Below are 57,671 nucleotides of genomic sequence, written 5' to 3' on the forward strand. Positions count from 1 at the left end.
TTACGACTATCTATAAAGCCTAAGGACCATTTTCTTGTAATCAATAACGGCTTTATACTGCATTAAAATATCTCCACCAATAATACTCATAATAGGTGGGTGACCAAATTGTTGGTAGGTATCACTCACCGATTGTAGATCGAAAGCCACGGTTTCGTAGTTCTTGATTTTTAACGATCCGATTTTTAGTTCAGGAATAGTTGCTTGGATGGTTGTGGTGGTGGTAAAAAGGGTGGCAGCATTAATTTCGTCAGATACCTGTAAGGTTTCTGAGAGGTGTTGCTCAATCAACGATTTATCGAACACACTTCGCGAGGCACCAGTATCTAAAACAGCAAAATGTTTTTCCTTAAAAACAACAACTTCTACCAAAAGGTGGAAACCGTCATCCTGTAAGTTTATCAGTTTTAGTGGGATTGAAATTGATTTCATTGTGTTTATTGATGTTGTACTGAGGAAGAAAGCAGCTTGTAGTTGTCAATTACTGAATAGTCCTATTAAAATTGCCAACAGGTGGTTAAAAATAGACGGATGTAAAAGAACGGTCGTCATTCTCGCGCGGGCGGGAATCTTAAAGCCAATTGCATTAAGATTCCCAATCGAATTGGGAATGACGAACCGAGGAAACCTATCTTGGTAATTAAATGCTTTCGTTAAAAATTAATCTTCAGAATGGTATTAAACCAATTTCATTTCTGCCAGCACACTATTCATATTTCTTACCGCATCGGCGCTTTTGTTAAATGCGGCCTGTTCATCTTCAGTTAATTTAAAATCGATGATTTTTTCCCAGCCATTGCGGCCAATAATTACGGGTACACCTAAACATATATCTTCTTGTCCGTATTCACCTTCGAGCGGAACACAGCAAGTAAACAGTTTTTTCTCATCACGCAAAATGGCTTCAACCAATGCTGCGCCTGCGGCACCTGGTGCATACCAGGCCGAAGTGCCGATTAAGCCTGTTAAAGTAGCGCCACCAACCATGGTATCGGCTGCAACTTTATCTAGCGTAGCTTTATCCAATAAATTAGTAACCGGTAAACTTTGGTATGTAGCTAAACGGGTTAAAGGAATCATGGTGGTATCGCCATGGCCGCCAATTACAAAGCCCTGCAAATCGTTAGGATTGCAATTTAAAGCTTGCGATAAATAAAATTTGAAACGGGAGCTATCTAACGTTCCGCCCATGCCGATAATACGGTTTTTAGGCAGGCCTAATGATTTTAAGGCTAAATAAGTCATCGTGTCCATTGGGTTACTGATCACGATGAAGATAGCTTCTGGAGAGTATTTTAAAATATTTTCGGCAACACCTTTAACAATACCAGCATTAATACCGATTAGTTCTTCGCGGGTCATCCCCGGTTTGCGGGGCAAGCCTGAAGTAATTACTACTACATCAGAACCAGCCGTTTTGCTGTAATCGCCCGTAACCCCGGTAATTTTGGTGTCGAAACCTAAAAGGGTTGCGGTTTGCATCATGTCAATCGCTTTACCTTCGGCAAAACCTTCTTTAATATCTAATAATACAAGTTCGTTCGCTAATTCTTTGCGGGCAATATTATCTGCACAAGTGGCACCAACTGCGCCTGCGCCAACAACCGTTACTTTCATATATTTTATTTTAATGGTTTGCGTATCGTTAAATCCTAATCGAAGGTAGAAATAAATATAAGGTTTAAAAATCCTTTTCAAAACTTTATAATTTAATCCGCATTTATTTAGTAAGTACTAAACAATGATTTTTTGCTCTAACAAATTATGGAAAACAAAGCCATTTCTAATATCGGTATTTATTATGGCCGCGAACCTAAAATGGAAGCAGATTTATTGGTACATATTATCGAAAGGTGCAGCGTAGCGAAGAATCTTTTTGTTGCTTTAAGCCTCGCAGTTTTTCAAAGTTGCGAGGTTTAGCCCCCAGATCATACTACTACTGGTGGTAACTAAACCTGATTATAATGGTAGCTGCCGGCTGCGCCCTGGCATTACAAAATGGAAAGCGGGACTGAAGACCTGATGAAAGACCGAACTACTTATTTCCGAAAATAATAAACTTTATAATGATTTCGGGATTAATGCTTTAAAAAAAAGCCTATCAGTTTTAAAACCCGACAGGTTTGACAGCCATATTTTGTTGATAAAATCCTGACAACTTCAACCTTCAAATTCCTTATTTTTGAAGAACCGTTATTATTCTAAAACGGTTAATTCTTTACCGCACAATATGTACTTAATTTTTGATACTGAAACCACTGGTTTGCCACGTAATTATAATGCACCTATTACCGATACGGATAATTGGCCGCGTTGTATACAAATTGCATGGCAATTGCATGATGAGATGGGGAGATTGGTCGAACATCAGGATTATTTAGTTAAACCAGAGGGTTTTAATATTCCGTATGATGCAGAAAGAATCCACGGTATCTCTACCGAACTCGCTACCGAACAAGGTGTCAGTTTCGACGAAATGCTGGCCAAATTTAACGAGGTTTTAAATAAGGCAAAGTTTATCGTAGGGCAAAATGTTGGTTTCGATGTGAACATCATGGGCTGTGAGTTTCACCGTTTTGGGGTGGCCAATCGTTTAGCAGAAATGCCTGTTTTGGATACCTGTACCGAAGTTACCGCCCAGCTTTTACAATTGCCTGGAGGTAGGGGTGGAAGATTTAAACTGCCAACCTTAACCGAGTTACACGCTTATTTGTTTGGTGTTCCTTTTAACGAAGCCCACAACGCAACTGCCGATGTGGAAGCAACTACACGTTGTTTCTTAGAGTTGGTAAAAAGAGAGGTTTTCAAAAAAGAAGAATTACAGGTTGATGTAGAATATTTTCCTCGTTTTAGAGAAGTAAATCCAGCTACGATTGAAGGTGTTGGTTTAAAACACATTAATTTAAAAGCTGCTTCTGATGAAATCCGCAAACGCCAGCAAAAAACGGAAAGCGGTGGAATTTCTAAACAAACACTTGCAGATAATAAACAAGAACTTGCAGCAGCCACTTTTGTGCATTTGCATAACCATACCCAGTTTTCGGTATTGCAGAGTACCATCAGTATCCCCGACCTGGTAAAAGCTGCGGCGGCACAAAAAATGCCTGCGGTAGCCATGACCGATCATGCAAATATGATGGGAGCTTTTCACTTCGTAAATCATGTTTTAAACCATAATAAAGCTGCTGAAGCAAAAAATGCTGCAGCAATTGAATCGGGCGAGCGCCCAACCGAGGTGGTCATGACACCTATTGTTGGAGTTGAGTTTTTTGTTTGTGGCAACCACTTAGACCGGACAGCAAAAGATAATGGTTACCAGATGGTACTGTTGGCAAAAAACAAAAAAGGCTATCATAACCTGGCTAAAATGTCGTCTATTGCCTATACTAAAGGTTTTTATTACGTTCCACGTATCGATAGGCAGGTAATTGAACAGTACAAAGAAGATATTATTGTCCTTTCCGGAAACCTTGCGGGAGAGATTTCGAATAAAATATTAAATCTCGGCGAAAATCAGGCAGAAGAAGCTTTACTTTGGTGGAAAGCTCAATTTGGTGATGATTTTTATGTAGAGATAATGCGCCATAACCAGGAAGATGAAGACCGTGTAAACGAAACTTTAATTGCCCTGGCCAATAAACATTCAGTTAAACTGGTGGCCACCAATAATACTTATTATATTAATAAAAAGGATGCCAACGCTCACGATATTTTACTTTGTGTAAAAGACGGTGAAAAACAAGCCACACCGATAGGTCGCGGTCGCGGCTACCGTTACGGATTGCCAAACCAGGAATACTATTTCAAATCGGGCGATGAAATGAAGGCGCTTTTTGCTGATCTGCCTGAGGCAATTTTGAATATTCAGGAAATTCTGGATAAAATTGAAATCTACAAACTTGCCCGCGAGGTACTCTTGCCGAAATTCGATATTCCTGAAGAATTTTTGGTTGCCGAGGATGAAGCCGATGGTGGAAAACGTGGTGAAAACAAGTTTTTAAGGCATTTAACCTACGAAGGTGCTAAGCGCCGATACGGAACATTAACGGATGATGTTATCGAACGTTTGGATTTTGAGCTGGCAACGATCGAAAAAACCGGTTATCCGGGTTATTTCCTGATCGTACAAGATTTTATCGCTGAAGCGCGAAACCTTGATGTATCAGTTGGTCCAGGCAGGGGGTCGGCGGCAGGTTCTGCTGTTGCTTATTGCCTCGGGATTACCAACATCGATCCGATTAAATACGATCTCCTTTTCGAGCGTTTCTTAAATCCGGATCGTGTATCTATGCCCGATATCGATATCGATTTTGATGATGAGGGTCGTGGCAGGGTAATGGACTATGTAATTAATAAATATGGCGCCAACCAGGTAGCACAGATTATTACTTATGGCACCATGGCTGCCAAATCGTCTATCCGCGATACGGCACGTGTGTTAGACCTTCCATTGTTTGAGGCCGATAAAATTGCCAAGCTGATTCCGAATATGAAGCTGGCTAAAATTTTTAACCTTGACGAAAAAAGCTTAAAAGATGCTTTGCGGCCAGATGAATATGAGAAAGTTTTAGAACTTAAAAATCTAGGCAGTCAGAAAGATTTAAGTGCAGAAACCATTCAGCAGGCACAGATTTTAGAGGGATCGTTGCGTAATACGGGTATCCACGCCTGTGGGTTATTATTACACCGAGTGATATTACCAATTTTGTTCCCGTATCAGTAGCCAAAGATTCTGATTTATATGTTACCCAGTTTGATAACTCCGTTGTAGAAAGCGCGGGTTTATTAAAGATGGACTTTCTGGGGTTAAAAACCCTTACCCTAATAAAGGATACCGTAAAACTGGTTAAAAAACGGTTTGGTATTGATCTCGATCCGGATAATTTCCCTATTGATGATACCTTGACTTATGAACTTTTCCAACGTGGTGAAACCATCGGGATTTTTCAGTACGAGAGTCCGGGTATGCAGAAATATATGAAGGAGCTAAAACCAACGGTTTTTGACGATTTAATTGCGATGAACGCATTATATCGCCCAGGACCAATGGAGTACATCCCAAGTTTCGTTCGTCGTAAAAATGGCGAAGAAGAAATTAAGTACGATTTAGATGCCTGCGAAGAGTATTTGAAAGAAACTTACGGAATTACCGTTTACCAGGAGCAGGTAATGCTTTTATCGCAGAAACTGGCCGGATTTACCAAAGGTGAGGCCGACGTGCTGCGTAAAGCAATGGGTAAGAAGCAGAAAGATGTTCTAGATAAAATGAAGCCAAAGTTTGTGAAACAAGCGGCCGAAAAAGGTCATGATGCTGCAACTTTGGAAAAAATATGGAAAGATTGGGAAGCATTTGCATCCTATGCCTTCAATAAATCGCACTCTACCTGTTATGCATGGATTGCCTATCAAACCGCATACTTAAAAGCACATTATCCTGCTGAATATATGGCTGCGGTACTATCCAATAACATGAGCGATATTAAACAGGTAGCTTTCTTCATGGAAGAGTGCCGCCAGATGAGTGTTACGGTATTAGGTCCCGATGTAAACGAATCCGATCTTAAATTTTCGGTAAATGCCAAAGGCGAAGTTCGTTTCGGTATGTCGGCAGTAAAAGGTGTTGGTGAAAAGGCAGTAGAAAGTATTATTGAAGAAAGATCGGCAAATGGCCCTTATATTAATGTGTACGATTTCGCCAAGCGATCCAACACACGCATTGTAAATAAAAAAGCTTACGAGAGTTTTGTGTATAGTGGTGCTTTCGATGCATTTGGAGGTCATAGGGCACAGTATTTTTATATCGGCCCGAACGATAAAATGAACGGCATCGAAAAGATTATTAAATATGCCAACGATTTTCAAAACAACGAAAGTACCTCACAGGCTTCTTTGTTTGGCGGCTCTAAAGCTGACCTCATTTTAGAACCAAGTTTGCCAGTTTCGCCAGAATGGGCATTAATGGATAGGTTAAAATACGAAAAAGATGCTATTGGGATTTTCCTATCTGGCCACCCCTTAGATAATTATAAACTGGAGCTCGATAAATTCTGTACACATGGTGTTAAACAGCTGAGTATCATTAATAAGGTGCGTATGGGCGATAGTAACGAAGATATATTAGCCGAATTCGAAAAACTAAAAAACCGGGAACTTTGTGTAGGCGGACTCGTAGTTACGGCATCGCAAAGGATTACCAAAACAGGTAAGCCATTTGGTACTTTTGTTTTCGAAGATTATGAAGATGCAAGTGAAATGGCCTTGTTTGGTGAAGATTTTCTAAAATTTAAATCGTTTTTAACCGAAGGATATTTCTTACAGATTAGAGGCAGGGTTGGTGAGCGTTTCGGTAAAGCTGGCGATTGGGAATTTAAAATCACCGCCATTAATTTAATGTCTGAACTGAGGGATAAATTAGCGAAAAGTTTAACTATCCAAGTGCCAATTGAACGGGTTAACGATCAACTCATGCGGGAGATTGAAGCTATATTAGCAGACAATAAGGCAAACTCTGAGCAGCAGAACTGCCAACTTAACTTCGCAGTTTTTGATCGTGAAAAAGAGATTATGTTGGATATGCCATCCAAAAATCTTAAAATAAATCCGAGTAATAAGTTTTTGGAACAATTACTAGGGCTTAATGTTGTTAATTACAAGTTAAACTAGTGTTTGGCGTTCCTGATGCATCATGCTGAATTTATTTCAGCATCTTAATCGTGATAGATCCTGAAACAGGATCAGGTTGATGTGGGTATAAAAGAGTTTACGTAATGTCAAATTGACATTACAGATGGGTTGGCATTACAATTGAATACATATATTTGAACATAAAAAAAATAATTATGGCATTAGAAATCACAGATGCAAACTTCGAGGAGCTTGTATTAAAATCAGATAAACCCGTATTAGTAGATTTTTGGGCAGAATGGTGTGGCCCTTGTCGCATGGTTGGTCCAGTAGTAGAAGAAATCGCAAAAGAATATGATGGCAAAGCGGTAGTTGGAAAAGTAAACGTTGATAACAACCCTCAAATTTCAATGCAGTTTGGTATCCGTAACATCCCTGCTTTATTATACTTTAAAGGCGGTGAGGTTGTTGACAAACAAGTTGGTGCTGTTCCAAAATCAGTATTGGCTGAAAAATTAAACAAGCAATTGGCTTAGTTTAAGCTTAAAACAAAAATAACAAAGCCCAAGGGCTTGTAACATATTTAAAACCCAAGTTCATTTGATGGATTTGGGTTTTTTATTGCAAACATAATTTTGTTTCTTTAATAAAAAACTCACAATCATGTCTATTAACTTATTTAACAATAAAACTTTAGGTATTTTATTGGCAGGTATAACACTAAACTGTGCAAATATTGCATGTGTATCGGCGCAGAACCCTGTTGAAACCAATGAACCATCAGCGGATTATAAGCCAGCATTTGCCGGGCAGACCCGAATTGCAGGTGTAAAGACCAAAACCCCTCTGGATATCAAGATTATTAATGAAAAGTTAGAAAATCCGTGGGCCATTTCAGTTCTTCCGAGTGGCGGCTTCTTAATTACTCAAAAGCAGGGTACCATGGTAATCCTTACGCAAGATGGTAAATTAAGCAAAAAAATAACCGGTTTGCCAAAGGTAGATCCATCTGGCCAGGGCGGTTTATTAGATGTAACCTTAGACCCGAACTTTGCAAAAAATAGGATGATTTATTGGGCTTATTCTGAACCACAGGATAAAGGTGTTTTATTGGCTATTGCCAAAGGTAAATTGGCGGCAAACGAAACCTCAATCGAAAACCAGACCATTATTTACCGTGCTACACCAGCTTATACCGGTAAACTGCAGTACGGATCGAGAATTGTTTTCGATAAAAATGGAAATTTGTTTGTAAGTACAGGCGAGCGTTCAGGTAACGATATCAGGATACAGGCACAATATTTAAATTCTTCGTTAGGAAAAATTTTGCACCTTACCCCTGAGGGAAAGGCAGTGGCAAATGGTCCATTTGCAGGTAAAGCTGACGCCCGACCTGAAATTTATGCTTATGGACTCCGTAATCCGGATGGTTTAGCCATTAATCCCTCAACCGGAGATTTATGGGAAGCAGAATTTGGACCGAAAGGTGGCGATGAGGTAAACATCATTAAACCAGGCAAAAATTATGGCTGGCCGATTATTACCTATGGAACAGAATATAGTGGAAAAAAAGTTGGCGATGGTATTACACAGAAAGAAGGCATGGAACAACCGGTTTATTACTGGAACCCGAGCATCTCGCCCGGTTGTATTGCTTTTTATAACAATAACAGCATAGCCGAGTGGAAAGGTAATTTATTTGTAGGTGGTTTAAGTGGTTCGCATATTATCCGATTGGTGATAAAAGATGACAAAATTGTTGGCGAAGAGCGTTTGCTGGAAGGTAAAGGCGAACGTTTCCGCGATATGGTGGAAGGTAAAGATGGTGCACTTTATTCGGTAACCGACAATGGACATTTATATAGGATAGCGAAGAAATAATTAGGTTTTTTAAAATATTAATCCCGAATTCTTTATTGGAGTTCGGGATTTTTTGTTTAGTCAGATTATTAGTATTTTGGAAATGTGGGGTTCTGCTTTTCATCGGGGTTTTCAGTCCCGCTTTCCGTTTGTAGTTAGCCGGTGCTTGGACCTTTGAAACTTCGAAAGTCTTGGGTACTTTTTTAATTTTTTTTAATAAATCTTTTATTAGCTTTACCATATGCAGGCTGTAAACTACGAGAACGAAACAAGCTATGGTAATTTAGAATTGCTCGCCCAACAAGTGGTAGAAGGTTTTATTACGGGGCTGCATAAAAGCCCTTTTCATGGCTTTTCGGTCGAATTTGCTGAGCACCGACAGTATAATAATGGTGATAATGTTAAAAATATCGACTGGAAATTATACGCCAAAACGGATAAACTTTATAGTAAACGTTTTGAAGAAGAAACAAATTTGCGTTGTCAGTTTGTGATTGATGTTTCCTCATCAATGTATTTTCCAGAACCTAAAAACAACAAACTGATTTTCTCCATACAGGCTACTGCCTCATTAATGTACCTGTTGAAGAAACAGCGCGATGCCTTCGGTTTAAGCTTATTTACAGATGAAATACTGTTAAATTCGCCAGCAAAGTCGACTACTGTACACCAAAAATATTTGTTTACACAATTAGAAGACCTGTTGCACAAGCCTAAGGTAAACGCGCAGACTAATTTGAGCGAAGCTTTACATCAGGTTGCTGAATTAATTCATAAACGCTCTTTGGTTATTATTTTCAGTGATTTATTTAATACGCAAACTAGTGCCAATAAAACAGACGAATTTTTTGATGCCCTGCAGCATTTAAAATTCAACAAACATGAAGTGGTGGTTTTTAACGTAGTAGATAAATCAAAAGAAGTGGAGTTTAATTTTGAGAACCGTCCATACCAGTTTATCGATATGGAAACAGGAGAAACGATTAAAGTGCACACTAATCAGGTAAAGGAAAATTATACAGCGGCAATTTCCTCTTATCGTCAGCAAATTGCGCTAAAATGTGCCCAATATAAAATCGACTTAATTGATGCCGATATGATGGAGGGCTTTTACCCAATCCTTCAGTCTTACCTAATCAAACGGCAAAAATTAGGTTGAAATTTTGTTACAAACAACAGCACGCTAATGCTGTTTAATAAAAAGGTTTAAATTTAAACTCCACAATATGTTAGAAAAAGGCGCTATAGCACCAGATTTCGAATTGAATGCTACTCCCGATCAGAAAATAAAACTTAAAGATTTTAAAGGTAAAAATGTAATCCTGGCTTTTTATCCTGCCGATTGGAGCCCGGTATGCAGCGACCAAATGGCACTTTATAACGAAATGCTAAAATATTTTAACAAGTATGATGCACAGATTTTCGGTGTTTCCGTTGATAGTGTTTGGTGTCACCTCGCTTTCGAAGAAAATAGAAAACTGCATTTTCCCTTATTGGCAGATTTTGAACCAAAAGGCGCAGTATCAAAAGCTTATGGTGTGTACGATGAAGAACTTGGCGAAAGTAAAAGAGCACTTTTTGTTATTGATAAAGAAGGGAAAATTGCCTGGAGTTATTTGTCGCCAATAGCCGTTAATCCTGGTGCCGACGGAATTTTAGAGGCATTAGAGGAATTAGATAAGAAATAAGTTATGAGCACTTTAAAACCAGAAATAAATAGTCGAGATCATATTCAAGGTGATGATTCGGCGAGTGTAACCATTGTGGAGTTTGGCGATTATCAATGCCCGTATTGTGGCAATGCCTATCCGATTATGAAGGAAATTGAAGAAACATTTGGCCATCAGATCAGATTTATCTTCCGCCATTTTCCTTTGGCAAATGCTCATGAGTTTGCTTTTCCGGCGGCTATTGCTGCAGAAGCCGCAGGTTTACAAGATAAGTTTTGGGAAATGCACGATGCACTCTTCGAAAATCAATACCGTTTAAATGGTGAGCTGTTCGACGAATTGGCTGAAACGATTGGTTTAGACCTGGAGCAGTTTCAGCAAGATTGCACTTCGGAAGAAATCAAAAGCAAAATAGAAAATGATTTTGATAGCGGTGTACGGAGTGGTGTAAATGGAACGCCTTCATTTTATGTAAACGGAACCAAGTTTGACGGAGGTGCAACCGATTTGTACCAGATGCTTAAAGAAAGTGCCGAATAAGTTAAAATATGCAAGGCGGCGATCAACCTTTTATATATAAGCTTAGTAATTTATAGGGTAAGCCTCTTTAGTCGAGCGAAAAGTTAACTTTTATGCTGTATTTGAAGCGAAGGCTTTTGATTACATGAACCTCACAATCATCCTTAACTAAACGCTGGGAAATGACGAATGATTGATTAGGCTTAAGGTTAATCTTCTGATTTATATTATATGCTTTATTGCAGCCTTTAGCCACATAACCATCCAAACAAAAAGAAATGTCAGTTATTACTTGTTTGGTTGTGTTTTTAATCGTGATTTTGGCAAATGTACCTAAATCGCTATTGTGTATATATTTGACTTCTTTCACGTAAACAGTGTTTAGCCTGTTGGTGGTATCATTTAACATTGATTTTGATGATTCAGGTTTTTGAAAAGCCGTGATTTTACCCTGCCTCACCTGTTTCCTTATTTCCTGAAAAGGCATTTTTAAAACTCCACAACAGATAATCATTAATATTCCTAATTCTTTAGTAAGCATAGTTTGAGCTGTTGTGGTTCAATAACCGTAAGTTATTGTTTTTTTTTAAATAAACCTATTGCATCATTTATACCCTCATGGTACAGAATTTTAAATAAAAAACCTCATGTATTTTGCAATACATGAGGTATCAGATAAGGGTAACCGGAAAACTAAAAAACTAATTATGAGTTTTTAGAATTTAACAAAATTGAAATCGCTTCGTGTTTTGTTATATCAAAGGTGCACTTCAATTATGAAGTTTTAGTGAAGAAACTTCATCCATTCCATATTGCGATACTTCTGTTACAACCGCTCTGACGAAAGTCTTCAGTAAGTCAGATTGGCTTATTTTTTGCCTGTTATTCAAAACAATATAAGTGCTTCATCTATTTATAAGGTAACAATGAACAATCCCTGATTAAAAAATACTTTCATGAGTAAAAATGTGGCAGAACAACTGGTTGAAATGCTGGTTGAAGTTGGTGTAAAAAGAGTTTACGCCGTTACTGGAGACAGTTTAAATTATTTTAACGATGCGGTAAGACGAAATGGCAAAATCAAGTGGATCCACGTTCGCAATGAAGAAGCTGGAGCCTTTGCAGCAGCAGCAGAAGCTGAGCTTGATGGAATAGCCTGTTGTGCCGGGAGTTGTGGCCCGGGCCATGTGCATTTGATTAATGGACTTTATGATGCGCATCGCTCGCATGTTCCCGTAATTGCTATTGCATCAACCATTCCAACCAACGAATTTGGTATGGATTTTTTTCAGGAAACCAATACCATTAAGTTATTCGATGATTGCAGTTATTACAATCAAGTAGCCACCACCGCGGCACAAGTCCCAAGAATGTTTCAAACCGCCCTTCAACATGCCATTCATAAAAAAGGAGTTGCAGTTTTTGGCCTGCCGGGTGATGTGGCTGAGCTGGAAGCCGTTGAAAGTGTAACTTCCATGCAATTGTTTAATAATAAGCCGGTCATCCGCCCTTCCGACCTGGAACTAAATGATTTATCTGCTTTGCTGAATAGCGAAAAGAAAATAATGCTTTATTGTGGAATAGGGGCAGCCGAAGCGCATGATGAAGTAGTTGCACTTGCGGCTAAATTAAAAGCACCTGTTGGGTTTTCGTTCCGTGGTAAAATGGGTATCCAATATGATAATCCTTACGAAGTTGGCATGACAGGTCTTTTAGGTCAGCCATCGGGTTACCATGCCATGCACGAAGCTGATGTAGTACTATTGTTGGGAACGGATTTTCCATATGTAAACTTCATGCCCGAAAAGAACAAGATTGTACAGATTGACGAAAAACCTGAACGGTTAGGTAGAAGAGCAAAACTAACAATGGGTTTATGCGGAAATATAACTGACTCGATTAAGGCATTATTACCGCTTTTAGAAGAGAAGAAAGACGAAAATTTTCTGAAAAGCCAACTCGAATTCTATCAAAAGGTTAAAGAAAGACAACAGGTTTACGTAAACGATCAGGGCGAAGAAAATAAAATCCAGCCTGAATTTGTTGCCGAAACCCTTAACCGCTTAGCTGCAAACGATGCCATTTTTACGGTAGATACTGGCATGTGCTGCGTTTGGGGAGCACGTTTTATTGATGGAACGGGCAAACGTAAAATGCTCGGTTCTTTTAATCATGGCTCGATGGCAAACGCTATGCCAATGGCCATAGGGGCTGCCTTGGCACATCCCGAAAAACAGGTAATTGCCCTTTGTGGCGATGGAGGTTTATCAATGCTCTTAGGCGATCTGGCCACCATTAAACAATATAATCTGCCAGTAAAGCTAATCGTTTTTAACAACAGGGCTTTGGGAATGGTTAAGTTGGAAATGGAAGTTGATGGCTTGCCCGATAATGAAACAGATATGATTAACCCTGATTTTGCATTGGTTGCGCGGGCCATGGGCTTTAAGGGAATAACCGTAGCCAAGCCTGAAGAAGTGGAAACAGCAATCAGTTATGCACTAAATGAAGATGGGCCTGTTTTGCTAAATGTGATGACGAATCCGAATGCTTTGGCGATGCCACCAAAAATAGAATGGGCGCAAATAAAAGGCATGACAGAATCGATGGCAAAATTAATGCTGGGTGGAAAAATGAGCGAGGTTATGGATACCATAAAATCGAATTACAAACATTTGGGAGAAGTACTGTAGTTTAGAAAAGCTTCGTCATTCCCAATCAAGTTGGGAATGACGAGCTATTTTAAAAATTATCTAACTATTTTTTCTTATAAAGTCCCTGCAACTGTGTTAACGCTGCTATCAATTTCTCTTCATCACCTGCTAAACAATAATATTTAATTCCATTTTTATCATTGTCAGGTTCATCTTCACGCTTTTCGAAAATAGGATAAATTGATTTAAGGGTTGTACTATTCTGTTCAGGGCTAACTTTAAATCCTTTCCAATGCTGTATCTGCGATTTATTGGAGGTTTCTATCCTGGCATGATCTAAGCTGGAAAAGGTTTTTCCGATGGTGAAAATCCCGAAATTCATTTCTTCATCAATAGAGAATGAATTTGCTGTAATTTTAAATTTAGTTTCCTCGCCATTATGTAAGGCAATATCGGTTCCACCAATTGCTTTCGCCAGCAATTGATTGATGGTTTTTACAATTTCGGCTTTTGGTTGGGCGAAGCCGCCGAATGATCCAGCCAGTAATAAGACCAGCATTAGTTGTGTTTTCATAATTCTTTAAGGTTAAATATTTGTGTGTATCTAAATTTAAAGAATTATTTGATTTAACACATACCAAAAAATGAGTAAATAAAAAAGGCAACCAGATTTACTGATTGCCCTTAATTTATGTTGTTGGTGATACTATAAATTTCCCCTCAATTCCTGTTCGCGTTCCAACGATTCAAATAAGGCTTTAAAGTTACCTGCGCCAAAACTTTGTGCGCCTTTACGCTGAATAATTTCGAAGAAAAGGGTAGGGCGGTCTTCAACTGGTTTAGTGAAAATCTGCAATAAATATCCTTCCTCATCGCAATCGACCAAAATACCCAGGCTTTCCAGTAGTGAGATTTCCTCGTCAATTTTACCTACACGCTGTGGCATCATATCGTAATAAGCTTCTGGTGGGGCACTTAAAAACTCCACACCGCGCGCTTTCAATTCTTTAACTGTTTTAACAATATCTTTAGTGGCAACAGCAATATGCTGAACGCCTTCACCTTCATAATATTCCAGGTATTCTTCAATCTGCGATTTCTTTTTGCCTTCGGCAGGTTCGTTAATCGGGAATTTCGAATAGCCATTTCCATTGCTCATTACCTTACTCATCAAAGCCGAATATTCTGTGTTGATCTGCTTATCGTCAAATGATAAAATGTTCACAAAGCCCATTACATCCTCGTACCATTGTACAGCCTCGTTCATGCGGTTCCAGCCTACATTACCCACACAATGATCGATGTATAAAAGGCCGGTATCGGTAGGTTGATAATCGCTTTCCCATACCCGGTAACCTGGCATAAAGGTTCCATTATAGTTTTTACGCTCGATAAACATGTGTACAGTTTCGCCATAAGTATAAATGCCACTCATCTTAACCTCTCCATTTTCATCAGTCAAAGTTTGTGGCGCTAGGTAGGGTTTCGCACCACGTTTTGTGGTTTCTTCAAAAGCGCTGTAAGCATCGTCTACCCAAAGCGCTAATACTTTTACACCATCTCCATGTTTTTTTACGTGCTCCGATATCGGGTGATCTGATTTTAACGCTGTAGTTAAGATCAATCTGATTTTTCCCTGTTGCAATACATACGATGAACGATCGCGTACACCAGTTTCCGGGCCGGCATAAGCCAGGCTTTGAAACCCAAATGCGGTTTTATAGTAGTGGGCAGCTTGTTTAGCGTTGCCTACATAAAATTCGATATAATCTGTTCCGTTAATAGGCAGAAAATCTGGTGCTTTTGATATTTTTTCTGCGAATGTTTGTGTTTCCATTGTTGTTATTATTTTTAAATGGCTAACCGCTTAATTGTTTAAATCGGTTAACTGTGTGTGTTATTTTAAAGATTTTAAATCCTATAATCTCGAAATCTTAATCATCCTAACTTTACTCTACATTAATCTGCCAGCTTTTGTGATAATTCTCGTCCTCAATATCCAAAGCATCCTGTGTAAGCATTAAAGGTTTAAAAGGATCAATCATTACCGCCAGCTCATCTGTTTTTTCTTTTCCGATTGATTTTTCAACTGTACCGGGGTGCGGTCCATGCGGAATACCTCCAGGGTGTAAAGTAATCTGCCCCTTAACTACGCTTTTACGGCTCATAAAATCACCATCTACATAATAAAGCACTTCATCGCTATCTACATTGCTATGGTTATATGGTGCCGGAATAGAATCGGGGTGGTAATCATATTTACGGGGAACAAAAGAGCAAACCACAAAATTGTGTCCTTCGAAAGTTTGGTGAACTGGGGGTGGTTGGTGTAAGCGACCTGTTATTGGCTCAAAATCGTGGATAGAGAAGGCATATGGATAATGATAACCATCCCAGCCTATATAATCAAAAGGATGTGTGCCATAGGTATAGGGATAAATTAGCCCTGCTTTTTAATCAGCACTTTAAAATCGCCGTATTCATCATAGGTTTGCAGGTTTTGGGGTAGTCTTAAATCACGCTCACAGTAAGGTGCATGTTCCATTAGCTGTCCAAACTGATTTAAATATCTTTTTGGTGGTCTTAGCGGACTAAAACTTTCTACAATGAACAACCTATTTTGTTCGGTATCAAACTCCATCTGATAAATGGTCCCCTTGGGATAATCAGGTAATCGCCGTAAGCAAACTTAATTTCTCCGAATCCTGTTTTCAGCCTTCCAGAACCTTCGTGTACGAAGATCATTTCATCGGCCTGGCTGTTTTTGTAGAAATAATCAGTCATCGATTTTCTTGGCGCTGCCAAAACGATATGCAGATCGCTATTCACCAGAACTGCTTTTCTGCTTTTTAGAAAATCATCTTCAGGTTTAATATTAAAACCAATTAAACTCGTATGTTTCAAGTGTTTTTCCCGGGCAATTTTTGGCTCAACACTGTACGCCTCACCTAAATGTTTTACTATGGTTGGCGGATGGCAATGATAAACCAATGAATATAAACTCGAAAAACCTTCGGTTGATACCAACTCTTCGGCATAAAGATTTCCATCAGGTTTACGAAAAACCGTGTGGCGTTTAGCTGGAATCTGCCCCAATTTATGATAAATAGGCATAATTAAATGATGTTATGGTTAGAAAAGAAAAAAATCCTAATGAATTAACAATTAAAACGGCTACGCGTTTTAACTAAAAAGAAAGATGAATGAAATTACAGTGAATACTGAGCCATGATCAGCTTGGATAGCATCTTATAGCGACGGGCCGCAATAGCGTCGTTTACTAAATTAATATGTAATGCTTTTAAGATCATAGTTTTAATGGTACTAAGGTAAGTATTTTATTTAAAAGTTGAAATTTTAATTACCTTTAATTACTTACTATACAATCATCCCAATGAAGTTTATTTTTACATGTTTAGTTTTTTTAGCCTTGGGCTATAGCGCTTTTGCGCAACAAAAGGCCAAGTACACGATTAGGGTTATAGACCGCAGTGGAAAAGCAATAAGAGGTTCTTTTTACGCTGCAGCCGATGATGGTTTAACAATTATCAGAAACCGAAAGGATACCCTAAAATTAAGTGCCGATAGTATCAGCGCATTATACATACATCGAAAGGGGATAGCCGCACCGCTGGCCATTGCCGGAGGTTTAACATTTTTTGTATTGGCCGCTAAAAGCGATAAATTGGTAGAATCGGTAGTACTTATTGCTGCTGGCGTACCAGTAGGGGTATCTGGTGGATTATTGCTCGGCGGATTACTCTCCAACAAAAAACACTATAAAGCACTTCAGGCAAAAGATTTTCCTTTAATTAAATCAAACCTTCAGAAATATACCGTATTAAAATAATAACGCTTAAGTTTTATTTTGAATGCCCTAATTTCTTAGCTTTACCGCGTATTTAACCAAATCATATATGAAACTAGTATCTTATAAAACCGAAGACAGGGAGCATCTTGGTATATTTATCAATGGACATATTTATAACTTAAATAGTTGCGATAAATTGCTTCCAGATAATATGAGTACGTTTTTGCAAGGAGGCGAAGTGTTAATGGAAAGGGCAAAAAGGATAGACGATCAGATAAAAGATGGTAGTTTAGCTGCTAAAGAAGAAATTTTTTATGAGATTTTAGCGCCTGTTCCACATCCTACCAGTTGTCGTGATGGATACGCTTTCAGGCAGCATGTTGCTGCGGCACGTAGAAACAGAAAGGTTGATATGATCCCTCAATTTGATGAATACCCAATCTTTTATTTTACCAACCACAACGCTATTCAGGGTACTGGAGAAATTGAATGTATGCCAGATCATTTTGATAAACTGGATTTCGAATTGGAGCTTGCCATTGTTATCGGTAAAAAAGGAAGAAATATTAAAGCTGCTGAGGCTGATGAATACATTGCTGGTTACATGGTAATGAACGATATGAGTGCCCGTACCTTGCAGATGGAAGAGATGTTGCTGAATTTAGGTCCTGCAAAAGGAAAAGATTTTTCTACCGTAATTGGCCCATGGCTGGTAACGCCTGATGAATTATTGCAATATAAAGTTGCGCCTAAAGAAGGTCACGTTGGTAATGCTTACGATCTTAAAATGACCTGCAGAGTAAATGGCATCGAAGTTTCGAAAGGAAATGCTGCTGATATGGACTGGACTTTTGCCGAAATTATAGAACGTTGTGCTTATGGTGTAGATATTCTTCCGGGTGATGTAATTGGTTCGGGAACAGTGGGTACGGGTTGTTTCTTAGAGTTAAATGGTACTGGTTTGCTTAACGATCCAAATTATAAAGTACAGTGGTTACAACCAGGTGATGTTGTAGAAATGGAAATTACAGGCCTTGGGGCTTTAACTAATACGATTACTAAAGCAGATACCGATTTTTCGATCCTGGCGTTGAAGAAACATTAATTTTTGATCTTTTAAATCATTAGGAAAGGCGGTCGTCATTCTGAATTCAGTTCAGGATCTATGTGATTAGATGCTGAAACAAGTTCAGCATGACGATCGTTACAGAAAACTTTCGAATATTTTTAACCTATCAACTTTGCTAACTTTAAACACCTCCGATTTAACACCTGTAGATCTGCAAAATTATTTGCAATACGCTATCGCTCCGCGACCGATCTGTTTTGCCTCAACTATCGATGCCGAAGGGAACATTAATTTAAGCCCCTTCAGTTTCTTTAATATGTTTAGTACAAATCCGCCGATCTGTATTTTTTCCCCGTCGAGGAGGGTGCGCGATAATACCACCAAACATAGCTTGGAAAATGTACTGCAGGTTAAAGAATGCGTCATCAATATTGTAAATTACGATATGGTGCAGCAAATGAGCCTGGCCAGTACCGAATATGCCAAAGGCATAAACGAATTCGAAAAAGCGGGATTTACCATGTTGAAATCTGATCTGGTTCGGCCACCAAGAGTTGCCGAGGCGCCAGTACAGTTTGAATGTGTGGTAAATGAGGTGATTTCATTAGGCGATCATCATGGTGCAGGAAACCTTGTGCTGGCTGAAATAAAAGTGATTCATATTAATGAAGCTATTTTAGATGAGAATGGTCGGATTGATCAGCACAAAATCGATCTTGTAGCCCGTTTAGGAGGCGATTGGTATTGTAGGGTTACGGGCGATAATTTGTTTAAAGTAGCAAAACCCCTGGCTAAATTGGGCATAGGAATAGATCGTTTACCACATTCGGTCCGTTTTTCTAAAGTATTATCTGGCAATGACCTTGGAATGTTAGGAAACGTTGAACATTTACCAAGTGACGAAGAAATCGACTTGATCAGTACCCACGCTGAAGTAAAAGAAGTGCTCGATGCTACCATAGGTGATACAACTAACCGCGAAAGAGAGCTGCACGAACTGGCGAAAAAGTTTCTTCAAAATGGAGCGGTGGAGCTTGCTTTAAAAGTTGTTTTACTTTAAATTTATTAAGATAATCTTTTAAGCTATGCATACAATTGTTCAGGTAGATCAGTACATCATCAATTCGGCAGAATTTGCGATTCCCATTTTAGATCATTTGAGAAATCTGGTACATAAGGCTGATGCCCGTATTGAAGAGAAAATTAAATGGGGGATGCCTTTCTTCGATTATAAAGGTACGGTTTGCCATATGGCTTCTTTCAAGCATCATTGTGCATTTGGCTTTTGGAAAGGATCTTTAATGAACGATGAATACGGTGTTTTTAAAGAACGTTCTGAAGCAATGGGCTTATTGGGTAAAATAAAGTCTTTTGACGACCTGCCTTCAGATGAAATTTTGATTGCCTACATTCAACAGGCTATTCAATTAAACGAAAACAATGTAAAATTGCCACCAAAACCAAAAACTACAGAGAAGAAAGAACTGATTATACCTGAATATTTTATTGAAGCTTTACAAGAAGATCCTGAAGCATTGTCGGTTTTTCAGAATTTTAGTTTATCCAATAAAAAGGAATATGTATTGTGGCTTGAGGAAGCTAAAACCGAAGCAACCAGAATAAAAAGATTGGAAACCACTTTGGCGTGGCTTGCAGAAGGCAAAACGAGGATGTGGAAATATAAAAAATAATTAAAGGATACTTACAATTTTCATGAAACGGGCTTTATAATGACCGTCAAGATCGGTAATAGTTACCTGGTGCACTTTCCCTGAAGAGGCATGAATAAATTTGATCCCGTTTTCGTCAATGGAATAAACAATCCCAACATGACCGATCCTTCTTATTCTTGAATTACTGCCTGTAAAAATCAATACATCGCCTACTTTTGCATTTTCCAGACTGGTTTCTTTCCCCGCATAGCTAAATTCTCTCGAAGAGCGTGGAACTTTAAAACCAAAATTACTGAAAACATAACTTACAAAGCCAGAACAGTCAAAACCAACTTTAGGGTTACTTGTAGCATAACGATAAGGGATACCTAACATACTTTTGGCAAAATCGATTAAACTTTCGGATTGCTTGGCTGAGGAATTGTTTGAAGGCTTATCCTCTTTAGGTAGACTGGCAACGAGCTTTTTAACTAACTCCTGGTACTGAGCCGGAATGATGGTTTGGGCTTTTCCTGCTGTGGCAGACAAAATGAAAAACGCAATCGGGACTATTATTTTCTTCATATGTTAGAACCAAAGATATAAAAAATATCCAAAGTCGATTAAAATGTTGAAAATGAGTACAAATAAAAAAGTCCAAACAATTTGCCTGGACTTCTGATTAAAATATTTGGTTTGATTAAATACTTGGGAACATGGTTTGCGCTTTGTCGCCGATTAATGGAAGAGGCTTTTGCTCACCATTATTTGCACTTATTGCACCTAGGATAATCAAAATAATATAGGCAATGTATATTACATAACTTAAGTATCCAAAAATTGCTGTTGGCACAATTATGATTAATACTGTTACCGCTACATTAAGCACAATCATACCTAAATGGAGCAATAAAGATTGCCTTAAGTGATAGCTGGATAGCGCTGTTTTATTGTCTTTGTACATTGCAAAGTACGATATTAGCCACCCAATAAGAAAGATGTAGCTCACAACAGCAGCATTTTTGCCGCTGTCGGCTGTTTTAAAAGGAGAATTTGTTTCCATAGATTTTTTTAGTTTTTCAATTACTGCAAATTACTAAAAATTATCATATTATGGTGTGGTAACAGCAACAGGTAAAATTTTGCCATTAAAGAATTTATGTCCGGTTTTAGCAAAATCACTAATATATTTCCCCATTTCGAAAGCCATAACCGGGCTTTGGTATCCTGGGAAAGCAGCTTCAAGCATTTCCGTCTGTGCCGATCCTAATGCAAGGCAATTGATCTTGATTCCTGTTTCAGCCAGTTCAAATGCTAAACATTCAGTTAAAGTATGCAGTGCTGCTTTACTTGCCGAATAAGCCGAAAGTCCTGGAAATTTAACACTTCCTTGAAAACCACCCATACTACCAATGTTCACAATGTGGCTTCCGCTTTGCATTAAGGGTAAAATATGCTGTATCATTCTGAAATGTGAGATCACGTTGCTCTGTAACATTTCACCAAGATCAATTTCTGTGGTTTCTAAAAAAGGTTTATTAATTAATGCGCCTGCATTGTTAATTAAGATATCAACAGATCCTAACCGTTCCTTTAAAAATGGAACTAATGCGGCATAATCATCATTTACAATGTCAAATTCTACCGGTAAAAGTGTACAGTCTGGATTAATGCCTTTAGCAATTTCCAAGAGTTTACGCAGTTTATCTGCCGACCGGGCAATGGCTACAATCTTGTTCTCTTTCTGTAAGCTAAATTCTAAAGCAGTTTCGAAACCGATTCCGCTACTTGCACCTGTAATTATAATGTTCATTAAAAGGAGTTAAAAATTATTGTAAAGTTAAAAGGTTTAAACTTTGCGAGCCTGGTGAAATCAAAGTTAGGAAAAAAAGAGTAAGTCAACTAAAACCTATTTTGCGATAAGGATTGAAGAATAGTGATTACATCACTTAATTTACGCATTATGTTGCAAACGTGGTTGTCAGTTGTCCTCGTTATAAATGAGGATGATTGGAATTGATAAGAAATTTAAGGTATTTGAACGATAAGTTCGTCATGCTGAATTTATTTCAGCATCTATTTTGCATTAAGACCCTGAAATAAATTCAGGGTGACGACCGACTTATTAAAGCGATAAATCAATCCTCTACAATCAGCTGGCTCACCGGGTTTTTAATTACATGCAAACCATCATTAATCAATTTAGTATGGTCTAACTCTTTGCTTGCTTTAATTTCAAGATAAACCTGAATTTCTTTTTCCAACTGATGATAGATCTTTTTGTGATAAATAATCTCCAGAATTTCCAGTGCACAAAGCCAATCCTGCCTGTGGTTCGATTTTAGTTGTGCAAAAATTTCGGCAAGCTTATCCAAACCTTCCCCACTTTCCCTAATCGCTCTAACCGTTTGGTATAAACCGTGCAGTTTTAAAGTTTTATCATCATAAGTAATGTGATGTGTTTTCTCGTTGCTAATTAATGTAATCTCTTCGTAAGCGTCTTTATCGGCAGCGCCATTAAAAACTGAAACAATGGTTTCGCCTATGGCCATATCATAAATGCCCCACTCGGGTTTAAACAGCGTATTTCCATTACGCTCTGTAACCGTACAATCTTTAAAGGCAATTAAAATGAGTTTATCGTTTTTTGTAATAATATCTTTAACTGAACCAGCTACTTTAATGCCACTATCAAATATAAGTATGGCTTTTTCGCCTGTAATTATCCCTACAGTCTGTAATTCAGCTAAGCTATAATCTTCCAGTGCTTTTGCAGCATCTTTTAACCGACCAACAGGCGACGAAAAACCATCAGCATGGTAATCTTTCCCATGGCCTTTTAATTGTTTTCCATTAAATGCCAATGCCGAAGGGCCAGTGGTTTTAATAAAGGTTACTTCATCTTTTGTGCCCACACCAATGTCGGTAAATACACCGCTTACCTGCAGGCCCGAACTATAAACTGCTGTGGCTACATTTTTACAGGCAATTGCTTTCATAATACCCTCTGTTCCACCTTTTCTAAAGGCCATGGTATTGGCAAAGGTTTCCAAAACATCAATAAGATTTTGGAATGTTTCGGTTACAAAAAGCTGTGGCTGTGGTTTGGTAATATCGTAAGCGTAATTAATCGTATCGATGTTGTACCAAAGTTTCTCTACATCATTTTGCATACAGGTTGCACTTTCACCGATAGAAGAAAGCAAACCAGCGCCATAAATTTTTGGATTTTCTAAAGTACCAATTAATCCATACTCCACTGTCCACCAGTGTAAGCGACCAAGTAAAGCCATTTCAGAAGGCTCACCCATGTTTTCGCTGATGTAACGAAGCTCTTTTTCTGCCTTGGCAATCTGAATCTCGTCTACATCTACAGCTTCTTTCAAAATCGATAGTTTCCTAATGGCCTCGTAAAGTTCAAAATCTTTCGCCGAGAACATGGCTTTTGCGCCAATCGAACCAAAATAGCTTAAATAATTGTTGTAATCCGTATCTGCGATGATAGGGGCGTGGCCAGCACTCTCGTGTATAATATCTGGTGCTGGTGTATATTCAATGTGATTAATCTGGCGGATATCAGCAGCAATTACTAGTACACGGTAGGCCTGATACTCCATAAATGCAGCTGGCGGAATAAAGCCATCAACAGTTACTGCACCCCAACCAATCTTACCGAGGTTGTCGTTCATGGTTTGCAGGTCGGGAATGTGCTCGATACTTAAACCCGCTCGCTGTAAGCCTTTTATGTAAGGGTAATAAGCAACATTTTTAAGATAACTATAATTCTGGCGCATTACGTAACGCCACACTGCTTGATCGATCGGTGTGTATTTTTCGTAATTCTGGTCGACAATAAATTGCTTTAAATGATTGGGCAATTTTGCTACCTGCGCATTATTAAAATCATTAAAATGGCTCATGGTTAATCTGAAAATAAGTTGGTCGGCAGCTAAGTTAGGGTGTTGTTTTTATCTTATCAAGAAAGCAGTAGCATAAATTAACAGGTGAAAGTAATAAAGGTATAAAGAGGAGAAAGAGATGGGGTGAGGATTTGGAAAGATGCTGTAGCATTTCATCGGGAGGCTCTGGCCGGGCTGTCCGCTAAATCTTTTGCTGCCCTTTTGCTCCGCTCAGGCTGGCAGCAAAAGGATACCGCTTCCATCCCGTTTATTCACAAAGGTTTGTGCTGATAAACCTATTTTTTCTGCGTTTTGCCAAAAAACGAAAATAGGAGCTATATTGTGGCCCTTTAAACCCGACTGGCGCGTAAAGCCCGGAGCGAGGTACGAGTGAGGACTTGAAGCAAAGGCGGGACTGAAGAGACCGAATGCCAGTAAAACTGCTTTCAAAAAAAAATAAATAAAATTAAAAAGGATTATAATTTGGAAAGATGCTGTAGCATTTCATCGGGAGGCTCTGGCCGGGCTGTCCGCTAAATCTTTTGCTACCCTTTTACTTCGCTCAGGCTGGCAGCAAAAGGATATCGCTTCCATCCCGTTTAAGTAGGTTGGCCTGCTGATGAAACCTTGGTTGGGTATCGCATCATGAGCCACAAACAATTACTGGTAATTATTAATGCTTCTTACCTGCTTTTTTATTCCCGATTTTTTTAACGCTAAATGTAAAATAGTGCTGATAGAGGTAACTGAAAAGTGCCATTAAAACCGATACCAATATTCTTGAGAGCATTGCTAAAGTTGGATAATCTCTTAAAAGTTCCAACAAAAACTTCAATAAAACATAATTGGCCAGTATGTTAATGAATTGAAGATTTAAAAACCTAAAAAGCTGAACCCTGCCTTTCAATTCGCTATGGGTAAATATCACATACTTATTAAGCAAAAAACTGGTTGGAATAGCAACGGCATAATCGATCAATAGCGATGCGGTTTCTCTCTGAAGCACAATTATCCCAAAATCTACTTCTTCGGTTTTAAAAATGAAAAAGTAAGCAAAATAATAACTTAAGATTCCCAACAGCAAAGTCCCGCCACCAGTGGCCATATATCTGAAATTATGCAAGGAAATAAACCTTTTAAAAGGGGGATAAAAAAAATCTATTACGGCTAAAATTGCTGTGCGCATTGAAAAAAATATTAAAAGTTTCTTGGCCGAAATATTAACAATCGGTTTACCTCATATAAGTTTAAGGCGCAAAGGTAATTTTTTATATAGAATTTTGTAGAAACAAAAAATCGAGAAATCACGCATTTATTCGTTATTGGTGTAATATGTAGGTTGTGCTACAAAATCGATTACTGCACACCAGGTATAAGAGGGGTGTGGCTGTATACTTACGCCAACGGTATTGAGCTTGTATTTTTGATCGAGTAAATTAAAACGATGGCCGAGCGAAGGTACGCCACAATCTAACAACAAATGGCAAACAATATCTAAACTGTTAGAGTAGCCAAAATCGATATTTTCGCTCATGGCTTTATTTGGGAAATATCTGGATAATCGTTTGGAAAATTTATCTCCGTTACTGCTTTCATGCGTGTCGAGATTATTTCTGTTCAAATCCTGTGCATGGCTCCGGCTTAACGAAGTTAATTTATCATCAGGATAAAACATCTGCAGGTTTTTTATGCCTCGTAAATGTTTAAGTAAAGAAGTGTAATATGAATTATTTCTGGTAATCCTGAGTTCATTGTAATTTCTGTACTTCCGCACTTTAGCATTGTAGTTATTGATGTAGTCTTCTAAAAATGTATAATAAAACTTTTCGCCATCAAGGCGGATTAGGTTCATATACATCACAATGTTTTTTTCTTCGTTACTTAAATAAGAAGCATTTGCTGCGGTATTAGCTTTGCGGAATTCGGCATCAGTCCATTTTTGAGCATTAACCTGGCCAGAAAAAATTATAAGTAAAAGAGTGGGTAGAAGTATTTTAAACATAGAGTGATTTTCATGGATAACGTCTTTTAATTTTTTTTATTTCTCGTCTGTTAAAAATAATATCGCGTAAGCAATTAGTTACAGCCTTTACCTGATAAGGCAATGTGAATATTCGTAATTTTAGTTTTAGAAAATAATGATGAAAAGAATATTAATACTGGGCTGTTTATTAAATTTTGCAGTTTCTTTAAAGGCGCAGATTGATACAGCAGCATATAAAACGATTTCAAATCAAGTAAAGAAAGAATTTGCTCCAGATAAAAGATCTGTTTACTTTAATATTCAGTTTAAAGGAGATACTGTTCTTGCAGAAAGTACATCGGCGCAAGTGCTCGAGGCACTAAATAATCAAACCAAAGATTTCAAGGGTTTCGTTAAAATAAATACGCTTCTCCCGTCGAGCAATTTAGCTGGGATGGAATATGGATTAGCCAATCTTTCGGTCTGTAACAATAGAGCTGCCCCTCAAAATGCAGCAGAAATGATGACGCAGATGATTTTGGGCACACCTGTACAAGTATTAAAGAAACAGGGCGGCTATTATCTGGTACGCACACCCGATGGTTATTTGTCGTGGACTGATGCTACCGCCGTAAGTGTGATGAATAAGACGGCTTTTGAAGCATGGAAAAAATCAAAACGGATTATCTTCACTTCCGATTTTGGTCATGCTTTTAGCAAAGCAGATATCAACTCCTCCCGCGTTTCTGACTTAGTAAATGGCAATATCTTAGTATTAACCGGCGAAGAAAAAGATTATTATCAAGTTATTTTTCCCGATAAACGGACCGGCTATATTAAAAAAACTGATGCTCAAGTATTTTCTAACTGGTTGAAAAAGCCCAATCCAAATGCAGAAGCTATTTTGGCAACAGCAAAAACATTAATTGGGGTTCCCTATCTTTGGGGTGGTACATCTATCAAAGGGGTAGATTGTAGTGGTTTTACCAAAACAAGCTATTTCCTGAATGGAATTATCATTCCGAGAGATGCCTCGCAACAAGCTTTGGTTGGAGAAGATGTCCTTGTTTTAGAAGGAGATTCAATTAGTCTTACTAAATGCCTTAAAAATTTAAAAGCTGGCGATCTATTGTTTTTCGCCGCAGCAAAATTGAAAGGAACATCTGGAGGAAGGATAACGCATACCGCTATTTACATGGGCGATGGCGAGTTTATTCAGTCGGCCGGAATGGTTAGAATTAATAACTTAAAGCCTAATGCTGCCAACTTTGATGAACGTGAAAGCAAAACTTTGGTGAGTGCCAAGCGCTTCCTAAACCAGATTGGGACGTCGGAAATCACAAGGGTTGATCGACATACCTGGTATGGAACCTCTGCTTATTAAATGCTAGGTTTAAAGCAGATGTTCAATAAGTTCTCGCGTTATCCTAAGTTTCTCTCAGGATCTTAATAACCTAACAGATACTGGAACAAGTTCAGTATGACGCAAGGGTTTTAATTTATTTCCCTTGCGTCTTAATGGTTAACTAAATTTTACAAAAACATACCGCCTGATGCTTCAATTCGTTGTGCATTAATCCATCTGGCATCTTCAGTACATAAAAAAGCAACCACACCACCAATATCATCAGGCAGACCTACACGGCCTAAGGCTGTATTCGAGGCGATTCCTGCATTAAGCTGATCGTTATCGCGCACTACACCACCACCAAAATCAGTTTCTATTGCACCAGGAGCAACAATGTTTGATCTGATTCCTCTTGTACCTAATTCTTTGGCCTGGTATTTTGTTAAGGTTTCCATTGCACCTTTCATCGATGCATAAGCAGCATAGCCAGGGGTAGCAAAACGCGCCAAACCAGTAGAAAGATTAATAATCCCACCGCCATCATTTAATAGTGTTAAAGCCTTTTGGGTTAAAAAGAAAGCGCCTTTATAGTGGATGTTTACCAAAGTATCAAATTGCTCTTCGGTAGTTTCGGCAAATGAAGCATGAATGCCAATGCCTGCATTGTTGATGAGAAAATCGAATTTTTCGGCATTAAAAACAGATTTCAATATGGCTTTAACTTCTACAAAAAAGGCATCGAAAGTTTTAGTGTCGGCAACGTTTAACTGTAATGCCACAGCTTGTATCCCTAGCTGTTTTATTTCATTAACCGTATCCTCGGCTTCTTCTTTTTTAGATTGATAAGTAATAATTACTCCAATTCCTTTTGTCGCAATTTTTAAAGCAGCATTTTTTCCTAATCCACGGCTACCACCGGTTACCAGGGCAATTTTATTTTGTGTTTCCATTTTCTTTTAATTTGTTAAACAAAGTTAGATGGAAACCAGCTATAAAAATGGTGACAGCTTAAGTAAAAATGGTGATTGTTTAAGTTTTATATGGTGACAATTTCCTTATTTGTGGCCAAAGACTGGAAATAAGCTTCTCTGTACTGTTTGGGTGTTTGGCCAGAGAAGTGTTTAAAAAACTTGGTAAAGTTAGATGGATCGTATGTTAAAATTCTGGCTATTTCTGCAATAGGCATGCTAACATTCTGTAACATCGATTTCGAAATTTCCATTAAACGTTCTTCAAAGAAATAACAAGGTGAGTGACCCGTAGCCGATTTAATGGTATTGCTTAAGTGTGTGGGGTGAACGTGGATAAGCTCGGCAAAATCTCTTACTTCAAACATCTCTGTTACCCTACCCGATACCACATCGTCTAAATGTTTATCCAGTTCCTTCAAAAAATCGGCTGCGATTTCGTGTTGACGGGCAAAAAACTTCTGTGGGATTTTCATATCAAAGCAATAGCTGTTTAAACAAATATAATATCCGTATAAATGAATATAAAATCTGAAAGTTATTTGTGACTAAAGGATTATTAATGCAAAAGCCGCTGATTTTTAGACCAACGGCTTATATTTTAAAAAGTTTATTCTTATTTCTTGCTAAAGGGTAAGTCAAAAATACCATCTGTTACCGTTACTGATGTATTAATGTTCGTATCTTCATTGGGTGCTTTAAATGAAAATGTTCCTTTTAATCTACCACCAGCTTCGCTTGTAATCGCCAATGTACCGCTTGTAGCAGTAAATGAGCCTGTAGGTGTTTGGTCTTTCATGTAAGATCCAATTCCATCAGTTACAAGATCGTAGGTGCCCACACCTTTATAGTCTATAACTGAAAGAATCATGCGTTTATCACCATTTATAGTTACAATCGTAAGTAAATTGCCAATAATTGGTGTGTTGATTGATGTTGCTTCACCGGTAAAACCAATTGTGGTGCCATCTACCTTTGCACTTAAATTATTAGTGCTGTTATTGGTTTCTGGCAGTTTAACCGGGGCTAAACTGATCATAAACTGCCCATCGCTGATGGTTTTGCTTGTTGCAGTAGATTGATTTTCGCCTTTAAACTCAAAAGTACCCTTAATGTATTTGTCTGCTAAGTAACTGGTTATCTTTATTTTTCCTGATGTATTGCCTATGTAAGCATCTTGTAATCCGGATGTACTCAAAAGGTAAATCGCCATATTGTTATCCGATAAATTATAGGTGCCAACACCTTTAAAACCGCTGATCAGTAAACTAAAGCCAGTATTAATTCCTTTGTTACCCGAGATTTGGACACTTATTTCTCCACCTACATCATAAACCTGGGCAGTGGCTAACGTACATTGTACTAAAGCACCATCAACTTTTGCGCTCATTGTAGATAAAGTCCATTCCTGATGGTAATCGATTTCCTTTTTACAAGATGAGGTAATTAAAAGGCATACCAGTGCCAATAGCGATAATTTGAAAGGTACTTTCACGAGCATTAATTTGTTTGGGTTAATTAATATGCTAAGATAAAGAAAACTGATACAATTTTTTAACAAATTTCTCCCGTTGATACCAGTCGTTATAAACCAGTTCTACCTGTTTTACTTCAAAAGTGCCAAAATCGAAATCTTGGTATTTTTCGATAAGACTGAGCAAAGCATCTATGTTGGCTAACTCCGATCTGAAACGGATCACTGTAGCGTGGGCGGTTTGGATGGCATAACGTTTATCTATACTCTGTTGCAGGTCCGAATTTTTAAATGCAGCTCGCAAATCATCTCTGATTTCGTTTAAGGTATCCGTTAAAAAACCTTGAATTAAAATGCAGGATGGCGACGCCGTAAGTCCTTTAAACTGAATCTTGAAATGCTTATGTCTGGCTAAAACCTGTTTGATAAGCTGAATGTAATCCCCAACATGGATATCCTTTAAGTCGAAGCCCTCATAACAGGAAATGATAGACATTAGAGTAATGTGGATATCAGCATTCTGATAGTAATATTGATCAGGTTCAATTGCTTTCGCTTCAGTTAAAAACTGTTGAATTTTATCCTTTGTTGCTGCATCTGGTCTAATTACCAGTGTGATTCCAAAACGCTGATCGGCCTCATCATCAATTAGATGGTCTGTTTCGTAATCACCTGATGATATTTTAGCAATTGATTCGGTATAAAGTTTATGGTAGTGTTCTGCTAAATTCATCTTTTCTTACACAAAAAAGTCGCAGGCTTAAAACCTGCGACTAAATATGATCTAGTTGGATGCCGAAATAAACTCAGCATGAGGTTTCTCGTTTTAAGCCAACAAAGTTTTCCAGCTTACTGCCGAGCCAATAATGTTTCCTAAATCGGCAATGGCTACACGTTCCTGCTCCATGCTATCGCGGTGGCGGATCGTAACAGTATTATCTTCCAAACTCTGGTGATCAACCGTGATACAGAAAGGCGTACCAACGGCATCCTGACGGCGGTAACGTTTACCAATAGCATCTTTCTCCTCATAAATGCAATTGAAATCGAATTTCAATGTATCCATAATCTCCCGGGCTTTCTCAGGTAAACCATCTTTTTTGGTTAATGGGAAAATAGCTACTTTGTAAGGTGCCAAAGCCGGGTGTAAACGTAATAAAGTACGGCTATCCTGTTTATCATCGGTACTTAAATCCTGCTCTTCAAAAGCATTAATCATGGTTAACAGGAACATACGGTCTAAACCGATAGAAGTTTCGATTACATAAGGAACATAGTTACCATAAGGTTTACCTTCTTCATTTAAATCGTTATCGAAATACTGCATTTTCTTGCCAGAATATTCCTGGTGTTGTGTTAAGTCGAAATCGGTACGGCTGTGGATTCCTTCAACCTCTTTAAACCCGAACGGAAATTCGAACTCAATATCAGTAGCCGCATTGGCATAGTGTGCTAATTTTACGTGATCGTGGTAACGGTATTTATCAGGATTGGTGCCTAAAGCTTTATGCCATTTTAAACGTGCTTCTTTCCAGTATTCGAACCATTTTGTGTCTTCACCCGGGCGAACAAAAAATTGCATTTCCATTTGCTCAAACTCGCGCATACGCATAATAAACTGGCGGGCAATTACTTCATTTCTGAAAGCCTTACCAATCTGCGCAATGCCGAAAGGAATTTTCATCCTTCCCGATTTTTGAACATTTAAAAAGTTTACGAAAATACCCTGCGCTGTTTCTGGGCGAAGGTAAACCTCATCACTGCCTTCAGCCATTGCACCAAATTGTGTGCTAAACATCAGGTTAAACTGGCGAACATCAGTCCAGTTAGAAGTTTTAGATATCGGGCAGATTACCTTGTAATCAACAATTAAATCTTTCAGTTGTGCTAAGTTCTCAGATTTAAGCGCAAGGTTCATTTCTACCTCAAGCGTTAAACCCTTTTTAACAAATCTCCAGCTTGCCTCTTCAACAAAAGGATATTTGGCATGATCTAAAATCGTTTCCTCATCTTTAAATGTTGGCACCCAGCTTGCCTGGCCCTCGTCACTTAAACCCAATATTTCTTGTTGAAACGCTTCGAATTTAGCTTTGTTATCAGCACTGAAGTTGGCTAATTCTGAATATAATTCATCAATTTTATTCTCTAATAACTGGTCGGCGCGGTAACGTTTTTTAGAATCCTTGTTGTCGATCATTGGGTCGTTAAAACCATCTACGTGTCCGCTGGCTTTCCAAACTTTAGGGTGCATAAAAATTGCAGAATCGATCCCCACGATGTTTTCGTGCATTTGCACCATGGCTTTCCACCAATAAGTTTTAATGTTGTTTTTTAATTCGGCACCCAATTGGCCATAATCGTAAACAGCACTTAAGCCATCATATATTTCGCTGCTCTGAAATACGAAACCGTATTCTTTAGCGTGTGATATTACATTTTTAAATTGTTCGTCGTTATTCTTTTGAGCCATAATGCAGCAAAGATAATAAAAAGGTGGAGGGTTTAAAGGTATAAGGCTGAAGGTTTTTGATCAATGGCAAAGGAACTGTAGATTTTAGAATTTCTGCACTTAACTTAGGTGTTCTAAGGTGTCATAGAAGGTGGGAAACAGACGAAAGGTATCTTGTCAGTCGGCTTATATAGCCTTAAATCTCTTATATGGTTCAAAATAATTAGGAGAGCAATAGTCGTGCTTGTCGGTTTCAGAGCTCCTGCTTTCCGCTTTAATCGTTACACTCGTGCCCGCTGCAATCAGGTTTAGGTGGCAGGAAATGTGAAACTATTAATGTTTAAATATAGGGCGCAAAAAAAATCGGTGCAACTAAATGTCACACCGATTTTTGAAATTAAGAGAGTGATTAGGTTTTTGTTGGCTTAAATGCTGACGTCCCTTTCCTCTTCAACACTTAATACGCCTTCAATTTTTTTGATATCTGCAATTTTATGATTGCCCGGAACAATTACGATTACACCAATTGAATCTAAAGCTTCTACATCTTTAACCCCAATTTCCTTCAGCTCTTTTGCCACTGAATCCATTGCGTCGTTTTTTACAGATATTAACCATTTTGTTTTCATCTTATAATTTTTTCAATTGGGCCAATTGGATCGATAGGGAATTTCGGATTAATCAAAATAGGGGTTCTATCAATTGGGAATTTTATCAATCTTGTTTTTGTAGGCGCCTGTACCAATCCTGCACCTACATCTCTACCAGGTAAAGGTAACGTTTTCGCTGTTGAGGTTAATTTTCTCCACAAATTAATTCCCCTCAAACCCGATGCTTGTGCCCATAGTGCGGCAATACCAGCAACATGTGGGGTAGCCATACTGGTTCCGTTCCAGCTCGCATACTTGGTAGGCAGTTTTGTAGAAGAATATACGTTAACGCCCGGAGCAGCAATATCTACAGCACCGTAAGTTGGGTAAAGGCCTCCGTTAGAAAAAGCAGCTACGTTCATATTTACATCTACAGCACCTACAGCCATTATTGATGGGCAGTTTGCAGGGTGCATTACCTGTCTAACTGTGCCTGGCCTTGCCGAATCGTTTCCTGCAGCAGCAATAATTAAAGTACCCTGAGCTAAAGCACGGGCAGCAGCGGTTTCAAAAACAGCAGAATAACCCGCTCCGGTTACAAAACCCCTTAACGACATGCTTACCACATCACAACGGTTGGCAATAGCCCAGTTAATGCCGGCAAGAATGCCTCCATCACCACCAGATCCACCATTGCTTAACACTTTTCCGATATAAATGCTTGCGGCATAAGCAATTCCATATCTTTCAACTGCCGATGGTGAGCTAACAGGACCACAGGAAGTACCGGTACAGTGTGTGCCGTGGCCATGTCCATCCTGTGTAGTTTCGCCAGTGATAAAACTTTGGTGAACAATAGGACGGCCAGCAAAATCAGGATGAGTAAAATCGAAGCCAGTATCCAATATGGCAACTTTAATGCCTGCACCATTGTATGGGTTGTATCTTAAAAAGCTGGTTGGAACAACATTGGTTGCTTTTAATCCCCAGGTAGCGCCAACCGATTCTACTTCAGATTGTTGCTCTTCGTAGTTGTAATCTTCTGTTTCGGTTCCAACCAATACATTGGTCATTTGGTTTACTGCATCTCTGTAGCCCTCTACGTAATTTTGAGTACTTTCATCCAGCATCCCAATCGCATAAACTACTCTTTCCTTTTCTACAATCATTTCATTTTCGCCTAAACTGCTGATTGAATTTTCAATTTTAGGTTTTTCGTTTACGATAGCGATACCCAATTTGTCCAATACAATACCATCGGTTTTAGCCAGATCTTTATCGGTAAAAAATTCATTTTCGAACTCCAGGGAGCTTTTTAGGTTCAGTCCGCTAATGGCACTGATTGAGTTGATCGAATCTGAAGTGTTAGATCCCTCTGGTAGTAGTACCAGGTATCTTCCTGTGTACTCTACTTTTTCTTCTTTTTTCAAGGTTTTTGACATGGTTTAAGTTTTTTAAGTTTTGCCTACTCTGTTCAGGATTTTCGGCTTATTCCCATTGGTGTTTTTTTGTTGATAAACACTAATCCAAAATTGAAACAATTGGTGCAGAAAAACCTTAGGTAAACCACTAGAAATCAACGGTGAAAGCAACGAAATAAAAAGCAGTAAAAACAACAATAAAATATGGGGAAAACCCCATCTGTTATCTATAAAAGTTTTATCACATTTGGGAATAAAAGTTAACTTTAATTAAAACTCAAAAATTATGGAAATGCAACATTTACCAATCTATGCTATCGTATTTTTATGTGGAGCATTAGTATATTATCTGTTACAGAAATTAATCGATCTTATGAAAACAAATGAAAGGCGCGGACGTCCAAATACGATGGATCCGGCAATAATCCAACAAATGGTAGATAACTACCGTAACAATCATTTAGCTGCAATTAATAAAGTATTGGGAATAAACGATGCACATTCAGTTTCATTCGGTTTAAAAACCCTTAAAAAGTTTATTGCTGATATTGAGTTTTTTACCAAAAAAGTAAATCCACGCATTGCTGATGGTGCACTAGGTATCCGTTTCTACTACGCTGCTTATCCAAAAGAGAACGAATGGAATAGTTTTGAGGATGAAAAGGCGATCGGAAAAAATTATGCTCAAAAACATACACTTGTTATGATCCCTACTTTAAAGAAGAAGAGCAGCGATGGAAGCTACCAGGATTATGATTTTAATCCTTTAGACCGATCTACTTTCCCAATAAAAGAAAGAGAAAAAGAACAGCCGATTACCTTAATGGCTATGAGTTCGGATAGTAGCGACACTCAAGCGCGTGAGGTAATGGCTCAAAACCATGGGCAAACCATTCCGCCAGCCGATTCAGCAATAGAAACTTATTAATATCTTAATGAAATGAGCGACTTCCAGAAATTTCTGAGCGACATTTTTCTCTGGATTGAAGGAGGGGCTGCATTGATTGCGCTATGCTACTTTAAACGATTAAAGGGACAACATTGGAGGTATTTTATCTATTATCTAATCATTATTTTTATCAGTGAAGTAATTGGGAAATGGGGAAGGGAATATATTAGTTTTTCAAAAACTAAATATTATAACTATATCGTTATCCCTTTCCAGTTTATCTTTTTTTATTGGCTTTATGCTGTAAAATCATTTAAGGATAAAAGATTATTTTGGATACTCTCTTTGTTGTACATCATCTCATTTATACTCAGTAGATTGTTCTTTAGAGAAAGTAAAGTATATTTTTCTTTTAGCTATACTTTTGGATGTTTACTCTTGATGTTTTTGGTTATCAAAGAATATTATAATCAGGTAAACTCAGTAAACATTCTCAATTTTCAAGAAAATAGAATGTTTTACATTAATTTGGGCGTAACCTTATTTTATATCGGTACATTACCTTTTCTTACGTTTTATTCGTTGCTGAGGGCTTATATCCAAATCTGGAATATTTATTTCGATTATTTCCTGATTTCGGGAATTGTAATGTACGTATTATTCTCAATTTCGTTTATATGGGGAAAACAGAACTCTTAATTACTATCATCCTTTTTAACCTGTTTTTTGTGCTGTTTGTAGTGGCCATTATGGTTTACATCAAAAAATATAAGGAACGGAAAAGAGAATACCTGAATGAAATTAAAATCACCAACGAAATACACCAGAAGGAACTTTTAACCACCCAGTTAGAGATACAGCAGGCCACCATGCAGCAGATTGGCCGCGAATTACACGATAATATCGGGCAGAAATTAACTTTGGTTAGCCTTTATACTCAACAGCTTGTACACGAAAATAAGGTGCCTCAGGCAAGTAAAAGAATTGAACAGATTTATCAGATCATTAATTCATCTTTGCATGACTTGAGGAGTTTGTCGAAAAACTTAACGAACGATAATATAAGTGAAAATGAAATTGTAACTTTAATACAGGAAGAAGTGAACAACCTCAATGCTTTGAAAAAATGTAAGGTAACTTTTCAATACAATTTCGAAAGTATAGATCTGGAGTTTGTGAAAAAGAACGTATTACTAAGGATAACACAAGAATTTCTTCAAAACAGCTTAAAACATGCATATTGCAGCAATATCAAAATCCAGTTAAACTCTTCCCCTGAAATTTTTTTAACGTTAAAAATACAGGATGATGGAGTAGGATTTGATTATGCTAAAGTCACTTCTGATGGTATAGGATTAAAAAACATGAAAAAAAGAGCCGAAATTATCGGTGGACAATTTAATTTAGAAAGCAAACCCGATTTAGGCACTACACTTACTATTATTTTAAATGGCCCGGCATGAAAAAAACTATAGTTATTGTTGATGATCATATCCTGATAGCAAAAGCACTTCAGGGCATTATAGATAATTTTGCAGCTTTTGAGGTGATGTATGTTTGCGAAAACGGAAAAGAGCTGATTAAAAACTTCGAAAACAGCAATAAAATCCCTGATATTTTACTTTTGGATATTAGTATGCCCATTATGGACGGTTTTGAAACCGTAACCTGGGTAACTGCAAATCACCCGGAAGTAAAAGTAATGGCACTCAGTATGCAGGGTGAAGAAAAAAGTGTGATTAAAATGGTAAGCAACGGTGCTAAAGGCTACCTCTTAAAAAATGCACATCCTGTAGAGTTGGAAAATGCGCTTACAAAATTGAGTATCAACGGATTTTTTTACCCAGACTGGGCATCGAAAATTATTTTCTCCAGCCTGAATAAGACAAAAGATGCAGAAATCAAAATTTCAGACCGGGAAAAAGAGTTTTTAAAATATACCGTTACCGAACTTAATTATAAAGAAATAGCCGATAAAATGTTCTGTAGCCCAAGGACCGTTGAAAGCTATCGAGATCAGCTATGCGAAAAACTGGAACTCAAAACCCGGGTAGGGCTGGCAGTTTTTGCCATTAAAAATGGATTTGCCTAGCAAACTGGTTGACTGTTTAAATTGTAAAACTGGTTAATTGAGGTTTAGGAACTGCATTACAGTTAACCGATTTCAACAATTAACCAATTAACCTTACTTTTGAAGCATGAAATTCCATCATTTGCTATTTTTGGTTATTGTTGCAGTTTTTACCTCATGTAAACCAGAAGAAAAAAGCCATCAATATATTAAATTTAATACACCAACGGAGTTATATCAATTCTTAAAATGGTCGCCAGAAAACCGTTTTCCATTAATCAGTGCCCATCGAGGAGGACCAATGCCTGGTTTTCCTGAAAACTGCATCGAAACATTTGATAATGCCACTACCTATAATCCGGTAATTATCGAATTCGACATTGCTTACAGTAAAGATTCGGTAATGGTGATTATGCACGATGATAAGCTCGATCGCACTTCGACCGGAAAAGGACCGATTGGCAATTATACTTATGAGGAACTGAAGGCTTTTAATCTTAAAGATGATGAGGGAAAAGAAACAAAATTTAAAATCCCGACTTTAGATAGCGTATTAAGCTGGAGCAAAGGAAAGGTTTTATTAACCATCGATTTAAAAAAAGGGGTTTCTTATGCCAAGGTGATTGAAAAGGTAAGGCAATATAAAGTAGAAAGTAATTCGATAATCATTACCTATACTGCCAATCAGGCCAAGGAAGTGCATCAATTGGCACCCGAACTCATGATTTCAGCTTCCGTTCAAAAGAAAGCAGAATTGAAACGTTTAAATAATTTGGGTATTCCTAATAACCGCATCGTAGCTTTTGTCGGTGTTTCAGCTCCAGGTAAAGAATTGTACCAATACTTACACAGCAAGGGTATTACTATTATTTTAGGTACCATGGGAAATATCGATAAAAGTGCCATTGCCAGTCCGGTAAAAAATGTTTATTATCATTTGGTTAATAATGGTGCAGATATTTTGTCGGGCGATAATTTACCACAGGCATCAGAAGAACTGGATAAGTTTAGGTATAATAAAAAATTAAGTTCATCGCATATTAATTAACCAGGGATGGAAAGGACGAACACAGATCGGTTTAATTAATTATGAAATCTGTGTTTATCTATACAAATCTGTGGTAAAAAACGCAAAATGAGTATTTCGGTTAAAAATCTTTCTAAACACTATAATAAGCAAAAGGCGGTGGACTCCATTAGCTTTGAAGCCAGGCCAGGCCGTATTTTGGGTTTTCTTGGCCCTAATGGAGCTGGTAAATCTACCACCATGCGCATGCTTACCGGTTATTTAACACCAACATCTGGCGAGGCTGAAATTTCTGGTAAAAACATTCTTTATGATGCCATTGAAGCTAAAAAGCATATTGGCTACCTGCCAGAAAATACACCGCTATATGCCGATATGTATGTGAAAGAATTTTTAAATTTTGTTGGTCAAACCTATAAACTTACCAATTTGGCTGCAAGGATTGATGAAGTGATCAAAATGGTAGGCTTAACACCAGAGCAGCATAAAAAAATCGGTATGTTATCTAAGGGATACCGTCAAAGGGTAGGTTTAGCCCAGGCCATTATCCATAATCCAGAAGTTTTAATTTTGGATGAGCCCACTTCTGGTTTAGACCCAAACCAATTGGTTGACATTAGGCAGCTGATCAAAACATTAGGTGCGGCTAAAACAGTTGTTATTTCTACCCACATTATGCAAGAGGTTGAAGCCATTTGCGATGATATCATCATTATTAATAAAGGTAAAATTGTAGCGAAAGATTCGCTCGAAGGCCTAAAAAAAATGCACCAGCAACAATCATTAGAAGATATTTTTAGAAAACTTACTGCCTAATTCATGCTTTACCAAATAATAAAAAACGCCTTAATAATTCTTCTATTTTTAACACCCGTTATATTGAAAGCCCAAAATACCGCTAATATTGGTATTGGTGCCGAAATAGGTTTACCATCAGGGAACTTCGTTAATTTATCCGGTATAGGTTTAGGCACGTCAATAAAAGCTGACTTTCCAATAGCTGCTGATTTTGCTATATCCTTAAATGGAGGTTTTATGAATTTTTTTGGTAAACGAAATCAGCTTTTTAAAGTTCAGGATTTTACCTATATACCCGCTAAAGCTGGCTTGAAATATCATTTGAGCGAAAGTTTTTACGCTGAGGGGCAATTAGGCGCAGCATTGCCATTAACTAATGGGCAAAAAACTTTATTTGTTTGGTCGCCTGGCATTGGAAATCAGTTTAAGCTAGCTGGCGAAAATAAACTCGATTTAGGGATAAGGTATGAAGCATGGACGGGTAAGAATAATACCATCGGACTGAACAGATCAGATACAAAAGGGTTTGTCGGCATCAGGTTTGCCTATGTATTCGGGCTGTGAAACAATTATGAACAATAATTGATTAATTTATTAGTCAAAAAAATACAATAAGTCCAATTCTTACAACTTAATACAACGTTTTGGAATAAAATATTTTTAATTTAATGCTCAGTTAATCAGTTTTTTACTGTCCTTGTTTTCTGTTTTTTATTTTTGTTTGTAACGTTTTGGCATCATGCTTGTCTAAAATGGACAAATAATTAACGAACAATAATTAAAAAAACAATGAAAAAAGTATTACTTTCTTTATTAATGGTTGCTGGCTTAGGCTTTGCAGCTTCAGCTCAAACAGAAGGCGCAGTTCAAAAAATTACTATTGGCGCGGAAATCGGTCTACCTACTGAAAAGGGTTCAAGTGACTTAGGTTTATTGGTTGCTGGTGGTTCATTGCAATACGAACATCCTGTAGCGAAAGATTTAAATTTAACAGGTTCAGCAGGATATTTATCTTCATTTTCTACTAAAAAAGATGTAGAAGTTAATGGAGGTTTAATCCCTGTAAAAGTTGGTGCCAAATATTATTTTGGTGGTAATTTCTACGGTGCGGCAGAATTAGGTGCTGGTTTCGGTACTAACGAAGGTGCGGGTACTGCGTTTATTTATGCGCCTACTTTAGGTGCTTCGTTTTCAGTAAGCCCTAAAAATAATTTAGATTTTGGCGTTCGTTACGAAGGCTATTCTCAAAAAGGTGTATCATCTGGTATAGTCGGTTTGCGTGTTGCCTTTGGTTTTGGCCTGTAAGCATTAAAAAAAATATTAAAAGCCTCCAAGAAAAATTGGGGGCTTTTTTGTTATTGGTTTGCCTTGGGAATTTCGTAAATAGTTTTCGTGTAAAAAAAACAACTAAATAATTCGTTTAACTAATGTTGCGTAGCTTTACTAGTGGTTTTTGTGTAAAAAAATATATACAAATTATGTATGTCTATATTTTCGCGAAAAAAATCAGATATGAAAAACAAAATGAAAAAATTATTCAATTTTGCGGCAATGTTATTATTGCTCGGAGTTGTAAGTTGTAAAAAAGAAAACGCACCAATTGAAAATGAGCAAAACTTTAGCTTTAGTGAAAAAACAAGTTCTGAAGTATCATTTGCCAAAATTTTGGCAAAGGCAGTAAAGTCAGATGAAAGTCTACGGAATTTTATTAAAACGGAGAGCCTAAAACAGTTTGATAAAGATCATGATATTTTATATCAGTTAGTTAAAAATAGGGAGATTAGTGATGGTAAAACTCTAAGAGAAAAGTTGTTGGGTTTTACTACTGCAGAGGAATTAGACAAAATTGAAAGCAAATTACCGTTATTGACAATTTTCGTGCCCACACTGCCGGGTTTCAGTCCTGAAGCATGGAATCAAGTTAGTGAAATCCCTTTGATTGCTGTAAGTAATACTGACGCCAAAAATTCAATTGGCCTTTATGGAGATGGAGATGAGGCTAAGCTAAGGCCCACCGAGATTCCAGGATTTCCAGTAATTGTAATTAAGCAAAATGAAAGAGTTAGGGTTAAAACTGATATTAATAAAGTGGCATCTAATTCTCGATCTTTAAATTTCAATACTGGTAGCACAATATCATTTGAATTTATAGATCAGGCTTTTGATGGAAGCATTCCTGATGTGAAAAATACATCTTCTCAATTACTAAATTCAAATAAATTCGCCGGAGTGAAAGGTACTGTCAGTAGAGTAGCTCCATCACCTAATTTGTCAAATCCAAATGCGATTGATCAGGTAAATGTTGATGCTTATAATTCAGGAAGCGAATGGCATCGTGATTATGTTTATTATGGAATAACGCCTAGTAGCCCCAATGGAAAATTTAGAAACTATTATAGTGAGTTCATCACTTCATTTAAATTTTTAACACCTAATGCACTTGGTTTAATTGCCGATCAAGATGGTGATCCTAAGCCATTTCCAAACTACATTGACGGAAATATACCACTTAATGAAAATGGACACAGGACCCCTGGCTGGTTTGACGGTAATTTTGAGTTCAGGATTACAGTTTTAATTAATTCTAAAAATGGAGTTGGTAATGAATATGTAAGGCAAATAAGTGTAAACCCAAGGGATTTATTTGACCTTCAATATAAATTTTTAGGAGAAGTAAAGATGTTGTTTTTTAAAGGAAACGCTTATGAACTTGAAACCGTTATACCGAAAGAATATCATCCTAACGTAGAATTAATTCCTTGGGATTTAGAAAATTATGGTACAGCCTGGAAATTTATTTTTTACGAAGTTGATGGTACGCAGGAAGAAACCAAAAGTTATGAAAATACAACCACATTCGCTGCGAACTTTGAAGTTAATGGAGGCGTGAAAGATAAAATTGGAGCAAAATTTGGCCTAGCTGCTACTAGTTCAGAAAAAAGAACATATTCAGTTAAAACCATGTTAGGATCAGATTATTTGGGGGAGGCGATTTTAACATTTGATCAACCGATCATCATAGCTACATCAAATGGTTCTTATGCGACTCGTGAAATTACAAATGGTAACGTTTTAAGTATTAGCGTAGAACCTAGAAGGAATAATATCCCAATTAACTAAAATATTAAAAAATTTCAAAAGCCTCCAAGAAATTGGGGGCTTTTTAGTTTACATAAATTTATTCCTTCAAATATTTTAACTATCAAATTAGTTTATCTATCATTGTGGCGCCTGTTTGCAAATCAGGCAGATAAACAGAAAATTAAAAACAATTCTAGCAAACAATCTCAAAAAAATCAGATGAAAAAATTAGTATTATCTTTATTAACAGTTGCAGCGCTGAGTACTGCGGCTTTAGCTCAAAGTAGTAAACCGGTTAAATTTGGCTTAAAAGCAGGCGTTGCTTTCCCAAATATGACTTTCTCAGCAGGTAATACATCATTTAGTTATGACACAAAAACCTCTTATTATGTAGGTGGAACGGTAGAATTTGAATTATCTGATCTGGTTTCTATTCAACCTGGATTAACCTTTATCGATAAAGGAACAAAAATTAACAGCAGTGGTTTTGGTTTTGATAACGATGATTTTTTTACTGATGTTGATGCCACTTTAAATTTCAAATACCTTGAATTACCAGTTAATGCACTTGTAAATTTTAAAATGGCCAATGCAGGTAAATTATTTGTAGGCGCAGGCCCTTACTTTGCTTATGCCTTAAGTGCCAATGCTAAAATGGGCTCAGAAAAAGAGAAAATCGAATTCAAAGATTCGGGTCTTAACCGTAGCGATTACGGGTTAAATTTTTTAGCTGGCTTTCAGTTAAATAATGGCTTAAATATTCATGCTGGCTATGGCTTGGGCTTAGGCAATCTGGCAAACAATGAAGAAGCACAAGATTTTGATACTTCAATCAAAAACAAAGTGTTTACAGTTGGATTGGGCTTTTCTTTTTAACGAATCTAAAATAACCCTAAGCCTCTGATGAAAATCGGGGGCTTTTTTGTATACTGCTTTTAACAATCAGCCCATTAACTTTAAAACTATCAAGCACCAGCCATCTTCAATTTTACCGTTAACTGGGTAAAGCCAACGAAAAAATATTTCTTAACTTCGGCATTTAAATTTAACTATGTACGCAGTTTTTAAACGCGAGTTATTCAGTTTCTTAAGTTCGATGGTTGCTTATATTACCATTGGCATTTTTCTGTTGGTTTCTGGCCTGTTACTTTGGTTTTTTCCAGACACCTCGATACTTGATTATGGTTATGCCGAACTCGATGGTTTTTTCAGTTTGGTACCCTATCTTTTCATGTTTCTTATTCCAGCCATTACCATGCGCTCTTTTGCCGAAGAACGGAGAGAGGGGACCTATGAACTTTTAATTACCCGGCCCATCCAAATCTGGCAGATTATTGTGGCAAAATATTTAGCGAGTTTGGTTTTGGTATTATTTGCCTTAATTCCAACGTTGATTTATTACTATAGCATTTCAAAGCTGGGCTTTCCTGAAGGAAATATCGATTCAGGATCGGTTATTGGCTCCTACATTGGTTTATTTTTATTGGGTGCAGCCTTTACATCTATTGGTGTTTTCTCCTCTGCATTGACTAAAAATCAGGTAATTGCTTTTGTGATCAGTGCTGCTTTATGTGCATTTGCTTTTTTAGGCTTCGATTATAGTAGTCAGCTTGCCGCATTTCAAAGTATCGGGAATATCATTAGCAATTTAGGAATAAATCAACATTATATTTCGATAAGCCGTGGTGTTTTAGATACCAGGGACCTGATTTACTTTATTACTTTTTCAGTGCTGTTTTTGTTTGTCACTAAGTTAATAATGGGAGGGAAGCGGTAATGAAGCTGAAGAATAAATGGGTTAATTTCGCTGTCGTAACAATAACACTGGTTATTTTAAATATTTTGGGTCAGAATATTTTTTATCGTTTTGATTTTACTGCCGATAAACGTTTTACACTGAGCGAAAAAACAAAAACCTTGCTACAGAAAAATGAAAAGCCAGTAATCGTAACTGTATTTTTAGCTGGAGAATTACCACCTGCTTTTAAAAGGTTGCAGGCTGCGGTGTCGGATATTTTAGCTGATTATCAGGCCTACGCTAAAGCTGAAGTTAAAGTGGTTTTCGTTGATCCGATAGCGGGACTTAATCAGGCCGATCAAGATACAGTGATCAATAATTTATACGAAAGAGGTATTGAGGCAACCAATTTAAGTGTTAAAACGGAAAGTGGATTAACACAGAAACTCGTATTTCCGATGGCTATGATGGAAAGCGGGGGGAAAGAATTGCCTATTAAACTCTTCCAGAATTTAGATACCAGGGGGAATTACGAAGACAATATAAACCGCTCTATTGAAAGTTTGGAGTATACCTTTACTTCGAGTTTAAAGAAAGTGCTTTCAGGTGATAATCCTCGGATTGGCTTTTCTGAATCAAATGGTGAACTTTCCGATTTACAATTGGCCGATGCCATCCATACGCTATCGAACAGTTATTTGGTTGGCCGTATTGATTTGAATAATATTGATAAAGCTGGGCTTGATAAATTGAAAATGTTGATTATCGCCAAGCCTAAGAAACCTTTTACAGAAACTGAGAAATACAAAATCAACTATTTTGTAATGAACGGTGGGAGAGTACTCTGGAGTATTGATCAGGTAAATGCAGAATTGGATAGTTTGCGGGGAAAAAGTGGGCAGATGGCTGTTAACAGTAATTTGAACCTGGATGACATGCTTTTTATGTACGGGGCAAGGGTTAATTATAATATTATTGCCGATCCGGCAAATAGTGCTGAAATTCCAGTTTCAACGGGAGTTGTAGGTGGGCAGAACCAAATGCAATTGGTGCCCTGGATTTATTATCCTATTTTATTGCCTGATACGGCTGAAAGTGTGGTGAAAAAATTGGATGGTGTAAAATCTGAATTTCCAAGTACGGTAGATACTATTGGTGTTAAAGGCGTAAAGAAATCGTATATTTTAGCTACATCTCCCTATAATAAGGTTTATAATGTGCCGAAATTGTTTAGCTTGCAAATGTTAAGGGAGCAGTTAGATCCTCGGTCTTTCCAAAGTAAACCACAACATGCTGGTTTAATGTTAGAAGGTAATTTTCCATCGGTTTTTGCCGGGCGACCCTTACCTGCTACCATTACACAGCCTTATACCTTGGAGAGCACAAGTAAACCTGCTAAAATGATTGTGATAGGAGATGGCGATATTTTTAAAAACCAGGTATCGGAGCAAAATGGAACTCCCTTTCCATTAGGTTTCGATCGTTATTCGCAGCGCACTTTTGGCAATAAGGCTTTATTGCTCAATATTGTTGATTATTTTACCGATAACGACAACTTAATTGCGTTGCGGAATAAGGAAGTAAAAATTAGATTGTTGGATAAAGCCAAAATTAAACTCGAAAAAACTAAATGGCAATTTATAAATGTTGTAGCGCCCTTGCTATTGTTAATATTCTTTGCGATTTTTCAACATTATTACCGCAAATACAAGTACGCTAAATAATTTTTATATTTTTGAAGAAGACTAAATAATATCATGAGATTTATTGTATCCACATCAACTCTATTAAAACACTTACAAACCGTAAATGGTGCATCAAGCAGCAGTACGGTTTTGCCTATATTAGAAAATTTTCTCTTCGAAATTAAAGATGGAAACTTAACTATCTCTGCTACCGATCTGCAAACCAGTATGACAACTGCTCTGGCTGTAGAATCAAAGGAAGAAGGTAAAGTTGCCGTTCCGTCTAAAATTTTATTAGATACGCTTAAAACATTACCAGATCAACCGATTGCATTTAATATCGATGATAGTACTTTTGCGATCGAGATCAGTGCTGGAGATGGTAAATATAAATTGAGTGGTGAAAATGGCGATGATTTTCCGAAGATTCCGGTAGTAGAAAATGCATCTTCAGTAAATTTGCCTGCCTCAGTTTTAACTGAAGCCATTACAAAAACTATTTTTGCTGTAAGTAACGATGAGTTGCGCCCGGCTATGACAGGTGTATTCTGTCAGTTATCTCCTCAGCACATCACCTTTGTAGCTACCGATGCACATAAACTGGTGAGATACCGCCGTATGGATAGTAAAGCAGATAAAGCAACATCTTTTATTCTTCCTAAAAAGGCTTTAACACTTTTAAAAGCTGCTTTACCTTCAACTGATATTAATGTATCAGTAGATTATAATGCAACAAGCGCTTTCTTTAAGTTCGAAAATATCAATTTAGTGTGTCGTTTAATAGACGAACGCTATCCAGATTATGAGGCGGTAATTCCAACCAATAATCCTAACAAACTAATTATCGACAGAAGTTTATTCTTAAATACACTTCGTAGGGTTGTAATTTTTGCCAATAAAACGACACATCAGGTAAGGTTGAAAATTAGCGGCAGCGAACTAAACATCTCTTCTGAGGATTTGGATTTTGCTAATGAAGCACACGAGCGTTTAAGCTGTCAATATGACGGCGAAGACCTCGAAATAGGCTTTAATGCACGCTTTTTGATCGAAATGTTAAGTAATTTAAGTGGTGATGAAGTGACTTTAGAACTTTCGACACCAAATAGAGCAGGGCTTTTAATTCCGCAAACCAATGACGAAAATGAAGACGTTTTAATGTTGGTGATGCCTGTGATGCTAAATAATAGTTATTAAAAAAAAACTAATTTATTAGTTTTAACAAGAAAATGGCTTGGTTTTTGACCGAGCCATTTTTGTTTTAACCAACTAACAACCAATGAAAATCTATAACAATCTCTCGAAATCGATAATTTTGCTCACCTGCTTATGTAGTAGTATAGGCTTGTCATCCTGTAAAAAGGATAATCCAGATGAAGTAGTAAAAGGCCAGGCCAAGGTAAAAATGGTTAATGCATCGCAGGCCAACGAGAACCAGGATGTTTATCTCGATAACGAAAAACTAACCAGTGTAGCTTTAGCTTTTGGCGAAACCAGCGATTACGTAAGAATACCTTCTGGTAATAGAAGCATTTCTTATACCGGCACAAATAACACCACTACTGATACTTCTTTTAACTTTACACCGTCTATTACCTACACAACTTTTCTGGTAACCAATAAAAAAGGAGAAATGGAAATAGTAAGTTATGAAGATAACTTAAGTAATACCGAAGTAGGTAAAGCTAAAATTAAACTGATTAACCTGACGCCTAATTTTGCTACCGGCATAAATGTGATGGTTGAAGGCGGTACCCAGTTTGTGAATGGACTGGCTTTTAAAGAAGCATCTACCTATTTTACTGTAGATACAGGATTCAATTTAAGATATACAGTAGTAGGTTCTGGTAATGTTAAAACCATCCAAAGTACGGCTTTAGAAGCAGGGAAGATATATACCATTTGGTTTAGCGGTACTACTGTAGCAACATTAGGAGCGCATATCATTACCGATAATTAATTTCAAAGTTTAATATGCTTTCTGCTATCTTTACGTTTTATTAGCATCAGCAATTAATTATGAAAAACAAAGTACTGTTTCTAAAAATATTTCTTCTTTTTGCACTTGCCGTTTTAATTAGCTCATGCATTAAAAACAATAATCTAATTGAAGGCGATGCTAAAGTTAGGTATTTCCAGTCTGCAGTAACGGATACGACGCAGAACTTTTTCTTAAATGGTATCCAATCAGGTGCTTCAACAACTTATGGATCAAATAGTAATTATGTTGTTGTTGCCGGAGACTCAACTTATACCATCACTTCTAAAAATATAAATACAGGGATAGATGTGGCAAGCACAAGTTCTAAGTTTGAAATTGGTGCTAATTATTCGATTTTTTATACACGTACAACAGCTACAAGCCCGCCGGTATTAAAGGTTTATAAAGATGATGTAAAACAGGATCTTAATGTAGTAACGTTGAATTTTTTAAACTTGGGCTACACTTTAGGATCAGATGTGATTATTAAGGATGATGGTGGTAGTTTTACTGAATTCGTTGCTAAATATGGCGAAAAATCGACTCATAAAGTTACTTTAAGTAAAGCAACACACATTTCTTTTGCCCTTCAAACCCCAATTGCAACCCAACCGCTAGTTTTAACTTTAGATTCTCTTCCTCCTACTACTAGTCCAGCCACATCAGTAGCCATTTCAAAGGGATTGGTTTATTATGTATTATTGGACGGATCAAAAAAAGGAGAGCTCCAAATGCGCTTAGTTTCTTCCAACTAATTTTATTGCAATATACTAGCATTTAATCCCTTCACTATTCATACTTTTGCCCAAAATTAGATAAATGGAACTACTACAACAGCTTATAGATTTTATTCTTCATATAGATGTACATTTAGCTGAAATTGTTAACGAATATCGCACCTGGACATATCTCATTTTATTCCTGATCATTTTTGCTGAAACTGGTTTTGTGGTAACACCATTCCTTCCTGGCGATTCGTTGCTTTTTGCAATGGGTGCTTTAATTGCAGGCGAACATGAAACCGGTTTAAATATCTGGATCATGCTCATTATATTAATTGTAGCAGCAATTTTAGGAAATACAGTTAATTATAAACTGGGGAGTGTTTTAGGCGCGGGGGTATTTAAAGAAAAGAACAAAATTTTGAAGCTTAAATATTATCATCAATCTCACGAATTTTTTGAGAAACACGGAGGTAAGGCCATTATGTTAAGCAGGTTTCTTCCAATTTTCAGAACCATAGCGCCATTTGTAGCGGGAATAGCGAAAATGCCTTTTGGTCGTTTTACTTACTATAACATTATTGGCGGTGTAGCTTGGATATTTGCGTTGTTGATGGGAGGGTATCTGTTAGGACAAATCCCGGTAATTAAAAATAATTTTGAACTGGTTATTATTTTTATTGCTGTGGTAACTTTTGTCCCTGCTATCTGGGCAGCTATCAGAAGCCGTTTACAACCTAAAAAGATTGAAGCAATTATCGAAGGAGAGGATACCAAGTTATAATTAAAATTCCCTACCAATTAGGGCCCCATTTTTATAATTCTTTTCTACCGCTTCAATTTCTAGTTTCTCATCAGCTAATAATGCTGTTTTAATCAAGTTTTTAAGCACAGGCTGACCTGCATCAACCCAGGCAGAATACCAAAATGAGCCTGTTTTTAATATGGCAGCACGCATTTGTTTTTCTACCATATTATTCATTTTAGTATGGTAGGCTTTTGAATAGGCTGTAGAATATTGTTTTAGCACAGTATTATTCCTTTCAGAAAAGCTATATTTTTTGTCGGAAGGAAATGATGCACTCAGTTCAGCTTCGAAAGTTAGCACGGTATCAACCAAACTGTGCGTATGTTTAATTATTTTCCATACTTCTTGTAATGGGTTTTCAATATAATCCGCATGGCCTACAACAAAATTGTAATGAGTTGAAAACAATTCGGGTAAACGGCTTTCCCAAAAAGCGTGGATACCAACCTGATTGGTGAGTTGCCCGTTATGGTTGGCGGTAGTGTGTAAAGGAACATGTGCATCGCCAATATAATGGCCCAGATCAGCGGAATATTTTAAGATTTTTACCGAATCACGCATTTTAAAGGCTTTAACTAAACCATAATAACTGCGTTGTATTTGCCAAGGGATAATGCCATCGGTGTTCAGTTTTTTTAGGCCATATTTTGCCAGGGCATCATCCCATTTTTCGGGAATACTATCAATATTTTTCTCATAGTTCTCCACATCGAGGTAATGCCGTGGTGCTTCGAGCGTATCAGCATACCTGCGTTTATCTGGATCAACAGCATGTTCGGTAATGTATTTGATATTCTTTTTATAGAAACCAATCATGTCAGCAGGCAAAGTGAAAACAGCAAGGTTGTTTATCCTTTGATGTGCAAAGAAACCCCAGGAGGTGCAAAGAAACATAGGGATGATTAACGCGGTTAAAATCGTTAATCTTTTCATATACCCGAAGATAAAAAATTTTCTTTGTAAAACTAGGGGTTTAGAAGCAAAAATTATGCGTTTTCCATTTTTTTCATATCAAGCTTTTTCATCTGCATAACGGCATCCATTACTCTTTTTGCTCTTTCGGGCTCTGCCATTAGCTCACCAATGTTTGATGGGACAATTTGCCACGAAAGTCCGAATTTATCTTTTAACCATCCACAAACGCTCTCTGTACCACCGTCATTTATAAAAGTGTCCCAGTAATAGTCTATTTCATCCTGGTTATCGCAATTTACCATAAGAGAAATCGCTTCATCGAACTTAAATTGCGGACCTCCATTGAGTCCCATAAATTTATTTCCGTTTAATTCAAAAGTAACTACCATGGGCGTTACCTGGGTAATTTTAGAATCTTTAAATACGGTACAATAGTATTTTGCTGCAGCTTCGGCTTGTCCGTCAAACCAAAGGCATGTTACAAGTGGTTTTGCCATTTTATATCATTTTTTTTGTTACCACAAGTTAGACAAGATTTTTGGCCTGTGTAAGGTTTAAAAGTGACGATTTAAGGGGGTGATTTGGACAATAATTTGTTCTTACGCATCTAAACTAAACACCAAATTGCGCTAAATGATGATCCAGGTGTTTATAGAACATATTGTTCCATTCGGTTTTTGCTAATGGGCCAAATGAATGCGATTCTTTACCGTCGAAATAATCTTCGCCAAGCTGCTGGGTTTGGTTAATATAGTCGATTAAACGGGTTTTCTCTTTTTCGAAATCCTTTTCATCTTTAATAATAAACTGTGGTGCCGTCTGATTGTTTTTAGGGTAAGGTTTCTCGTTTACTACTTTGCTTTTTACTAGTTTTTTCAAAATAAATTTCATAATCGGCCCTGGCTTTGGATGAATATCATCGTAAACCATTTCGTAAGTTACATTGCAATGTGCCAACATTTGTGCAACATTCATTTTGCCCCAAAGTTGAGTAGTAGTAGGGGTAAGCTTGTTAATTCTTTCAATAATTTCGCTAGTTACTGCGGGTTGGAAAATGTTCTTCATGGTTTGTTTATATCTGGAGTGTGTATTTATTTTACTAAATATAAGAACGAATACACAGGTTAAGAATCAATTTTTCGGAATTAAAACCAGCTAATTTTTTATTGGCTCTATTTTTCCCGTTTTCGAATTCGCATACCAGGCTTTAATAACGCTCATCTTTCTGCTAACATCAACAACCTCAAAAGGATCTTTGCCTGCTTTTTTATGTTTTGCAATTGCGCTGTCTACATCTGCTTTGAACGAATTCTGACCTGATGTAGTTATCACTGCAATGATCGAGTTTTTTTCAATGCCTTTTGTCTCAATTCCAATTAACTCATCTTTATGCAAAACACCAACCGATGTACCTTTATCGGGTATATCTTTTGCAAAATCACTATAATTATAGAGTGTGTCTAGTATTATATGTTTAATCCGATTGCCTTCATGAAAAACTTCGTTAAAAACAACAATATTATCGTCATTACCATATACATCAAGTAATTCAAAGTAACGGTGGTTTAAACTATCCAACGTTTTGGATTGAAATATTGAATATTTTGCCGCTGTCCATGCAGGATTATCTTCTTGCAAATCGTTGGTATAATAAAAGGTTTTGGGCGTAAACAAACTTAAATGTTGCTTTTTTAAATCTGAGGCATTTTTTTCTTCAAGATTGACTGCTTTTTGGTTGGTATTTGTACATCCGTAAAAAACTAGTAAACAGATTATTATAATGTATGCTTTCATTTTTCACTGGTATAGGTTTTGCCAAATTAATAAAATTGTTTTATAAGTAATTTGAAATGATTGGAAAAGTATTTTCCAGAACATTTAAGGTACTTTTGCTAACTTTTCGTTATTTTTTTGTAAAAAACAGAAAGATACTCCTGCATTGCAGTTGAATTGGGGTGGAATGGCTGCTATTTTTCGCCTCTGGTGGCAAAACATTCAAGTACAGCGCTATGCATGTTAACCAAAATTAAATAAATTTACATCAAAATCATGTCCATGGAATTATCTTGCCCGATATCAGCAGAAAGAATAAATGAAAATGTAGTTAGGATTATTGCCTTTATGGTTGCGGTGATTGCAATAGCTTGTGTTGTGTTTTCAAATTATTGGGCAATTGTTTTCTTGCTATTTGATTTTGCTTTAAGGGCATTTACAACAGGTAAATTTAGTGTGTTGAAATTTATCGCGATTAAAATATCTGACGGACTTTCTCTATCTCCGAAAATGAAAGATTTAGCACCAAAAAAGTTCGCGGCAACCTTGGGCTTTGCTTTCTGCCTTTTGATTACCGCGGTATTTCTATTTGATTTTTATAATGCAACGCTGATTTTTACCTCCATCATGATCGTTTTCGCTTTGTTAGAGAGCTTATTCGCTATTTGTGTAGGTTGTTATATCTATTCTTTTTTGCAGATTTTCACAAAAAAGAGCGAGGCTTAGTCTATTTCTTTAAAGCTTCACGTACTTTAGGTGCAATTTTGCTTCCGAATAACTCTATTGATTTCATTAAAGCTGCATGAGATGGACCGCCTACATCCATGTGTGCTGAGAAGCGTGTTAAGCCAAAGGTTTCTTCCATGGCTAAAATCTTCTCTACAGATTCGTTTACATCGCCAATAATTAAAGCACCACTACTGCTTCGGCCAGCGTCGAACTGATTGCGTTGATAAGGTGGCCAGCCACGTGATTTACCGATCCTGTTCATCTGAGCAGAATAAAGTGGGTAGTAATAATCTGCAACTTCGTTACTGTTTTCGCCAAATAAAGCGTGCATATGTATACCTACTTCAAATTTACTCATATCGTGCCCATATGCTTCGTAAACTCTTTTGTAGTAATCGAAAAGCGGCTTAAACTGTATGGGCTGACCGCCAATGATGGCAAACATTACAGGTAAACCTAATCTGCCAGCACGTTCTACTGATTCTGGTGTTCCACCAACAGCGACCCAAATTTTTAAATTGTCGTTTACAGCCCTTGGCAATACTTCCTGGTTATTTAACTCTGGTCTAAATTTACCTTTCCATGTAATTTTTGGCGCCGCGTTTATTTTAAGGAGTAGTGCTAACTTTTCTTCATAAAGTTCGTCGTAATCTTGTAGGTTATATCCGAATAGGGGAAACGATTCTATAAAACTTCCACGACCTGCCATTAATTCGGCTCTTCCGTTTGAAATTAAATCTATTGTGGCAAAGTTTTGATACAGTTTAACGGGATCAGATGAACTTAAAACCGAGACTGCACTGCTTAATTTAATGTTTTTTGTTATAGTAGCAGCGGCGGCCAATATAATTTCGGGGCTCGATACAGCATAATCAGGGCGGTGGTGTTCGCCAATCCCATAGAAATCTAAACCAACTTCGTCCATTAGTTTTATTTCTGCTATAATTTCCTGAAGTCTTTGCTGAGCGGGTTGAATTTCTCCTTTTGCATTAATCTGCAAATCGCCAAACATACCGATTCCTAATTCCATAATGTTAAAATAATTTTAACAAAGTTAATGGATAAGGTGATAGCGGTTTTTGATGTATGATAAGAAAAATTAAACATTAGTCATGCACACCGCAACCTGAGTTTTTTATACAGGACTAAGTTAGCTAAACCCGATTGGCGTGGATGCCGATTCTTCATCGGCAGAAGCAAAAGCGGGAGTATCGGCACCGATAAGCATTGCCTTTGCTTTCCAAAAAGAAAATAAACGTATAAGTCTTAATTGCTGGATAGATTCTGAAACAAGTTCAGAACGACGATTTCAGCTAAATTGAACCATATATAAGAAATATAAGGTGATTCATTCTAAATGGTTAAAGCAAGAAAGATTTTGAAAAAGTCCAGGATGACGCAACTAGGTTAAAATTGGCAATTATTAACAAAAAACTGAGAACTATTAATTGCCAACTGAAAACTACTCTATCTTCTTACCTTTCATTGCAGTAGAAATCGCTGCATCCATCACGCGTTCTGCAAAAGGACGGGTAAATTCATTCAGCTCATCTGCTTTCTTCAAAATAGTATCTTTTTCTTGAGTAGCTAAAGCCGTTCTAAGCGCTTCGATATGTACCTTGGTTTCTGAAATTTCAGCCTCTGTTAAATGCTCAGCATGTTTTTCGATAAAACGTTCGGCAGTGTAGAGCAATTGTTCACCCTCGCTTCTTGCTTCAATGAGCATACGTTGTTCCACATCACTTTTGGCGTGTTCTATACTGTCGAGGAGCATTTTCTCTACTGTATCATCACTTAAGCCATAACTTGGCGTAATTTCGATCTCTTGTTTAACGCCCGAACGTAACTCTATGGCCTGAACGGTTAAAATTCCATCGGCATTCAGTAAAAAATTGATGTCTACTTTTGGCAAACCAGCAGGCATTGCAGGAATTCCCTTTAAGTCGAACTCAGCCAATTTTCTGTTTTCTTTTACTAAATCGCGCTCACCCTGATAAACAGAAATTTTCATGTTTACCTGCCCATCTATCGAAGTGGTGTATTGGCGACCGGCTTTGGTAGGCACTTTGCTGTTGCGGGCAATAATTACATCCATTAAACCGCCCATAGTTTCGATACCCAATGAAAGTGGCGTTACATCCAACAATAAAATATCAGAGCGGTTTCCTGCCAAAACATCAGCCTGAATGGCTGCACCAAGAGCTACTACTTCATCAGGATTGATATTATCCTGTGGTTTTTTACCGAAGAAATTTTCTACAGCCTGTTTTACATATGGTGTACGGGTAGAACCCCCTACTAAAATTACCTCGTCGATATCGGCGGCGGTTAAATCGGCATCTTTCAATGCATTCTTACAAGCAGTAATGGTTTCTTCGACCTTTGCTGAAATTAACTGCTCAAAAGTTTGTTTATCAAGTGTGCACCAGATCTCACCAACCTGTTCGTTATATAAATTTTGGCTAGATAGGGCTTTTTTAGCAGCCTCAGCTTGTAGACGTAAGGTTTGCATTAAAATATTATCCTGAGCAACAACTGCTACATCAAGGTTGTTTTTCTTTAACCAATAGTTTAAAATGGCACGGTCAAAATCATCACCACCTAAATAAGTATTGCCGTTTGTAGCCAATACCTCGAAAATTCCATTCTGGATCTGTAGAATAGAAACATCAAATGTTCCTCCTCCTAAATCGTAAACCGCAATGGTTTTTTGTTGCGACGGGTCTAAACCGATTCCATAAGCTAAACTAGCTGCAGTAGGTTCGTTTACAATGCGCATTACATCTAAACCAGCCAACTTTCCGGCATCTCTGGTGGCCTGACGCTGACTATCGTTAAAATATGCCGGAACAGTGATCACAGCTCTGTTGACCGGAGTTTTTAAGGCGTGTTCTGCTCTTGCTTTAAGCTCTTTCAAAATTTCTCCCGATAATTCGATCGGTGTGTAGAAACGGTCGCCAGCATGGATTTTTACCAAAGCATCGCTATCATCGTCGATAATTTTGTAAGAGAAAATGTCTTTGTGTTCGGCTACATCTTTGTAAGAACGGCCTAGTAATCTTTTTACTGAAAAAATGGTGTTTGAAGGATCTGTAGTTAAATATTCTTTAGCCTCATTACCTACAACGGCTTCATTCTGGCCATTAAAGTATACCACCGATGGTACCAATATTCCTTTACCTGCATCGTTAATTACCTGCGGATTCTTATCTGGATTGATAAACGCCACCAAACTATTGGTTGTACCTAAATCTATTCCGACTATAATTTCTTCCTTTTGAAACGAACCTGTAGCAAGGTTAATTGATATTTTTGCCATAGGAGCAAAAATATGCTTTTTAAATAAAGGTTATGTCATTCATTTGTTAGCAAGAAAATATAAACCCGAACAATTTACAACTGAAAAGTGAGTATAGTTTATTTCTAACAGCGGATAAGAATAAGGGGCTGTTTTTAAAATGTTTGAATTTTCCTTTAAATATTTGATTAAATTTTATTGAAATCTACTTATTAGTCTGATTTTTTGTTGTATTTGCTTATATTTTTAAGTGTGTTTTGTGTTTTATGGTGTTTGTGTGTGTAAAATACCTTTGTATTATTTATATTGCTCATACATTTATCAAAACAAATATGAAAAAACAGTTATTTTATGTATTAATTGGGTTTTATTTACTCCCAATAGCCTCTTTTGCGCAAAATATTGTAAAAGGTAAGGTTACAACACTGAAAGGAGAAGGGATTATAGCCGCTTCTGTTAAAGAGAAAGGGACGAGCAAGGGCACTGTTACCGATCAGAATGGAGATTTTCAGCTTTCTGTTTCTGATAAAGGAACCCTAATTGTTAGTGCTATTGGATATGAAACCAGAGAAGTAGTAGCAACAACCGGACCTTTAACAATTATTTTATCCGAAAGTGCACAAAATCTCGGCGATTTCGTGGTAGTTGGAACCCGCGGTAAAGGCCGCTCTTCTATTCTTACGCCTGTTCCCATTGATGTGATCAAGATTAATCAGGTTAACATGCCTACTGCAAAAATGGATTTAACTTCCATTTTAAATGCTGCCTCACCGTCTTTTAACTTTAACAAACAAAGTGGATCAGATGGTGCCGATCAAATAGATTTGGCTACGCTTAGAGGTTTGGGCCCAGATCAAACATTGGTTTTGGTTAATGGCAAACGCCGGCATCAAACAGCCTTTGTTGCGGTATTCGGAACCAGGGGAAGGGGAAATTCAGGTACAGATTTAAATGCGATTCCAGAATCGTCGATAGACCGTGTTGAGATTTTACGCGATGGTGCGTCGGCACAATATGGATCGGACGCGATTGCAGGGGTAATTAACTTAATATTGAAAAAGGATATTGGCGTTTTAAGTGTTAATACTGGGTATTCAGGCTATTATGATCCACGAAACAATACCCACTATGGTAAAGAGCTGGGACAGTATCGGCAGGGTGGTGCAATTGATGGGAATGCATTTTCTTTAGGTGCCAATTATGGTGTTGGGCTAGGTAAACATAATGGTTTTATTAATTTCTCAGGAAACTTTTTTGCTAATGGTAAAACATTCAGACAAAATCTGAATACAGATTTAAGTTCGAAAGATGGTTTGCCAATTAATAAGGTTAGAAGATCTACGGGTGATGGATCGGTAACTTCTGGTGGTTTAATGTATAATATGGAACTGCCGATTGCAAATACAAAAACAGTAATTTATTCATTCGGCGGAGGTAATATAAAAGCGTCGGATGCTTATGCCTATACCAGAAATTTATCTGAGCGTCCAGAGCGTTTCCCGGATGGAGTTGCAGGGAATCCTATTTTACAAACCACAGCTGATGGGGAAACTTATTATGATCCGATCATCCAGACTAAAATCCAGGATTTATCTTTTGCAGCAGGTGTAAAAGGTATATGGGGCAAAGACTGGAACTGGGATTTAAGTAATACACTGGGCCGTAACAATTTTCATTTTTATGGTGATCAAACATTTAATGCTTCTCTTGGTGCCGGTAAAACCCATTTTGATGATGGGGGTTTTTCATTTTTGCAAAATACAGTCAACTTTAATTTGAGTAAGGCAATTCCAACTGTTGCATCGGGATTGAATTTGGCTTTTGGTTTAGAGCATAGGTATGAAAACTATAAAATTTACGCAGGAGAAAAAGATTCATATTCAAACTATAACCCAAACAAGGCTACAGGTGCTCAAGGTTTTCCAGGTTATCAGCCAGGCGATGAAGTTAACGCGGGCCGATCTAACGTTGCAGCTTACATTGATGCAGAACTGGATGCTACCGATAAGTGGCTTATTGGTGTTGCCGTTAGGGCAGAAAATTATAATGATTTTGGCTTTACAAGTAATTACAAATTTGCGACCCGTTATAAACTGACAAACAATTTTAATGTTCGTGGATCGATAAGTACAGGTTTTCGTGCACCATCACTACAACAAATTAATTTCAGCAATACGTTTACAAA

The 57,671-nt window shown here is 37.4% G+C and carries 57 protein-coding genes and 1 pseudogene (1 of these 58 cut by a window edge); 31 read left to right on the forward strand and 27 right to left on the reverse strand.

The genetic code is table 11. The features are described 5' to 3' along the window. Positions 1-6: 6 nt before the first annotated feature. Complete coding sequence (locus tag H9N25_RS03315; RefSeq protein ID WP_167293305.1) at positions 7-432, reverse strand: aspartyl protease family protein; 426 nt, start codon at positions 430-432, stop codon at positions 7-9. Positions 433-678: 246 nt separating this feature from the next. Further along, positions 679-1,617: a malate dehydrogenase gene (mdh, locus tag H9N25_RS03320; RefSeq protein WP_190329080.1), complete on the reverse strand. Its 939-nt coding sequence runs from the start codon at positions 1,615-1,617 to the stop codon at positions 679-681. Positions 1,618-1,764: 147 nt separating this feature from the next. Here mdh and H9N25_RS03325 point away from each other — a divergent pair, with 147 nt between their 5' ends. The 7 genes and pseudogenes from H9N25_RS03325 to H9N25_RS03355 all read left to right on the forward strand — a co-directional run bounded on the left by H9N25_RS03325 (position 1,765) and on the right by H9N25_RS03355 (position 10,694). Continuing rightward, positions 1,765-1,920, forward strand: a complete 156-nt coding sequence (locus H9N25_RS03325; protein WP_190327934.1) for a hypothetical protein — start codon at positions 1,765-1,767, stop codon at positions 1,918-1,920. Between the two features lie 310 nt (positions 1,921-2,230). Next, positions 2,231-6,663: pseudogene (gene dnaE / locus H9N25_RS03330) on the forward strand (DNA polymerase III subunit alpha). 176 nt (positions 6,664-6,839) lie between these two features. After that, positions 6,840-7,160, forward strand: a complete 321-nt coding sequence (gene trxA, locus H9N25_RS03335) for a thioredoxin (protein ID WP_039482143.1) — start codon at positions 6,840-6,842, stop codon at positions 7,158-7,160. 127 nt (positions 7,161-7,287) lie between these two features. Further along, positions 7,288-8,505: a PQQ-dependent sugar dehydrogenase gene (locus tag H9N25_RS03340; RefSeq protein ID WP_190327935.1), complete on the forward strand. Its 1,218-nt coding sequence runs from the start codon at positions 7,288-7,290 to the stop codon at positions 8,503-8,505. Between the two features lie 220 nt (positions 8,506-8,725). Continuing rightward, positions 8,726-9,643 carry a DUF58 domain-containing protein gene (locus tag H9N25_RS03345; protein ID WP_167293312.1) on the forward strand — a complete coding sequence of 306 codons (918 nt, stop codon included), beginning with the start codon at positions 8,726-8,728 and terminating at the stop codon, positions 9,641-9,643. Positions 9,644-9,710: 67 nt separating this feature from the next. Continuing rightward, positions 9,711-10,172, forward strand: a complete 462-nt coding sequence (locus H9N25_RS03350) for a redoxin domain-containing protein (RefSeq protein WP_190327936.1) — start codon at positions 9,711-9,713, stop codon at positions 10,170-10,172. A gap of 3 nt (positions 10,173-10,175) precedes the next feature. Beyond that, complete coding sequence (locus H9N25_RS03355; RefSeq protein ID WP_190327937.1) at positions 10,176-10,694, forward strand: DsbA family protein; 519 nt, start codon at positions 10,176-10,178, stop codon at positions 10,692-10,694. Between the two features lie 67 nt (positions 10,695-10,761). Here H9N25_RS03355 and H9N25_RS03360 read toward each other — a convergent pair whose 3' ends face one another. Beyond that, entirely contained in the window at positions 10,762-11,214 is a 453-nt protein-coding gene (locus H9N25_RS03360) for a hypothetical protein (protein WP_190327938.1), read from the reverse strand. Positions 11,215-11,629: 415 nt separating this feature from the next. Between H9N25_RS03360 and H9N25_RS03365 the strand changes: the two genes are divergently transcribed. Then, entirely contained in the window at positions 11,630-13,366 is a 1,737-nt protein-coding gene (locus H9N25_RS03365; RefSeq protein ID WP_190327939.1) for a thiamine pyrophosphate-dependent enzyme, read from the forward strand. 64 nt (positions 13,367-13,430) lie between these two features. On the opposite strand, the gene H9N25_RS03370 is transcribed toward H9N25_RS03365, so the two are convergent. The 5 genes from H9N25_RS03370 to H9N25_RS24315 all read right to left on the reverse strand — a co-directional run bounded on the left by H9N25_RS03370 (position 13,431) and on the right by H9N25_RS24315 (position 16,441). Further along, on the reverse strand, positions 13,431-13,901 hold the full coding sequence (locus H9N25_RS03370; protein ID WP_190327940.1) for a hypothetical protein: 471 nt from the start codon (positions 13,899-13,901) through the stop codon (positions 13,431-13,433). A 132-nt stretch (positions 13,902-14,033) separates the two neighbouring features. Then, a complete protein-coding gene (hppD, locus tag H9N25_RS03375) occupies positions 14,034-15,164 on the reverse strand; it encodes a 4-hydroxyphenylpyruvate dioxygenase (RefSeq protein ID WP_167293318.1) in 1,131 nt (376 codons plus the stop codon). Between the two features lie 112 nt (positions 15,165-15,276). Continuing rightward, the gene (locus tag H9N25_RS24305) at positions 15,277-15,612 is read right to left on the reverse strand and encodes a homogentisate 1,2-dioxygenase domain-containing protein (protein WP_330221087.1); all 336 of its coding nucleotides are present in this window, start codon (positions 15,610-15,612) and stop codon (positions 15,277-15,279) included. 155 nt (positions 15,613-15,767) lie between these two features. Next, positions 15,768-15,968, reverse strand: a complete 201-nt coding sequence (locus tag H9N25_RS24310; protein WP_223833564.1) for a hypothetical protein — start codon at positions 15,966-15,968, stop codon at positions 15,768-15,770. Beyond that, complete coding sequence (locus tag H9N25_RS24315; RefSeq protein ID WP_223833565.1) at positions 15,929-16,441, reverse strand: hypothetical protein; 513 nt, start codon at positions 16,439-16,441, stop codon at positions 15,929-15,931. The genes H9N25_RS24310 and H9N25_RS24315 overlap by 40 nt, the downstream gene beginning before the upstream one ends. Before the next feature lie 280 nt (positions 16,442-16,721). Here H9N25_RS24315 and H9N25_RS03385 point away from each other — a divergent pair, with 280 nt between their 5' ends. The 4 genes from H9N25_RS03385 (at position 16,722) to H9N25_RS03400 (ending at position 19,898) form a co-directional block, all read left to right on the forward strand. Next, complete coding sequence (locus H9N25_RS03385) at positions 16,722-17,177, forward strand: hypothetical protein (protein WP_190327941.1); 456 nt, start codon at positions 16,722-16,724, stop codon at positions 17,175-17,177. 67 nt (positions 17,178-17,244) lie between these two features. Beyond that, entirely contained in the window at positions 17,245-18,243 is a 999-nt protein-coding gene (locus H9N25_RS03390) for a fumarylacetoacetate hydrolase family protein (protein ID WP_167293321.1), read from the forward strand. Between the two features lie 136 nt (positions 18,244-18,379). Next, a complete protein-coding gene (locus H9N25_RS03395; RefSeq protein ID WP_223833733.1) occupies positions 18,380-19,267 on the forward strand; it encodes a flavin reductase family protein in 888 nt (295 codons plus the stop codon). Between the two features lie 25 nt (positions 19,268-19,292). Next, a complete protein-coding gene (locus H9N25_RS03400; protein ID WP_190327943.1) occupies positions 19,293-19,898 on the forward strand; it encodes a YdeI/OmpD-associated family protein in 606 nt (201 codons plus the stop codon). Here the strand turns inward: H9N25_RS03400 and H9N25_RS03405 are convergent, their stop codons facing one another. The 6 genes from H9N25_RS03405 to H9N25_RS03430 form a co-directional block, all read right to left on the reverse strand. Beyond that, positions 19,899-20,444, reverse strand: coding sequence for a C40 family peptidase (locus H9N25_RS03405; protein WP_190327944.1), 546 nt, complete (start codon positions 20,442-20,444; stop codon positions 19,899-19,901). Positions 20,445-20,559: 115 nt separating this feature from the next. Further along, positions 20,560-20,922, reverse strand: coding sequence for a DUF4870 domain-containing protein (locus tag H9N25_RS03410; protein WP_167293325.1), 363 nt, complete (start codon positions 20,920-20,922; stop codon positions 20,560-20,562). A gap of 48 nt (positions 20,923-20,970) precedes the next feature. Next, entirely contained in the window at positions 20,971-21,672 is a 702-nt protein-coding gene (locus H9N25_RS03415; RefSeq protein ID WP_184469320.1) for an SDR family oxidoreductase, read from the reverse strand. A gap of 325 nt (positions 21,673-21,997) precedes the next feature. Continuing rightward, positions 21,998-23,779, reverse strand: coding sequence for an aromatic amino acid hydroxylase (locus tag H9N25_RS03420; protein ID WP_190327945.1), 1,782 nt, complete (start codon positions 23,777-23,779; stop codon positions 21,998-22,000). 652 nt (positions 23,780-24,431) lie between these two features. Then, positions 24,432-24,881 carry a GtrA family protein gene (locus H9N25_RS03425; protein ID WP_190327946.1) on the reverse strand — a complete coding sequence of 150 codons (450 nt, stop codon included), beginning with the start codon at positions 24,879-24,881 and terminating at the stop codon, positions 24,432-24,434. Positions 24,882-25,070: 189 nt separating this feature from the next. Further along, entirely contained in the window at positions 25,071-25,760 is a 690-nt protein-coding gene (locus tag H9N25_RS03430) for a CAP domain-containing protein (RefSeq protein WP_190327947.1), read from the reverse strand. Positions 25,761-25,896: 136 nt separating this feature from the next. Between H9N25_RS03430 and H9N25_RS03435 the strand changes: the two genes are divergently transcribed. Continuing rightward, positions 25,897-27,105: a C40 family peptidase gene (locus tag H9N25_RS03435; protein ID WP_190327948.1), complete on the forward strand. Its 1,209-nt coding sequence runs from the start codon at positions 25,897-25,899 to the stop codon at positions 27,103-27,105. A gap of 149 nt (positions 27,106-27,254) precedes the next feature. On the opposite strand, the gene H9N25_RS03440 is transcribed toward H9N25_RS03435, so the two are convergent. The 7 genes from H9N25_RS03440 to H9N25_RS03470 form a co-directional block, all read right to left on the reverse strand. Further along, positions 27,255-28,019: an SDR family oxidoreductase gene (locus tag H9N25_RS03440; RefSeq protein WP_190327949.1), complete on the reverse strand. Its 765-nt coding sequence runs from the start codon at positions 28,017-28,019 to the stop codon at positions 27,255-27,257. Between the two features lie 86 nt (positions 28,020-28,105). Then, the gene (locus H9N25_RS03445) at positions 28,106-28,513 is read right to left on the reverse strand and encodes a helix-turn-helix domain-containing protein (RefSeq protein WP_190327950.1); all 408 of its coding nucleotides are present in this window, start codon (positions 28,511-28,513) and stop codon (positions 28,106-28,108) included. 140 nt (positions 28,514-28,653) lie between these two features. Further along, a complete protein-coding gene (locus H9N25_RS03450; RefSeq protein ID WP_223833566.1) occupies positions 28,654-29,532 on the reverse strand; it encodes a DUF6252 family protein in 879 nt (292 codons plus the stop codon). Positions 29,533-29,563: 31 nt separating this feature from the next. After that, on the reverse strand, positions 29,564-30,244 hold the full coding sequence (locus H9N25_RS03455; RefSeq protein ID WP_190327952.1) for a 2'-5' RNA ligase family protein: 681 nt from the start codon (positions 30,242-30,244) through the stop codon (positions 29,564-29,566). Positions 30,245-30,337: 93 nt separating this feature from the next. After that, complete coding sequence (locus H9N25_RS03460; protein ID WP_190327953.1) at positions 30,338-31,981, reverse strand: glycine--tRNA ligase; 1,644 nt, start codon at positions 31,979-31,981, stop codon at positions 30,338-30,340. A 404-nt stretch (positions 31,982-32,385) separates the two neighbouring features. Beyond that, positions 32,386-32,589 (reverse strand): hypothetical protein, encoded by a 204-nt coding sequence (locus tag H9N25_RS03465; RefSeq protein WP_167293337.1) that lies wholly within the window; start codon positions 32,587-32,589, stop codon positions 32,386-32,388. Next, a complete protein-coding gene (locus H9N25_RS03470; RefSeq protein WP_167293338.1) occupies positions 32,586-33,992 on the reverse strand; it encodes a S8 family peptidase in 1,407 nt (468 codons plus the stop codon). The genes H9N25_RS03465 and H9N25_RS03470 overlap by 4 nt, the downstream gene beginning before the upstream one ends. Positions 33,993-34,257: 265 nt before the next feature. Here H9N25_RS03470 and H9N25_RS03475 point away from each other — a divergent pair, with 265 nt between their 5' ends. The 16 genes from H9N25_RS03475 (at position 34,258) to H9N25_RS03550 (ending at position 48,747) form a co-directional block, all read left to right on the forward strand. Beyond that, positions 34,258-34,899 carry a hypothetical protein gene (locus H9N25_RS03475; RefSeq protein WP_190327954.1) on the forward strand — a complete coding sequence of 214 codons (642 nt, stop codon included), beginning with the start codon at positions 34,258-34,260 and terminating at the stop codon, positions 34,897-34,899. Between the two features lie 12 nt (positions 34,900-34,911). Beyond that, positions 34,912-35,559, forward strand: coding sequence for a hypothetical protein (locus H9N25_RS03480; RefSeq protein ID WP_190327955.1), 648 nt, complete (start codon positions 34,912-34,914; stop codon positions 35,557-35,559). Beyond that, positions 35,538-36,323 carry a sensor histidine kinase gene (locus H9N25_RS03485; RefSeq protein WP_190327956.1) on the forward strand — a complete coding sequence of 262 codons (786 nt, stop codon included), beginning with the start codon at positions 35,538-35,540 and terminating at the stop codon, positions 36,321-36,323. The genes H9N25_RS03480 and H9N25_RS03485 overlap by 22 nt, the downstream gene beginning before the upstream one ends. Next, positions 36,320-36,952 (forward strand): response regulator transcription factor, encoded by a 633-nt coding sequence (locus H9N25_RS03490; protein ID WP_190327957.1) that lies wholly within the window; start codon positions 36,320-36,322, stop codon positions 36,950-36,952. The genes H9N25_RS03485 and H9N25_RS03490 overlap by 4 nt, the downstream gene beginning before the upstream one ends. A 106-nt stretch (positions 36,953-37,058) precedes the next feature. Continuing rightward, entirely contained in the window at positions 37,059-37,979 is a 921-nt protein-coding gene (locus H9N25_RS03495) for a glycerophosphodiester phosphodiesterase family protein (protein ID WP_190327958.1), read from the forward strand. Between the two features lie 87 nt (positions 37,980-38,066). Then, entirely contained in the window at positions 38,067-38,774 is a 708-nt protein-coding gene (locus H9N25_RS03500; RefSeq protein WP_190327959.1) for an ATP-binding cassette domain-containing protein, read from the forward strand. Positions 38,775-38,837: 63 nt separating this feature from the next. Beyond that, positions 38,838-39,320, forward strand: coding sequence for a hypothetical protein (locus tag H9N25_RS03505; protein ID WP_190327960.1), 483 nt, complete (start codon positions 38,838-38,840; stop codon positions 39,318-39,320). A gap of 225 nt (positions 39,321-39,545) precedes the next feature. After that, on the forward strand, positions 39,546-40,061 hold the full coding sequence (locus H9N25_RS03510) for a hypothetical protein (RefSeq protein WP_190327961.1): 516 nt from the start codon (positions 39,546-39,548) through the stop codon (positions 40,059-40,061). 219 nt (positions 40,062-40,280) lie between these two features. Further along, on the forward strand, positions 40,281-41,876 hold the full coding sequence (locus H9N25_RS03515) for a hypothetical protein (protein ID WP_190327962.1): 1,596 nt from the start codon (positions 40,281-40,283) through the stop codon (positions 41,874-41,876). Between the two features lie 180 nt (positions 41,877-42,056). Beyond that, a complete protein-coding gene (locus H9N25_RS03520) occupies positions 42,057-42,713 on the forward strand; it encodes a porin family protein (RefSeq protein ID WP_190327963.1) in 657 nt (218 codons plus the stop codon). Positions 42,714-42,888: 175 nt separating this feature from the next. Further along, positions 42,889-43,614, forward strand: coding sequence for a gliding motility-associated ABC transporter permease subunit GldF (gldF, locus tag H9N25_RS03525; RefSeq protein ID WP_190327964.1), 726 nt, complete (start codon positions 42,889-42,891; stop codon positions 43,612-43,614). Continuing rightward, entirely contained in the window at positions 43,614-45,299 is a 1,686-nt protein-coding gene (gldG, locus tag H9N25_RS03530) for a gliding motility-associated ABC transporter substrate-binding protein GldG (RefSeq protein ID WP_190327965.1), read from the forward strand. The genes gldF and gldG overlap by 1 nt, the downstream gene beginning before the upstream one ends. Before the next feature lie 33 nt (positions 45,300-45,332). Next, positions 45,333-46,457 (forward strand): DNA polymerase III subunit beta, encoded by a 1,125-nt coding sequence (gene dnaN, locus H9N25_RS03535; RefSeq protein ID WP_086545224.1) that lies wholly within the window; start codon positions 45,333-45,335, stop codon positions 46,455-46,457. A gap of 82 nt (positions 46,458-46,539) precedes the next feature. After that, positions 46,540-47,220: a DUF4397 domain-containing protein gene (locus H9N25_RS03540; RefSeq protein WP_190327966.1), complete on the forward strand. Its 681-nt coding sequence runs from the start codon at positions 46,540-46,542 to the stop codon at positions 47,218-47,220. 59 nt (positions 47,221-47,279) lie between these two features. Further along, complete coding sequence (locus H9N25_RS03545; RefSeq protein ID WP_190327967.1) at positions 47,280-47,996, forward strand: DUF4397 domain-containing protein; 717 nt, start codon at positions 47,280-47,282, stop codon at positions 47,994-47,996. Positions 47,997-48,060: 64 nt separating this feature from the next. Next, complete coding sequence (locus tag H9N25_RS03550; RefSeq protein WP_190327968.1) at positions 48,061-48,747, forward strand: DedA family protein; 687 nt, start codon at positions 48,061-48,063, stop codon at positions 48,745-48,747. On the opposite strand, the gene H9N25_RS03555 is transcribed toward H9N25_RS03550, so the two are convergent. The 4 genes from H9N25_RS03555 to H9N25_RS03570 all read right to left on the reverse strand — a co-directional run bounded on the left by H9N25_RS03555 (position 48,748) and on the right by H9N25_RS03570 (position 51,480). Further along, positions 48,748-49,704 carry a zinc dependent phospholipase C family protein gene (locus H9N25_RS03555; protein ID WP_190327969.1) on the reverse strand — a complete coding sequence of 319 codons (957 nt, stop codon included), beginning with the start codon at positions 49,702-49,704 and terminating at the stop codon, positions 48,748-48,750. A 53-nt stretch (positions 49,705-49,757) separates the two neighbouring features. Next, positions 49,758-50,183 (reverse strand): VOC family protein, encoded by a 426-nt coding sequence (locus H9N25_RS03560; protein ID WP_167293354.1) that lies wholly within the window; start codon positions 50,181-50,183, stop codon positions 49,758-49,760. A 115-nt stretch (positions 50,184-50,298) separates the two neighbouring features. After that, positions 50,299-50,751: a DUF1569 domain-containing protein gene (locus H9N25_RS03565; RefSeq protein WP_190327970.1), complete on the reverse strand. Its 453-nt coding sequence runs from the start codon at positions 50,749-50,751 to the stop codon at positions 50,299-50,301. 90 nt (positions 50,752-50,841) lie between these two features. Further along, a complete protein-coding gene (locus H9N25_RS03570) occupies positions 50,842-51,480 on the reverse strand; it encodes a hypothetical protein (RefSeq protein ID WP_190327971.1) in 639 nt (212 codons plus the stop codon). A gap of 261 nt (positions 51,481-51,741) precedes the next feature. On the opposite strand from H9N25_RS03570, the gene H9N25_RS03575 reads away from it, so the two are divergent. After that, positions 51,742-52,185 carry a DUF4395 domain-containing protein gene (locus H9N25_RS03575; protein ID WP_190327972.1) on the forward strand — a complete coding sequence of 148 codons (444 nt, stop codon included), beginning with the start codon at positions 51,742-51,744 and terminating at the stop codon, positions 52,183-52,185. 1 nt (position 52,186) lies between these two features. Here the strand turns inward: H9N25_RS03575 and H9N25_RS03580 are convergent, their stop codons facing one another. Together H9N25_RS03580 and hscA are read right to left on the reverse strand one after the other, a co-directional pair. Further along, positions 52,187-53,218: an LLM class flavin-dependent oxidoreductase gene (locus H9N25_RS03580; RefSeq protein ID WP_190327973.1), complete on the reverse strand. Its 1,032-nt coding sequence runs from the start codon at positions 53,216-53,218 to the stop codon at positions 52,187-52,189. Positions 53,219-53,650: 432 nt separating this feature from the next. Further along, positions 53,651-55,507, reverse strand: coding sequence for a Fe-S protein assembly chaperone HscA (hscA, locus tag H9N25_RS03585; RefSeq protein WP_190327974.1), 1,857 nt, complete (start codon positions 55,505-55,507; stop codon positions 53,651-53,653). 311 nt (positions 55,508-55,818) lie between these two features. Between hscA and H9N25_RS03590 the strand changes: the two genes are divergently transcribed. Next, positions 55,819-57,671, forward strand: partial view of a TonB-dependent receptor gene (locus H9N25_RS03590; RefSeq protein WP_190327975.1) — the 5' portion only. 883 nt of this gene lie beyond the right edge of the window; 1,853 of the gene's 2,736 nt are visible here — the first part of the coding sequence; it begins with the start codon at positions 55,819-55,821; its stop codon lies beyond the right edge, outside the window.

It is taken from the genome of Pedobacter riviphilus (assembly GCF_014692875.1).
In the GTDB taxonomy this organism is placed as follows: domain Bacteria; phylum Bacteroidota; class Bacteroidia; order Sphingobacteriales; family Sphingobacteriaceae; genus Pedobacter; species Pedobacter riviphilus.

What these genes read in the sequence shown, in the direction of transcription:
- H9N25_RS03495 (WP_190327958.1), top strand. Translation starts at nt 37,059, where the DNA reads ATGAAATTCCATCATTTGCTATTTTTGGTTATTGTTGCAGTTTTTACC.
- H9N25_RS24315 (WP_223833565.1), bottom strand. Translation starts at nt 16,441, where the DNA reads ATGCCTATTTATCATAAATTGGGGCAGATTCCAGCTAAACGCCACACG.
- H9N25_RS24310 (WP_223833564.1), bottom strand. Translation starts at nt 15,968, where the DNA reads ATGGAGTTTGATACCGAACAAAATAGGTTGTTCATTGTAGAAAGTTTT.
- H9N25_RS03445 (WP_190327950.1), bottom strand. Translation starts at nt 28,513, where the DNA reads ATGAAAATCCCACAGAAGTTTTTTGCCCGTCAACACGAAATCGCAGCC.
- H9N25_RS03315 (WP_167293305.1), bottom strand. Translation starts at nt 432, where the DNA reads ATGAAATCAATTTCAATCCCACTAAAACTGATAAACTTACAGGATGAC.
- H9N25_RS03580 (WP_190327973.1), bottom strand. Translation starts at nt 53,218, where the DNA reads ATGGAATTAGGAATCGGTATGTTTGGCGATTTGCAGATTAATGCAAAA.
- H9N25_RS03355 (WP_190327937.1), top strand. Translation starts at nt 10,176, where the DNA reads ATGAGCACTTTAAAACCAGAAATAAATAGTCGAGATCATATTCAAGGT.
- H9N25_RS03565 (WP_190327970.1), bottom strand. Translation starts at nt 50,751, where the DNA reads ATGAAGAACATTTTCCAACCCGCAGTAACTAGCGAAATTATTGAAAGA.
- H9N25_RS03325 (WP_190327934.1), top strand. Translation starts at nt 1,765, where the DNA reads ATGGAAAACAAAGCCATTTCTAATATCGGTATTTATTATGGCCGCGAA.
- H9N25_RS03345 (WP_167293312.1), top strand. Translation starts at nt 8,726, where the DNA reads ATGCAGGCTGTAAACTACGAGAACGAAACAAGCTATGGTAATTTAGAA.
- H9N25_RS03520 (WP_190327963.1), top strand. Translation starts at nt 42,057, where the DNA reads ATGAAAAAATTAGTATTATCTTTATTAACAGTTGCAGCGCTGAGTACT.
- H9N25_RS03365 (WP_190327939.1), top strand. Translation starts at nt 11,630, where the DNA reads ATGAGTAAAAATGTGGCAGAACAACTGGTTGAAATGCTGGTTGAAGTT.
- H9N25_RS03435 (WP_190327948.1), top strand. Translation starts at nt 25,897, where the DNA reads ATGATGAAAAGAATATTAATACTGGGCTGTTTATTAAATTTTGCAGTT.
- H9N25_RS03555 (WP_190327969.1), bottom strand. Translation starts at nt 49,704, where the DNA reads ATGAAAAGATTAACGATTTTAACCGCGTTAATCATCCCTATGTTTCTT.
- H9N25_RS03430 (WP_190327947.1), bottom strand. Translation starts at nt 25,760, where the DNA reads ATGTTTAAAATACTTCTACCCACTCTTTTACTTATAATTTTTTCTGGC.
- hppD (WP_167293318.1), bottom strand. Translation starts at nt 15,164, where the DNA reads ATGGAAACACAAACATTCGCAGAAAAAATATCAAAAGCACCAGATTTT.
- H9N25_RS03560 (WP_167293354.1), bottom strand. Translation starts at nt 50,183, where the DNA reads ATGGCAAAACCACTTGTAACATGCCTTTGGTTTGACGGACAAGCCGAA.
- H9N25_RS03570 (WP_190327971.1), bottom strand. Translation starts at nt 51,480, where the DNA reads ATGAAAGCATACATTATAATAATCTGTTTACTAGTTTTTTACGGATGT.
- H9N25_RS03540 (WP_190327966.1), top strand. Translation starts at nt 46,540, where the DNA reads ATGAAAATCTATAACAATCTCTCGAAATCGATAATTTTGCTCACCTGC.
- H9N25_RS03465 (WP_167293337.1), bottom strand. Translation starts at nt 32,589, where the DNA reads ATGAAAACAAAATGGTTAATATCTGTAAAAAACGACGCAATGGATTCA.
- H9N25_RS03350 (WP_190327936.1), top strand. Translation starts at nt 9,711, where the DNA reads ATGTTAGAAAAAGGCGCTATAGCACCAGATTTCGAATTGAATGCTACT.
- gldG (WP_190327965.1), top strand. Translation starts at nt 43,614, where the DNA reads ATGAAGCTGAAGAATAAATGGGTTAATTTCGCTGTCGTAACAATAACA.
- H9N25_RS03360 (WP_190327938.1), bottom strand. Translation starts at nt 11,214, where the DNA reads ATGCTTACTAAAGAATTAGGAATATTAATGATTATCTGTTGTGGAGTT.
- H9N25_RS03400 (WP_190327943.1), top strand. Translation starts at nt 19,293, where the DNA reads ATGCATACAATTGTTCAGGTAGATCAGTACATCATCAATTCGGCAGAA.
- H9N25_RS03510 (WP_190327961.1), top strand. Translation starts at nt 39,546, where the DNA reads ATGAAAAAAGTATTACTTTCTTTATTAATGGTTGCTGGCTTAGGCTTT.
- H9N25_RS03485 (WP_190327956.1), top strand. Translation starts at nt 35,538, where the DNA reads ATGGGGAAAACAGAACTCTTAATTACTATCATCCTTTTTAACCTGTTT.
- H9N25_RS03515 (WP_190327962.1), top strand. Translation starts at nt 40,281, where the DNA reads ATGAAAAAATTATTCAATTTTGCGGCAATGTTATTATTGCTCGGAGTT.
- H9N25_RS03500 (WP_190327959.1), top strand. Translation starts at nt 38,067, where the DNA reads ATGAGTATTTCGGTTAAAAATCTTTCTAAACACTATAATAAGCAAAAG.
- H9N25_RS03470 (WP_167293338.1), bottom strand. Translation starts at nt 33,992, where the DNA reads ATGTCAAAAACCTTGAAAAAAGAAGAAAAAGTAGAGTACACAGGAAGA.
- H9N25_RS03455 (WP_190327952.1), bottom strand. Translation starts at nt 30,244, where the DNA reads ATGAATTTAGCAGAACACTACCATAAACTTTATACCGAATCAATTGCT.
- hscA (WP_190327974.1), bottom strand. Translation starts at nt 55,507, where the DNA reads ATGGCAAAAATATCAATTAACCTTGCTACAGGTTCGTTTCAAAAGGAA.
- H9N25_RS03440 (WP_190327949.1), bottom strand. Translation starts at nt 28,019, where the DNA reads ATGGAAACACAAAATAAAATTGCCCTGGTAACCGGTGGTAGCCGTGGA.
- H9N25_RS03575 (WP_190327972.1), top strand. Translation starts at nt 51,742, where the DNA reads ATGGAATTATCTTGCCCGATATCAGCAGAAAGAATAAATGAAAATGTA.
- H9N25_RS03385 (WP_190327941.1), top strand. Translation starts at nt 16,722, where the DNA reads ATGAAGTTTATTTTTACATGTTTAGTTTTTTTAGCCTTGGGCTATAGC.
- H9N25_RS03490 (WP_190327957.1), top strand. Translation starts at nt 36,320, where the DNA reads ATGAAAAAAACTATAGTTATTGTTGATGATCATATCCTGATAGCAAAA.
- H9N25_RS03370 (WP_190327940.1), bottom strand. Translation starts at nt 13,901, where the DNA reads ATGAAAACACAACTAATGCTGGTCTTATTACTGGCTGGATCATTCGGC.
- H9N25_RS03340 (WP_190327935.1), top strand. Translation starts at nt 7,288, where the DNA reads ATGTCTATTAACTTATTTAACAATAAAACTTTAGGTATTTTATTGGCA.
- H9N25_RS03480 (WP_190327955.1), top strand. Translation starts at nt 34,912, where the DNA reads ATGAGCGACTTCCAGAAATTTCTGAGCGACATTTTTCTCTGGATTGAA.
- H9N25_RS03420 (WP_190327945.1), bottom strand. Translation starts at nt 23,779, where the DNA reads ATGAGCCATTTTAATGATTTTAATAATGCGCAGGTAGCAAAATTGCCC.
- gldF (WP_190327964.1), top strand. Translation starts at nt 42,889, where the DNA reads ATGTACGCAGTTTTTAAACGCGAGTTATTCAGTTTCTTAAGTTCGATG.
- H9N25_RS03405 (WP_190327944.1), bottom strand. Translation starts at nt 20,444, where the DNA reads ATGAAGAAAATAATAGTCCCGATTGCGTTTTTCATTTTGTCTGCCACA.
- H9N25_RS03460 (WP_190327953.1), bottom strand. Translation starts at nt 31,981, where the DNA reads ATGGCTCAAAAGAATAACGACGAACAATTTAAAAATGTAATATCACAC.
- H9N25_RS03410 (WP_167293325.1), bottom strand. Translation starts at nt 20,922, where the DNA reads ATGGAAACAAATTCTCCTTTTAAAACAGCCGACAGCGGCAAAAATGCT.
- H9N25_RS03545 (WP_190327967.1), top strand. Translation starts at nt 47,280, where the DNA reads ATGAAAAACAAAGTACTGTTTCTAAAAATATTTCTTCTTTTTGCACTT.
- dnaN (WP_086545224.1), top strand. Translation starts at nt 45,333, where the DNA reads ATGAGATTTATTGTATCCACATCAACTCTATTAAAACACTTACAAACC.
- H9N25_RS03475 (WP_190327954.1), top strand. Translation starts at nt 34,258, where the DNA reads ATGGAAATGCAACATTTACCAATCTATGCTATCGTATTTTTATGTGGA.
- H9N25_RS03550 (WP_190327968.1), top strand. Translation starts at nt 48,061, where the DNA reads ATGGAACTACTACAACAGCTTATAGATTTTATTCTTCATATAGATGTA.
- H9N25_RS03415 (WP_184469320.1), bottom strand. Translation starts at nt 21,672, where the DNA reads ATGAACATTATAATTACAGGTGCAAGTAGCGGAATCGGTTTCGAAACT.
- H9N25_RS03390 (WP_167293321.1), top strand. Translation starts at nt 17,245, where the DNA reads ATGAAACTAGTATCTTATAAAACCGAAGACAGGGAGCATCTTGGTATA.
- trxA (WP_039482143.1), top strand. Translation starts at nt 6,840, where the DNA reads ATGGCATTAGAAATCACAGATGCAAACTTCGAGGAGCTTGTATTAAAA.
- mdh (WP_190329080.1), bottom strand. Translation starts at nt 1,617, where the DNA reads ATGAAAGTAACGGTTGTTGGCGCAGGCGCAGTTGGTGCCACTTGTGCA.